Annotated in this window: 50 protein-coding genes and 1 pseudogene (1 of these 51 only partly in view); 27 read left to right on the top strand and 24 right to left on the bottom strand. The window is 66.9% G+C overall.

Features of this window, described 5'->3' with window-relative positions; translation table 11 throughout:
* The 4 genes from BLR75_RS02045 to BLR75_RS02030 all read right to left on the bottom strand — a co-directional run.
* Positions 1 to 3,556, bottom strand: partial view of a translocation/assembly module TamB domain-containing protein gene (locus BLR75_RS02045; protein ID WP_084310211.1) — the 5' portion only. The gene continues 110 nt to the left of window position 1, outside the view; 3,556 of the gene's 3,666 nt are visible here — the first part of the coding sequence; its start codon is at positions 3,554 to 3,556; its stop codon lies off the left edge, out of view.
* Complete coding sequence (locus tag BLR75_RS02040) at positions 3,556 to 5,250, bottom strand: autotransporter assembly complex protein TamA (protein ID WP_090415975.1); 1,695 nt, start codon at positions 5,248 to 5,250, stop codon at positions 3,556 to 3,558. The genes BLR75_RS02045 and BLR75_RS02040 overlap by 1 nt, the downstream gene beginning before the upstream one ends.
* Positions 5,251 to 5,346: 96 nt before the next feature.
* Positions 5,347 to 5,586: a sulfurtransferase TusA gene (gene tusA / locus BLR75_RS02035; RefSeq protein WP_084310214.1), complete on the bottom strand. Its 240-nt coding sequence runs from the start codon at positions 5,584 to 5,586 to the stop codon at positions 5,347 to 5,349.
* A gap of 60 nt (positions 5,587 to 5,646) precedes the next feature.
* Complete coding sequence (locus BLR75_RS02030) at positions 5,647 to 6,522, bottom strand: MaoC family dehydratase (protein WP_084310215.1); 876 nt, start codon at positions 6,520 to 6,522, stop codon at positions 5,647 to 5,649.
* Positions 6,523 to 6,978: 456 nt separating this feature from the next.
* Between BLR75_RS02030 and BLR75_RS02025 the strand changes: the two genes are divergently transcribed.
* The 6 genes and pseudogenes from BLR75_RS02025 to BLR75_RS02000 all read left to right on the top strand — a co-directional run bounded on the left by BLR75_RS02025 (position 6,979) and on the right by BLR75_RS02000 (position 16,600).
* Positions 6,979 to 9,630, top strand: coding sequence for a winged helix-turn-helix domain-containing protein (locus BLR75_RS02025; RefSeq protein WP_084310217.1), 2,652 nt, complete (start codon positions 6,979 to 6,981; stop codon positions 9,628 to 9,630).
* A gap of 112 nt (positions 9,631 to 9,742) precedes the next feature.
* Positions 9,743 to 11,530 (top strand): acyl-CoA dehydrogenase C-terminal domain-containing protein, encoded by a 1,788-nt coding sequence (locus tag BLR75_RS02020; protein WP_084310219.1) that lies wholly within the window; start codon positions 9,743 to 9,745, stop codon positions 11,528 to 11,530.
* Between the two features lie 27 nt (positions 11,531 to 11,557).
* Positions 11,558 to 13,360: an acyl-CoA dehydrogenase gene (locus BLR75_RS02015; RefSeq protein WP_084310221.1), complete on the top strand. Its 1,803-nt coding sequence runs from the start codon at positions 11,558 to 11,560 to the stop codon at positions 13,358 to 13,360.
* A gap of 91 nt (positions 13,361 to 13,451) precedes the next feature.
* Complete coding sequence (locus BLR75_RS02010) at positions 13,452 to 15,566, top strand: 3-hydroxyacyl-CoA dehydrogenase NAD-binding domain-containing protein (RefSeq protein WP_084310223.1); 2,115 nt, start codon at positions 13,452 to 13,454, stop codon at positions 15,564 to 15,566.
* Positions 15,567 to 15,581: 15 nt separating this feature from the next.
* Positions 15,582 to 15,812, top strand: a pseudogene (locus tag BLR75_RS02005) (thiolase family protein); the annotation flags it as partial.
* A gap of 14 nt (positions 15,813 to 15,826) precedes the next feature.
* Positions 15,827 to 16,600, top strand: a complete 774-nt coding sequence (locus BLR75_RS02000) for an SDR family NAD(P)-dependent oxidoreductase (protein WP_084310227.1) — start codon at positions 15,827 to 15,829, stop codon at positions 16,598 to 16,600.
* A 237-nt stretch (positions 16,601 to 16,837) separates the two neighbouring features.
* On the opposite strand, the gene rlmM is transcribed toward BLR75_RS02000, so the two are convergent.
* Positions 16,838 to 17,908: a 23S rRNA (cytidine(2498)-2'-O)-methyltransferase RlmM gene (gene rlmM / locus BLR75_RS01995; RefSeq protein WP_084310228.1), complete on the bottom strand. Its 1,071-nt coding sequence runs from the start codon at positions 17,906 to 17,908 to the stop codon at positions 16,838 to 16,840.
* A 223-nt stretch (positions 17,909 to 18,131) separates the two neighbouring features.
* On the opposite strand from rlmM, the gene acnA reads away from it, so the two are divergent.
* Both acnA and BLR75_RS01985 read left to right on the top strand, forming a co-directional pair.
* The gene (gene acnA, locus BLR75_RS01990) at positions 18,132 to 20,795 is read left to right on the top strand and encodes an aconitate hydratase AcnA (protein ID WP_084310230.1); all 2,664 of its coding nucleotides are present in this window, start codon (positions 18,132 to 18,134) and stop codon (positions 20,793 to 20,795) included.
* A 124-nt stretch (positions 20,796 to 20,919) separates the two neighbouring features.
* On the top strand, positions 20,920 to 22,485 hold the full coding sequence (locus BLR75_RS01985) for a methyl-accepting chemotaxis protein (RefSeq protein WP_084310232.1): 1,566 nt from the start codon (positions 20,920 to 20,922) through the stop codon (positions 22,483 to 22,485).
* On the opposite strand, the gene BLR75_RS01980 is transcribed toward BLR75_RS01985, so the two are convergent.
* The gene (locus BLR75_RS01980) at positions 22,475 to 23,206 is read right to left on the bottom strand and encodes an alpha/beta family hydrolase (protein WP_342741683.1); all 732 of its coding nucleotides are present in this window, start codon (positions 23,204 to 23,206) and stop codon (positions 22,475 to 22,477) included. The genes BLR75_RS01985 and BLR75_RS01980 overlap by 11 nt on opposite strands.
* Positions 23,207 to 23,319: 113 nt before the next feature.
* Between BLR75_RS01980 and ccoN (BLR75_RS01975) the strand changes: the two genes are divergently transcribed.
* The 16 genes from ccoN (BLR75_RS01975) (at position 23,320) to BLR75_RS01900 (ending at position 38,922) form a co-directional block, all read left to right on the top strand.
* On the top strand, positions 23,320 to 24,744 hold the full coding sequence (gene ccoN / locus BLR75_RS01975) for a cytochrome-c oxidase, cbb3-type subunit I (RefSeq protein ID WP_084310236.1): 1,425 nt from the start codon (positions 23,320 to 23,322) through the stop codon (positions 24,742 to 24,744).
* Between the two features lie 11 nt (positions 24,745 to 24,755).
* A complete protein-coding gene (gene ccoO, locus BLR75_RS01970; RefSeq protein ID WP_084310238.1) occupies positions 24,756 to 25,364 on the top strand; it encodes a cytochrome-c oxidase, cbb3-type subunit II in 609 nt (202 codons plus the stop codon).
* A gap of 5 nt (positions 25,365 to 25,369) precedes the next feature.
* Entirely contained in the window at positions 25,370 to 25,561 is a 192-nt protein-coding gene (locus tag BLR75_RS01965) for a cbb3-type cytochrome oxidase subunit 3 (RefSeq protein WP_084310493.1), read from the top strand.
* The gene (ccoP, locus tag BLR75_RS01960; protein WP_084310239.1) at positions 25,558 to 26,484 is read left to right on the top strand and encodes a cytochrome-c oxidase, cbb3-type subunit III; all 927 of its coding nucleotides are present in this window, start codon (positions 25,558 to 25,560) and stop codon (positions 26,482 to 26,484) included. Before BLR75_RS01965 ends, ccoP (BLR75_RS01960) begins: the two co-directional genes overlap by 4 nt.
* Before the next feature lie 342 nt (positions 26,485 to 26,826).
* Positions 26,827 to 28,269: a cytochrome-c oxidase, cbb3-type subunit I gene (gene ccoN / locus BLR75_RS01955; protein WP_084310241.1), complete on the top strand. Its 1,443-nt coding sequence runs from the start codon at positions 26,827 to 26,829 to the stop codon at positions 28,267 to 28,269.
* Positions 28,269 to 28,877: a cytochrome-c oxidase, cbb3-type subunit II gene (ccoO, locus tag BLR75_RS01950; RefSeq protein ID WP_084310243.1), complete on the top strand. Its 609-nt coding sequence runs from the start codon at positions 28,269 to 28,271 to the stop codon at positions 28,875 to 28,877. Before ccoN (BLR75_RS01955) ends, ccoO (BLR75_RS01950) begins: the two co-directional genes overlap by 1 nt.
* Positions 28,878 to 28,882: 5 nt before the next feature.
* A complete protein-coding gene (locus tag BLR75_RS01945; RefSeq protein ID WP_084310494.1) occupies positions 28,883 to 29,074 on the top strand; it encodes a cbb3-type cytochrome oxidase subunit 3 in 192 nt (63 codons plus the stop codon).
* Positions 29,071 to 30,045 (top strand): cytochrome-c oxidase, cbb3-type subunit III, encoded by a 975-nt coding sequence (ccoP, locus tag BLR75_RS01940; RefSeq protein WP_084310245.1) that lies wholly within the window; start codon positions 29,071 to 29,073, stop codon positions 30,043 to 30,045. Before BLR75_RS01945 ends, ccoP (BLR75_RS01940) begins: the two co-directional genes overlap by 4 nt.
* 220 nt (positions 30,046 to 30,265) lie before the next feature.
* Complete coding sequence (gene ccoG, locus BLR75_RS01935) at positions 30,266 to 31,681, top strand: cytochrome c oxidase accessory protein CcoG (protein ID WP_084310247.1); 1,416 nt, start codon at positions 30,266 to 30,268, stop codon at positions 31,679 to 31,681.
* A 135-nt stretch (positions 31,682 to 31,816) separates the two neighbouring features.
* Complete coding sequence (locus tag BLR75_RS01930; RefSeq protein ID WP_084310249.1) at positions 31,817 to 32,362, top strand: FixH family protein; 546 nt, start codon at positions 31,817 to 31,819, stop codon at positions 32,360 to 32,362.
* Complete coding sequence (locus BLR75_RS01925) at positions 32,359 to 34,830, top strand: heavy metal translocating P-type ATPase (RefSeq protein ID WP_084310250.1); 2,472 nt, start codon at positions 32,359 to 32,361, stop codon at positions 34,828 to 34,830. Before BLR75_RS01930 ends, BLR75_RS01925 begins: the two co-directional genes overlap by 4 nt.
* Before the next feature lie 39 nt (positions 34,831 to 34,869).
* Positions 34,870 to 35,103, top strand: a complete 234-nt coding sequence (gene ccoS / locus BLR75_RS01920) for a cbb3-type cytochrome oxidase assembly protein CcoS (protein WP_084310252.1) — start codon at positions 34,870 to 34,872, stop codon at positions 35,101 to 35,103.
* Positions 35,096 to 35,821, top strand: a complete 726-nt coding sequence (locus BLR75_RS01915; protein WP_084310254.1) for a sulfite exporter TauE/SafE family protein — start codon at positions 35,096 to 35,098, stop codon at positions 35,819 to 35,821. The genes ccoS and BLR75_RS01915 overlap by 8 nt, the downstream gene beginning before the upstream one ends.
* 72 nt (positions 35,822 to 35,893) lie before the next feature.
* On the top strand, positions 35,894 to 37,276 hold the full coding sequence (gene hemN, locus BLR75_RS01910; protein WP_084310256.1) for an oxygen-independent coproporphyrinogen III oxidase: 1,383 nt from the start codon (positions 35,894 to 35,896) through the stop codon (positions 37,274 to 37,276).
* Positions 37,277 to 37,526: 250 nt separating this feature from the next.
* A complete protein-coding gene (gene fnr / locus BLR75_RS01905; RefSeq protein WP_084310257.1) occupies positions 37,527 to 38,261 on the top strand; it encodes a fumarate/nitrate reduction transcriptional regulator Fnr in 735 nt (244 codons plus the stop codon).
* 112 nt (positions 38,262 to 38,373) lie between these two features.
* Complete coding sequence (locus tag BLR75_RS01900) at positions 38,374 to 38,922, top strand: adenine phosphoribosyltransferase (protein WP_084310259.1); 549 nt, start codon at positions 38,374 to 38,376, stop codon at positions 38,920 to 38,922.
* A 35-nt stretch (positions 38,923 to 38,957) separates the two neighbouring features.
* Here the strand turns inward: BLR75_RS01900 and BLR75_RS01895 are convergent, their stop codons facing one another.
* Together BLR75_RS01895 and BLR75_RS01890 are read right to left on the bottom strand one after the other, a co-directional pair.
* Positions 38,958 to 39,839, bottom strand: coding sequence for a DMT family transporter (locus BLR75_RS01895; protein WP_084310261.1), 882 nt, complete (start codon positions 39,837 to 39,839; stop codon positions 38,958 to 38,960).
* Between the two features lie 124 nt (positions 39,840 to 39,963).
* On the bottom strand, positions 39,964 to 41,145 hold the full coding sequence (locus BLR75_RS01890; RefSeq protein WP_174688557.1) for a PilT/PilU family type 4a pilus ATPase: 1,182 nt from the start codon (positions 41,143 to 41,145) through the stop codon (positions 39,964 to 39,966).
* 181 nt (positions 41,146 to 41,326) lie between these two features.
* Here BLR75_RS01890 and BLR75_RS01885 point away from each other — a divergent pair, with 181 nt between their 5' ends.
* Genes BLR75_RS01885 through BLR75_RS01875 form a run of 3 tightly spaced genes read left to right on the top strand, consistent with a single transcriptional unit; the run spans position 41,327 to position 42,549 of the window.
* Positions 41,327 to 41,605 (top strand): peptidylprolyl isomerase, encoded by a 279-nt coding sequence (locus BLR75_RS01885; protein WP_084310263.1) that lies wholly within the window; start codon positions 41,327 to 41,329, stop codon positions 41,603 to 41,605.
* A gap of 21 nt (positions 41,606 to 41,626) precedes the next feature.
* Complete coding sequence (locus BLR75_RS01880; RefSeq protein WP_084310496.1) at positions 41,627 to 41,992, top strand: MmcQ/YjbR family DNA-binding protein; 366 nt, start codon at positions 41,627 to 41,629, stop codon at positions 41,990 to 41,992.
* Positions 41,986 to 42,549, top strand: a complete 564-nt coding sequence (locus tag BLR75_RS01875) for a putative glycolipid-binding domain-containing protein (protein WP_084310265.1) — start codon at positions 41,986 to 41,988, stop codon at positions 42,547 to 42,549. The genes BLR75_RS01880 and BLR75_RS01875 overlap by 7 nt, the downstream gene beginning before the upstream one ends.
* A 102-nt stretch (positions 42,550 to 42,651) precedes the next feature.
* Here the strand turns inward: BLR75_RS01875 and pcaD are convergent, their stop codons facing one another.
* The 16 genes from pcaD to BLR75_RS01795 form a co-directional block, all read right to left on the bottom strand.
* On the bottom strand, positions 42,652 to 43,440 hold the full coding sequence (gene pcaD / locus BLR75_RS01870; RefSeq protein WP_084310267.1) for a 3-oxoadipate enol-lactonase: 789 nt from the start codon (positions 43,438 to 43,440) through the stop codon (positions 42,652 to 42,654).
* A 103-nt stretch (positions 43,441 to 43,543) separates the two neighbouring features.
* Positions 43,544 to 44,749: a 3-oxoadipyl-CoA thiolase gene (gene pcaF / locus BLR75_RS01865; protein ID WP_084310269.1), complete on the bottom strand. Its 1,206-nt coding sequence runs from the start codon at positions 44,747 to 44,749 to the stop codon at positions 43,544 to 43,546.
* Positions 44,746 to 45,528, bottom strand: coding sequence for a CoA-transferase subunit beta (locus BLR75_RS01860; protein WP_084310271.1), 783 nt, complete (start codon positions 45,526 to 45,528; stop codon positions 44,746 to 44,748). The genes pcaF and BLR75_RS01860 overlap by 4 nt, the downstream gene beginning before the upstream one ends.
* Entirely contained in the window at positions 45,528 to 46,376 is an 849-nt protein-coding gene (locus tag BLR75_RS01855; RefSeq protein ID WP_084310273.1) for a CoA transferase subunit A, read from the bottom strand. Before BLR75_RS01855 ends, BLR75_RS01860 begins: the two co-directional genes overlap by 1 nt.
* Positions 46,377 to 46,681: 305 nt before the next feature.
* The gene (locus BLR75_RS01850; RefSeq protein ID WP_371858105.1) at positions 46,682 to 47,530 is read right to left on the bottom strand and encodes a CsgG/HfaB family protein; all 849 of its coding nucleotides are present in this window, start codon (positions 47,528 to 47,530) and stop codon (positions 46,682 to 46,684) included.
* Between the two features lie 36 nt (positions 47,531 to 47,566).
* Positions 47,567 to 47,971, bottom strand: coding sequence for a curli assembly protein CsgF (locus tag BLR75_RS01845; RefSeq protein ID WP_084310277.1), 405 nt, complete (start codon positions 47,969 to 47,971; stop codon positions 47,567 to 47,569).
* Positions 47,968 to 48,414, bottom strand: coding sequence for a curli production assembly/transport protein CsgE (csgE, locus tag BLR75_RS01840; protein ID WP_084310278.1), 447 nt, complete (start codon positions 48,412 to 48,414; stop codon positions 47,968 to 47,970). The genes BLR75_RS01845 and csgE overlap by 4 nt, the downstream gene beginning before the upstream one ends.
* 13 nt (positions 48,415 to 48,427) lie before the next feature.
* Complete coding sequence (locus BLR75_RS01835; RefSeq protein WP_084310280.1) at positions 48,428 to 49,039, bottom strand: type II secretion system protein; 612 nt, start codon at positions 49,037 to 49,039, stop codon at positions 48,428 to 48,430.
* A complete protein-coding gene (locus BLR75_RS01830) occupies positions 49,014 to 49,388 on the bottom strand; it encodes a type II secretion system protein (protein WP_084310282.1) in 375 nt (124 codons plus the stop codon). Before BLR75_RS01830 ends, BLR75_RS01835 begins: the two co-directional genes overlap by 26 nt.
* A 4-nt stretch (positions 49,389 to 49,392) precedes the next feature.
* A complete protein-coding gene (locus BLR75_RS01825; RefSeq protein WP_084310283.1) occupies positions 49,393 to 49,863 on the bottom strand; it encodes a type II secretion system protein in 471 nt (156 codons plus the stop codon).
* A 3-nt stretch (positions 49,864 to 49,866) separates the two neighbouring features.
* The gene (locus BLR75_RS01820; protein ID WP_084310285.1) at positions 49,867 to 51,855 is read right to left on the bottom strand and encodes a secretin N-terminal domain-containing protein; all 1,989 of its coding nucleotides are present in this window, start codon (positions 51,853 to 51,855) and stop codon (positions 49,867 to 49,869) included.
* Positions 51,852 to 52,400 (bottom strand): secretion system X translation initiation factor, encoded by a 549-nt coding sequence (locus tag BLR75_RS01815; RefSeq protein ID WP_245726086.1) that lies wholly within the window; start codon positions 52,398 to 52,400, stop codon positions 51,852 to 51,854. Before BLR75_RS01815 ends, BLR75_RS01820 begins: the two co-directional genes overlap by 4 nt.
* Positions 52,397 to 52,945, bottom strand: a complete 549-nt coding sequence (locus tag BLR75_RS01810; RefSeq protein ID WP_084310288.1) for a GspMb/PilO family protein — start codon at positions 52,943 to 52,945, stop codon at positions 52,397 to 52,399. The genes BLR75_RS01815 and BLR75_RS01810 overlap by 4 nt, the downstream gene beginning before the upstream one ends.
* On the bottom strand, positions 52,932 to 53,477 hold the full coding sequence (locus BLR75_RS01805) for a pilus assembly protein (RefSeq protein ID WP_084310290.1): 546 nt from the start codon (positions 53,475 to 53,477) through the stop codon (positions 52,932 to 52,934). The genes BLR75_RS01810 and BLR75_RS01805 overlap by 14 nt, the downstream gene beginning before the upstream one ends.
* Position 53,478: 1 nt before the next feature.
* A complete protein-coding gene (locus tag BLR75_RS01800; protein ID WP_084310291.1) occupies positions 53,479 to 54,285 on the bottom strand; it encodes a hypothetical protein in 807 nt (268 codons plus the stop codon).
* Positions 54,266 to 55,984, bottom strand: coding sequence for a GspE/PulE family protein (locus BLR75_RS01795; RefSeq protein ID WP_084310293.1), 1,719 nt, complete (start codon positions 55,982 to 55,984; stop codon positions 54,266 to 54,268). The genes BLR75_RS01800 and BLR75_RS01795 overlap by 20 nt, the downstream gene beginning before the upstream one ends.
* Positions 55,985 to 56,014: the final 30 nt, after the last annotated feature.

Here is a 56,014-nt window from a genome sequence, read left to right as displayed (position 1 = left end):
CGAACACGCCGACGCCGTAGCGCAGGCTCAGGCGATCGGACAACTGGCCGCTGGCGACCACGCTGGTGCTCTCGCCGCTGCCCTCGGTGTCCAGCTGGAAATCCTGGATGCCCAAGCGCTGCGCCACCTTGCCGGCGATCGGCGCGCTGCCGGCGAGGCCGAGCGCCAGGGCCGCCTGGCCGAGCATGTTGCTGTCTTCGCCGGTGCTCAGCGGCCGTCCCAGCACCAGGTAGGACAGCGCCTGCTCCTGGCTCATCGCCGGTTCGGAGAACACCTCGCTGCGCGGCTGGTCGGCGTTGCCGGTCAGGCGCAGGCCGGCGGTGACGTCGTCGACCTTGCGGATCGCCTCGATGTCCAGGTACGGCTGGTCGATCGGCCCGGCGAACAGCAGGCGCGCGCGGCGGATGACCAGGCGCTGGCCATAGGCGCGGTAGCGGCCCTTGTTCAGCTGCAGCTCGCCGCGGGTATCCAGGTTGTCGCCGACGTGCACGTGGCCGGCCAGTTCGGCGGTCAGGCCGAAGCCGGAGAAGGCCAGCTTGTCCTGCCCCACCTCGACGTCCACGTCCATCGCCAGCGCGGTGGTCTTCTTCTCCTCTGCCTGGGCGCCGACTATCACGGTGTCGTCGGACACCTTCACCGTCGACGGCGGCAACTGGCGGATGGTGATGTCGCCGCGCGGCACCCGCACCTTGCCGGAGATCGCCAACCGCTCGCCGGCCATGCGCACGGCGAGGTCGGGCTCCACTTCGAGGTTGGCGTAGGGTTCGACGGTGACCGGCAGGCGATTGCCGCGCAGCGCCAGGTCGACGTCCAGCCCCTGGGCCCAGGCGATCTGCCCGGACAGGCTGCCGTTGCCCTGCGCGCCGGCCGTCCAGTTGCCGCTGATCTGCACCTGCTCGCCGGCGATGCGCGCCTCGACCTGCAGCTGTTCCAGGCGGGTCGGTAGGTCGCCGCCGGAGATTTCGCCATCGCGCAGCCGCAGCAGGCCGTCCACCCGCGGCGCCAGCAGGGTGCCGGAAATCCGCCCGCTGCCGTCGAGCTGGCCCTGCAGGGTCTCCACCATCGGCACGAACGGCCGCGCCACCGCCAGTTGCAGGCCGCTCAGTTCGAAGCTGCCGGAGACCGGCTTGTCCTTCGGCCGCGGATCGATCCGGGTCTGCACCTCCAGGGTGCCGAGGCGTTCGCCGCGGAACACCAGGCTGGTATCCACCTGTCGCGGCGTCAGGCGGCTTTCCAGGCGCAGGCTCTGGTAGGGGAAGTCGACCCACTCGTCGTCCTCCTTCAGGCGCAGGGTGCCGTTGCCGGCATCGAGCAGGATGTTGCCGCTGGGACCTGCGGCCGGCAGGTCGAGCTGCACGTCGCCGTCGAGCTTGCCCTGCCAGGCGAATTCCTCCGGCAGCCAGCGCGCCAGGCTGTCCAGCGGGAAGTCGCGCAGGTGGAAGCGCAGCCGCGGGTCCGGCTGCAGGCGCGAATCCTCGCCGCACAGGCTGGCCGCGCCGGCGACCCAGCAGTGCGCGCCGAGGTTGATCCGCCCGTCGGCCAGCCGTTCCAGGCGCGCCGGCTGCTGCAGGCGCCAGTCCTGGCCGCCGCTCTGCAGCTGCCCTTTGGCCAGTTGCCCGCGCCAGTTGCGGCCGTCCCAGTTGCCGGCGAAGTCCAGCGCCAGCACCAGCGGCCGGCCCTGCAGGTCGAGGCTGAGCTGCTGGCGCTGCTGCGTACCCTCGGCAGTGGCGGTGAGCGTGCCGAAGTTGCTGTCGCCGGAGCGCAGGCCCTCGGCGCGCAGGTCCAGCTTGCCGCGCTGGGCGGCGTCGAGAGTGGCGCCGAGGGTGAGATTGCGCACACGCTGGTCGGCATAGGCGACGCGCTGGCCGCTCAGCTGCAGCTTGCCCTGCGGTGCCTGCAGCGTGCCGGCGAGGTCGAGGCGGCCGGCGAGGCGCCCGGAAAGCTGCGGCCACAGCTGGCCGAGCCGTTCCAGGGCGATATCCAGTTGCCCGGCCAGGCGCCCGTCCACTTCGCCCTTGCCGCTCACCCGGTTGTCGCCCAGGCGCAGGTCGAGGGCGTCGAGCCGCCAGTCCTCGCCGGTGCCGCGGGCATCGGCCTTGAACAGCGCCGGCTGGTTGCGCAGGCGGCCCTGCAGGTCGAGCTGGGCGTCGAGGCGCAGCGTGCCGTCCTTCAGCTCGCCGGTGCTGCGCAGCGGGCCGCCGAGCCGGCCGGGCATTTCCTTCAGCCAGTAGGAAGGGTCGAGATCGCTCAGGTCCAGCGCCGCCTCCCAGGCCAGCGCATCGGCGAAGCGCAGGCCGAGCTTGCCCTCGGCCTTGCCCTGCCCCGCCTGCAGTTTCAGCGAGGGCAGATGGACCTGGGTGAGATCGCCGGACACCGGGCTGGCCAGGGTGAAGGCGCCGGCCGGGCCGTTCAGTGCGGCGTCGAAATTGCCGAGATAGCTGCCATCGGCGTACTGCACCTCGGCGGCGAGGCTATGCAGCGCCACCGGCGGTTCCTCGACGTCCGGATACAGGCGGCGCCAGGGGAAGTCCAGCCAGTCCAGTCTGGCATTGGCGGCGAAGCCTTCTTCCCAGTCCAGCCGGCCATTGAGCTTGACCCGCTGCTCCGGCGCCGCGCTGAGGTCCAGCGCGGCAATATCCGCGCCCCTGGCATCCACGCGGCCGTTCAGCGCCAGGGCGACGTCGCCGCCCTCGCCCGGCAGCGTGGCGCTGCCCTGCACGCGGTAGCCGGCGTTCAGGTCGCCTTCGGCATCCAGCAGCAGCTTGTCGAGGGTCAGGGTGTCCGGCAGGTCGGCGGCGGCCTTGAAGCCGTCGGCGGTCAGGCGCGCCTTGGCCGGCAAACCTTCGGCCAGCGGCTGCAGGTCGCCCTGCAGATGGCCCTTCAGGTAGCCGCTGCTGTCGGCCTCCAGCAGCAGATGGCCGAGCAGTTCGCCCTTCGCCTCGAGATCGAGGGTCCACGGCTTGCCATCCATGGGCGGCAGGCCGACCTTGCCCTGCACTTCCAGCGGCCAGTTGCCCTCGGGCCTGAGCAGCCCGGAGAGCTGGACGGACAGCTCGTCCCGCGCCAGGGACAGCGAATCGATGCGCATCCCCTCGCCATCCCAGTGGGCGGCGGCGTGCAGTTTCTGCAACTGGTCGCTGCCATCGAGGCGGAAGCTGCCCAGGCGCAGCTCGCCGATCCGGATCGCCAGCGGCAGGCGCAGGACCGGCAGGCTGAGCGGTTCGCTGCTTTCCTCCGGAGGGGTGTCCGGCAGGACGAGGTCGATGCGTTCGGCGATCACCTTGTCCAGGCACAGCGTGCGGCGCAGCAGGCAGGACGGGGACCAGTCCAGTTCCGGCTGGTCGACGGCCAGGCGCGTGTCGGCGTCGCTCCACGCCAGGCTGCGGGCGCTCCAGTGTCCGCCGAGGCGGCCCTGGAAGCCGTCCACCGCCAGGCCGGGAACCCAGCCCAGGGCCAGGCGGCTGCCGGTCTCGCTGCCAAGCAGCACGGCGAGCACCGCGGCCAGCAGCACCAGCAGGCCGAGCAGCGCGCCGAGGGTCCATTTCAGCGCCTTCATCAGAGTTCCGGTCCCATGGAGAAGTGGATGCGGAAGCCGCCGCCCTCGTCGAGGCCGTTGGCGAGGTCGAGGCGCAGCGGGCCGACCGGCGACACCCAGCGCACGCCGATGCCGACGCCGGTCTTGATCTGCGGCGCATTGAGCGAATCGAAGGCGTTGCCCTCGTCGACGAAGGCGGCGACGCGCCAGCGCTCGGCGATGGGGAACTGGTACTCGACGCTGCCGGCGACCATGTAGCGGGCGCCGATCTTGTCGCCGTCGGAGTTCTCCGGCGACAGGGTCTGGTAATCGTAGCCGCGCACGCTCTGGTCGCCGCCGGCGTAGAAACGCAGCGACGGCGGGATGCTCGAATAGTCGTTGGTGGCGATGCCGCCGACCTGCACGCGGCCGAGCAGGCGGTGGCCGCCGAGGAAGGTGGTGACGCCCTTGGCCAGGGCGTTGACGTGGACGAGGTCGGCGTCGGCCAGCAGGTCCTGCTTGGCGCCCTTGACCGCCAGTTGCAGACGGTAGCCGCGGCCGGGGTCGACCTTGTTGTCCGCCTTGAGGATCGACCAGGCGATGCCCGGCATCAGGAAGCTGCTCAGGCCGCTGTCCTCGCCGAGCTTGAATTCCTCGCGCTGCCAGGTCAGCGAAAGGGCGCGCTGCCAGCCGTTGTCCAGCTTGTGCTGCCATTCGCCGCCGAGGGTCAGCAGCTTGCTCTCGGTGTCCACCAGGTCCTCGAACTGGTAGCCGCTGGTGAAGCGCAGCTTGTCGGTGAGCGGCGGATCGAGGGGGATTTCGTACCAGGCGCCGACGTTCTGCCGCGGCGCCGACACTTCCATCTCCGCGCCCAGGCTGTGCCCCTGCGGGTTGACCCAGTGGCGCGTCCAGGTGAAGCGGGCGCGCGGCCCGACGTCGGTCGAGAAGCCCAGGCCCACGCCCATGCTGCGCGGCTTGCGCGCCTGCAGCTGGACGTCCACCGGCAGCACGTCCGCCGCGAGGCGGGTGGGCGTGGTGTCGACCCGCACGCCGTCGAAATAGCCGCTGGACTGCAGCGCCTGGTTGAGGTCGGCGATCAGTTCGGAGTCGTAGGGGTCGCCCTCCTTGAACGGCACCATGCGCTGCAGCAGTTCCTCGTCGAACGGATGGTCGCCGCTGAAGGTGACCTTGCCCAGCCGCGCACGCGGGCCGCTGGCGTAGATCAGCTCGATATCGGCGAAACCGGCCTGCGGGTCGACGCGCAACTGCTGGCTGGTGAACTGGCCGCGGAAGAAGCCGAAGCGCGACGCCTGGTTCTGGATCAGCCGCTTGGCGTCGTCGTAGGCGCCGTGGTTGAGCTGCGCGCCAGGCTTCAGCGCGTCGCCGTCGGGCACCTGGAAGCTCTTCAGCTGCGCCGCCGGGCCTTCCACGCGGATCACCACCGAGCGCAGGCGCACCGGCTCGCCGGGGGTGACGTTGATGCGCAGGGTCGGCTGCTTGCCGTCGCGCACCCTGGCGCGGATGCGCGCCTGGTAGTAGCCGAGCGCCTGGGCGGCCTTGCGCGCCTGCTCCTGGGCGCTGCGGCGGAAGCGGCGCAGGGCTTTTTCATCACGCTCGCCAAGATCGCCCACATAGGCCTCTATGTTGGCCTTGAGTTCGGAATTGGCGGGGGTGATGCGAACGTCGAGACGGCTTTCCGCCCGGGCCGTGCCGATCAGCAGCAGCGCCACGAGCATCAGCCAGGGCAATCCTTGGACAGATCTCATGGCTCGAATGCTAGCACGCGAGAGCGCGGCCGGTCGGTCAAAAGCCAGTCGAAATGCCTATGAAAATCAGTCGGTTTTCTTGCGGATCCAGTAGAGGTAGGTACCCGCCTCTTCCTGCTGTTCGACCAGTTCGTGACCGAGGAACATGCAGAACTTGGGAATGTCGCGGCGGGTGGACGGGTCGGTGGCGATCACCTTGAGCAGGCCGCCGGCCGGCAGGTCGCGCACCTTGTTGTGCAGCATCATGACCGGTTCGGGGCAGTTCAGGCCGGTGGCGTCGAGGGTATCGTCGACAGCGAGGGACATGGGGAAACTCCGTGAAACGAATGCGCGCATTGTCGCGCAAAGCGCCGCCCGGGGTAACCCTCAGCGCATGGGCGCGCCCGGCGCTTCGTCGAGTTGCGCGAGCAGCGCCGGCGGGCCGCCGTCGGCCGGCAGCAGCGCCCACTGCTGGCGGCTGCCGAGGCGGCGGTGGCTCTGCCGCACCAGGCTGCCGAGGGCCAGCGGCGCCTTGAAATGCGCATCCAGCCGCACCTGCTCGCCCAGCCGTTCCTCCCGCAGGCTGCGCGCCAGGGCCCACATGCCGTGGACGAAGGGTCGCTCGAAGCCATAGCGCGATGCCATCAGGCGCGACAGGTGCAGCGGGTTGAAGTCGCCGCTGAGACCGGCATAGCGCCAGCCGGCGGTCCTCGGCACGCGCCACTCCGGGCCGTCCACGGCGGGGGCGTCGAGGGTCTGCCAGTGTGCGCGCTCCGGCTGCGGATCGGGTTCGGCCTGCGCGGCGAGGAAGTCGCCACGGCGCAGGTAGGTGCTGATCGACTGCCAGTGCAGCAGGTCTTCGCACCAGATCTCGGTGGCCACGTCCACCTCCATCCCCAGCGTGCTGCGCCGGCTGGTGAGGATGCGGCACTCCATCTGCATGCGCTCGCCCTCGTCCAGCCAGCGATGGCGCTGGATGTGGCAGCGCAGGTCGATCAGCCCCAGCACCGACAGCGGCATGCGCGAGCGGCTGAGCAGGCGCAGATGCAGCGGCAGCGCCGATATCTGCGGAAACAGCAGCGGCACGCCGAGGTCCGCATCGATGCCGAAATAGCTGCGATAGGCGTTCAACTGGCGCAGATCGAAGCGCACCACGTGGCTGTCCAGCGCCAGGTAGGGCACGCGCTCGCCCTGCCCGAGGCCGCGACGCGGCAGGAGCATGCGGCTGTAACTGCCGAGCAGCGAGGGCAGCTTGCGCTTCAAGGTGGAACTCCGGAAATGCGATCCGCTGCACAGGATGGGCAAAGCGCCAGCGGGTGGCAAGCACCGGGCGGGTCACTCGTCCGCCATGCGCGGTGGTATCGCGCGGCATGGCTTGTCGCAGGCATGGCCAGCTCCTGCGGACGTGCCATGGCCAATGGCTGGTGTAGGGCGCATGAAGCGGAACGCTTCATCCGCCGATGGGATCGTGCCGATTGGCGGCGGATAACGCTGGCGCGTTATTCGCCCTACCCGGACGCCGCATCGAGCTGTCGGGGCCATGCCCGCGACCCGTCATCAGGCAACCATGGCCGTCACGTCCACCTGGCCGCAGGCATGTTCCCGGGCGATCCCGGGGCGTTCCTTCGTCATCGCCTTGCGCCATTTCCTGCCAGTGCCGATCATTCCCCCGGCTGGCCGCCTCGCGGCAGCGTTGTCCGTAACCGACGAGTCGATCCGATGCACCCCGTCAAGCCCAGCAAGCTGCGCCCCGCCCCACTGCCCGCCAACGCCCTGCAGCGCCCGCAACTGCTGCATCGGCTGACCGACGCCAGCGAGCGCGGCTGCCTGATGACGCTGCTCAGCGCACCGCTCGGCTATGGCAAGAGCACCCTGCTCGCCCAGTACGCCGCCCAACTGGCGACACCCTGGGCCTGGCTGCGCTGCGATGCCGGCGACAACCATGCCCTGACCCTGCTACTGCACCTGGGCCACGCGCTGGATGTGACGCTGCCCGAGAGGCCCCTCATGCCGGCCGACGAAGGCCCGCTCTGGGCGCGCATCCTCCAGCAGCTGGAATCCTTCGACGGCCGTTTCACCCTGCTTTTCGATGACCTGCATCAACTGCGCAATCGTCGCGCCTGCGCCTTGCTGGACGAACTGCTGCACTTCGCCCCGGCCGGCCTGCGCATCGTCGCCGCCAGCCAGGGCCTGCCGCAACTGGCGCTCGGCCACCTGCGCCGGGCCGAGCGACTGTGCCTGCTGGGGGAAAACGAACTGGCCCTGGATACCGTGGAAACCGGCCTGCTGGTGGCCGCCCGCGACCTGCAGCTCGGCAGCGACGCCATCTACCAGTTGCGCGCCGGCAGCGAGGGCTGGATCAGCGGCGTGCTGTTCGGCCTCAGCGCCTTCCGCGAGCTGATGGCGCCGGCCGGCCAGGAGCTGGCGCCGCTGCGCCCGGTGGCGCTGCGCACCTTCGGCTACATCGCCGACTTCCTCGACGAGGAGCTGCTGCGCGAGTTGCCGGCCGGCCTGCTCGACTTCATCGAACGCACCTCGCTGGTCAAGGCATTCGACCCCGGGCTGGCCGCCTGCCTGAGTGGCCGGCCCGACGCCGTGGAACTGATCCGCCAGATGCAGCGCCGCGAACTGTTCATCCAGCAGCGCCCCGGCGAACGCCTGGGCTGGCGCTACCATCCGGCGCTGCGCCGCACCCTCTACCAGCGCCTGCGCCAGCGCGATCCGGCCGGCCTGCAGCAGTTGCACCGGCAGGCGGCCGCCTGGCTGCTGGAGCAGCGCTGCTACACCGAGGCGGTCTACCAGCTGGGACGTGCGCAGGACTTCGACGCACTGCTGGCGGTGATCGAACAGCACAGCTTCGACCTGCTGCGCGAAGGCCAGGTGAACTCCATCGTCGACTTCCTCAGCGACGTCAGCGTCAGCGATCACTTCACCCTGGCGATCACCGACGCCTCCACGGTGATCGTGACCAACGACATCCCCCGCGCCCGCGCCTGCCTCCTGCGGCTGCAGCGCCTGCTGCGCCGCCCCGACCTGCCCGGCCGGCCGGAACGGGTACACCAGACCCTGGCCTTCGTGCGCAGCAGCGTCGCCTGTCTGGGCGGCAACCTGGCCCACGGCATCCGCGTGGTGGACAGCGCACTGGAACGCTTTCCGCAGACCAACGCAGCCACCGCCGTGCTGCATTTCAACCGCGCCAGCTGCCTGTTCGGCCTGGGCCGGCTGCACGCTGCCCGGGAACATGCCGGGCGCGCCGTCGATGAGCTGGAGACTCTCGGTTTCAGCGGCTACACCAACAGCCTGCACCTGCTGCTCGGCAGGATCGAACTGGCGCGGGGAGAAGCCGACAACGCGGCGGCGCGCTTCCTCGCGCTCGACCAGCCGCTGCCCTCCAGCGCACCGCGGAATTTCTACGACACCTTCCACAACCTCGGCCAGGGACTGGCGCTGCTGCAGCAGAACCGCCTGGAACAGGCCGCGCAGCGACTGAGCCAGGCCGAGGCGATCGCGGTGGTGTTCCCGCACTGCGCCGGCCTGCCCTGGGTCTTCCATTTCCAGGCGTGCCTGTACTCGGCCATGGGCAACCTGCAGCAGGCCCGCGCGCGCTGGGACGAAGCACGGCGCATCGCCCGTCAGTACCAGTTGTTCGCCCTCTACCGGCTGGCCGGTGCCTGGCGCGCGCGGCTGGCGGTGCGCGAGCGCGACCAGGACTTCATCCTCGGCTGGCTGCAGGAATGGCACTGGTGCCGCCGCCAGTACGGTGCCGAGCTACAACCCGCGGAATGGCTGGCCTACGCCTGGGTGCAGCGCCACCTGGGCCAGCACAAAGCCGCCGAGCAGATCGCCGGCAACCTGCGCGAACAGGCCGAGGCGGAAGACAACCGCCTGCTCCTGCTGGACGTCCTGCTGCTTGAAACCGCCCTGCTGCAGGACCGTCATGCCGCCAGCGAAGCCCTCGCCCGCCTCGACCAGGCGCTGCAGCTGGCCAGCGCCCACGGCCTCGGCCAGCTTGCCCAGCACGAGGGTCGCGACATGGCCGAGCTGTTCCGCCAGCTGCTGTCGCCGCAGGTGCGCCGCCAGGCCGGACTGGAGCAGCCGCTGCCGCCGCGCGAACAGCTCAACCGCCTGCTCCACGGCCTGCTCGCCAACGGTCCCGGCGAGAGCCAGCAACTGCTCGAACCACTGACCCGCCGCGAACAGGACGTCCTGCAGCGCATGGCCCGCGGCCAGGGCAACCAGCAGATCGCCGACGGCCTGTACATCAGCCTGAGCACGGTGAAGACGCACATCAACAACCTGTTCCGCAAGCTCGACGCCAGCGACCGCGAAGGTGCGCTGCAGGCGGCGCGGACGCTGAACCTGCTGGACTGAATCCACCCGTTTCTCCACCCGCCTCCAGCCGCAAATCCACCCATGGTTGGACGCGGGAGCCTGCCTGCAATTGTTAAAAAACCCGGCATGACTCACCCGCAAGGAATTCGTTATGCCCAGCTACCAGGCCCCCGTGCGCGACCTGCACTTCGTCATCCACGAACTGCTCGACCTGCCCGGTCACTACCAGCAACTGCAAGGCTGTGAGGCCGTGGATAGCGACACCCTGAATGCCATCGTCGAGGAAGGCGCGCGCTTCGCCGAGGAAGTGCTGGCGCCGCTCAACCGGATCGGCGACGAACAGGGCTGCCAGTGGCGGGACGGCCAGGTGACCACCCCGCCCGGCTTCGCCGCGGCCTACCGGCAGTTCGCCGCAAACGGCTGGACGGCACTGGAGAAACCCCGGGAATTCGGCGGCCAGGGTCTGCCGGGCTCGCTCGCCAGCGCGATCAACGACATGCTGTTCAGCGCCAACCATGCCTGGAACATGTACCCCACGCTGAGCAGCGGCGCTGTCAGCACCCTCGACGCCCACGGCGCCGACGACCTCCGCGCGCGCTTCCTGCCGGCGCTGATCGACGGCCGCTGGAGCGGCACCATGTGCCTCACCGAAGCCCACTGCGGTTCCGACCTCGGCCTGCTGCGCACCCGCGCCGTGCCCGAGGCGGACGGCAGCTACCGCATCAGCGGCAGCAAGATCTTCATTTCCGCCGGCGATCACGACATCACCGCGAACATCATCCACCTCGTGCTGGCCCGCATCGAGGGCGCACCGGCCGGAGTCAAGGGAATCTCGCTGTTCGCCGTGCCGAAGATCCTCGTCAACGCCGACGGCAGCCTGGGCGAGCGCAACGGCGTGAGCTGCGGTTCCATCGAGCACAAGATGGGCATCCACGGCAACGCCACCTGCGTGATGAACTTCGACGGCGCCACCGGCTACCTGCTCGGAGAGGCCAACCGTGGCATGAGCGCCATGTTCACCTTCATCAACGAATCGCGCCTGGCAGTCGCCCAGCAGGGCCAGGGTCATTGCGAGGCGAGCTTCCAGGGCGCCCTGCGCTATGCCCGCGAACGCGTGCAGATGCGTGCCGAGCCGCGTCTGCAACCGGAACAGCCAGCCGATCCGATCATCGGCCACCCGGATGTGCGCCGCATGCTGCTGACGCAAAAGGCCTACGCCGAGGGTGGACGCATGCTCAACCTGGCCTGCGCGCAACTGGTCGACCGCCTGCACCACGGCGCCAACGCTGCCGTGAAGGACGCCGCCGCTCGCCGCCTGGCGCTGCTCACTCCGATCGCCAAGGGCTTCCTCACCGAGGCCGGCATCGAGGCCGCGCAACTCGGCGTGCAGGTGTTCGGCGGCCACGGCTTCATCCGCGAATGGGGCATGGAGCAGATATCCCGCGATGTGCGCATCACCGCTATCTACGAAGGCACCAACGGCATCCAGGGCATCGACCTGCTGACCCGCAAGGTACTGGCCGACGACGGCGCCGAGCTGCATGCGCTGCTCGACGAGATCGACAGCTTCTGCGCCAGCGGCAATGCCCCGGCCGAGCTGGCGAGCCAACTGGCCCGCCATGTCGCCACCTGGCGTGAGCTGACCGGCTGGATCAGGGGCCGGCAGCAGACCGATGCCAACCTGATCGGCGCCGCTGCCTTCGACTACCTGATGCTCGCCGGCTACACCCTGGTTGGCTATCACTGGCTGCGCGCCGCCGCCATCGCCGAACGCGAGCTGGCTGCCGGCAACACGGATTCCGACTTCTACATCGGCAAGCGCGAAACCGCCCGCTTCTACCTGCAGCGCCTGCTGCCGCGCGCGGACCAGCACCGCGCGCTGATCGAAAGCGGCAGCGCCAACCTGATGGACATTCCGGACAGCGCCTTCGGCCGCTGATCCCCGCCACCGCTTGTGAGAGTCACCATGACCGACCTGCTGCTCAACGAACGCGAGCTGGAATTCCAGCTCTACGAACTGCTCGACACCGAAGCGCTGCTGCAGCGCCCGCGCTATGCCGAGCACGACCGCAGGGTGTTCGACGCCACCCTGCGCACCGCGCGCACCGTCGCCGCGGAATATTTCGCCCCGCACAACCACAAGGGCGATGCCGAGGAGCCGACCTTCGACGGCCAGCGCGTGCAGCTGATCCCGGAAACCAAGGCCGCCTGGGACGCCTTCGCCGAAGCCGGCTTCCTCGCCGCCCACCACGATGCGGAAGACGGCGGCCTGCAGCTGCCGGAAGTGATCCTGCGCGCCTGCACCGCGTACTTCTATGCGGCCAACATTTCCAGCGTGGCCTATTCGTTCCTCACCATCGGCGCCGCCAACCTGGTGAAGAGCTTCGCCAGCCCGGAACTGCGCGAACGCTTCCTGCCGTCGATGCTCGATGGCCGCTTCAGCGGCACCATGGCGCTGACCGAGCCGGGACAGGGCTCGGCGCTCGGCGACATCCGCACCACCGCACGGCCGGCTGGAGACGGCAGCTACCGGGTGTTCGGCCAGAAGATGTTCATCTCCGGCGGCGACCACGAGCTGACCGACAACATCGTGCACATGGTGCTGGCCCGCATCGAAGGCGCGCCGGCGGGCACCAGGGGCATCTCGCTGTTCCTCGTGCCGAAGCGCCTGGTCGACGCGGACGGCAGCCTCGGCGAGCGCAACGACGTGGCGCTGGCCGGCCTGCTGCACAAGATGGGCTACCGCAACACCACCTCCACCGTGCTCAGCTTCGGCGAGAGGGACGGCGCGGTGGGCTATCTGGTCGGCGAGGCGCACAAGGGCCTCTCCTACATGTTCCAGATGATGAACGAGGCGCGCATCGGCGTGGCCCTCGGCGCATCCTGCCTGGCCTACCAGAGCTTCATCCACGCGCTGGACTACGCCCGCGAGCGCCCACAGGGCCGCCTGCTGAGCGACAAGGACCCGCTCAGCCCGCAGGTGCGCATCGTCCGGCACCCGGACGTGCGGCGCATGCTGCTGCAACAGAAGGCCTACGCCGAGGGCAGCCTGGCGCTGTGCCTGTACGCCAGCAGCCTGGTGGAGGACGCCCACAGCGCCGCCAGCGAGAGCGAGCGCAAGGATGCCGCGGAACTGCTCGACCTGCTGATCCCGATGGTCAAGTCGTTCCCCTCGCGCTACGGCGTGATCGCCTCGGACATCGGCATCCAGGTCCTCGGCGGCGCCGGCTACACCCGCGAATATCCGCTGGAGCAGTACTACCGCGACAACCGCCTGAACCCGATCCACGAGGGCACCGAAGGCATCCACGGCATCGACCTGCTCGGCCGCAAGATCGGCCAGAACGGCGGCGCCGGCTATCGCCTGTTCCTCAGCAGGGTCCATGCCACGCTGGCCGAAGCCAGCGCCGACGCTGCCTGCGCGCCGCTGGCCGCACGCCTGGGCGACGCCCTCGGCACCCTCGAACAGGTCACCGCCGAGCTGCAGCCGCAGGTCGCCGCCGACGCCGCCCTCGGCCACGCCAACGCCACTCTCTACCTCGATGTATTCGGCCGCGTGCTGGTCGGCTGGCTGTGGCTGCGCATGGCGCGCATCGCCAGCGCTGCGCTGGACGGCGGAGCCGATGGCAGCGAGGCCGATTTCTACCGCGGCAAGCTGCAGGCGGCGCGCTACTTCATGGACTGGGAACTGGCCACCATCGAAGGCCAGACCCGCGTGCTCCGCGAAGGCAACCGCGTGTGCTTCGACATGCAGGACGAGTGGTTCTGACATTCAACGACGGTCGCGGGCATGGCCCGCTCCTACAAGGTCACCCATGCCCGCGACCCCGACCAAACGACAACGACACCCGGAATTCACCATGACCACACTCATCAACTACCGCGTCGAAGGCGACCTGGCCCTGATCGGTCTGGCTCTTCCGCCGGTCAATGCCCTCGGCCAGCCGCTGCGCGCCGCCATCCTCGAAGCCTATGAGCGCGCTTCCACCGACGCCGCCGTGCGCGCCATCATCATCCACGGCGACAACGGCCTGTTCAGCGCCGGCGCCGATATCAGCGAATTCGGCAGCGCGGCAGCCTTCGCCGATCCGCACCTGCCCAACCTGCTGGTGCGCCTGACCCAATCCACCAAGCCGGTGATCGCCGCCATCGGCACCCTCGCCCTCGGCGGCGGCCTGGAGCTGGCGCTGGCCTGCGGCTACCGCATCGGCGAAGCGAAAACCCGCCTCGGCCTGCCGGAAATCAGCCTCGGCCTGCTGCCCGGCGCCGGCGGCACCCAGCGCCTGCCGCGTCTGATCGGCGCCGAACCGGCGCTGGACATGATGATCTCCGGCCAGCCGATCGATGCTTCCCGCGCCCTGCAGCTCGGCCTGCTCGATCGCCTCGCCGACAGCGCCGAAACCCTGCTGGACTCCGCCCGCGCCTTCGCCACCGAGCTGCTGGCGAACGACGCCCCGGCGCGCCCGGCCGAGCGCTTCCCCCAGCCGGCCGCCGGCCTGCCCGCCGACTTCTTCGACAAGTTCCGCGCCGACAACGAGCTGCGCTGGAAGAGCCGTCTCGCCCCGCGCCTGGTGCTGGCCGCCGTCGAAGCTTCCTGCGACCTGCCGCTGGAACAGGGCCTGGCCCGTGAAGGCGAGCTGTTCAAGCAGGCCGAAGTCTCGGCGCAATCCGCCGCCCTGCGCCATGTGTTCTTCGCCGAACGCGAAGCCGGGCGGATTCCGGGCATCGGCGCCGACACCCCGCTGCGCAGCATCGAGAAGGTCGCGGTGATCGGCGCCGGCACCATGGGCGGTGGCATCGCCATGAACTTCGCCAACGTCGGCATCCCGGTGAAGCTGCTGGAACAGAAGGCCGAGGCGCTGGATCGCGGCCTGGCGCAGATCCGCAGGAACTACGAGATCAGCGTCAAGCGCGGCCGGCTCAGCGAGGCGCAACTGGAACAGCGCATGGAGCTGCTGCAGGGCACCCTGGATTACGCCGACCTGGCCGACGCCGACCTGGTGATCGAAGCGGTGTTCGAGAAGATGGAGATCAAGCAGCAGGTGTTCCGCACCCTCGACGAGGTGTGCAAGCCGGGCGCGATCCTCGCCAGCAATACATCCAGCCTGGACGTCGATGCCATCGCCGCCACCACCCGCCGCCCGCAGGACGTGATCGGCCTGCACTTCTTCAGCCCGGCCAACGTCATGCGCCTGCTGGAAGTGGTGCGCGGCAACGCCACCGCGCCGGAGGTACTGGCCACCACCATGAAGATCGGCAAGCGCATCGGCAAGCTGCCGGTGGTGTCCGGCGTGTGCTTCGGCTTCATCGGCAACCGCATGCTCGAACCCTATTCCCGCGAGGCACACCGCCTGGTGCTGGAAGGCGCGACACCGGCCCAGGTCGACAATGTGCTGACCGGCCTGGACCTGAACATGGGCGTGCTCAGCATGCTCGACCTCGCCGGCATCGACGTGAACTTCCTGGTGCGCAATTCCAACCTGGCAGCCACCCAACATGACTCCAGCTACCACATCGTCGGCGACGAGCTGTACAAGCTCGGCCGTTTCGGCCAGAAGACCGGCCGCGGCTTCTACCTGTACGAAGACCGCGAGCGCAAGGACGACCCGGAAGTGTCCGCTATCGCCGCCAAGGTGGCCGCCGAACTGGGCGTGGCCCGCCGGAGCGACATCACCGAGCAGGAAATCCACGACCGCTGCCTGTTCATGCTGATCAACGAGGGCATCCAGCTGCTCGACGAAGGCATCGCCCTGCGCGCCAGCGACATCGACCTGGTGTGGATCAACGGCTACAGCTTCCCCGGCCATGTCGGCGGCCCGATGCACTACGCCGAAACCCTCGGCCTGGACCAGGTGCTGGCCGGCATCCAGCGCTACCGCCAGGAACTCGGCGCCTACGGCGAGATGTGGTTCCAGCCGGCGCCACTGCTGGAGCGCCTGGTCGCCGCCGGCAAGACCCGTATCGAAAAGATCTGACCCCAGGACACCATCATGAAAGAAGCCGTCATCCTCTCCACCGCCCGCACGCCGATCGCCAAGGCCTTTCGCGGTGCGTTCAACGACACCACCTCGCCGACCATGGCGTCCTTCGCCATCCGCGCCGCCGTCGAGCGCGCCGGCATCGAAGCCGCGGAGATCGAGGACCTGGTGATGGGCACCGGCATGCCCGCCGGCACCGCCGGCTGGAACCTCGGTCGCATGAGCGTGCTGGCCTCCGGCCTGTTCGAGGTTTTCTGATGGACAAGAACATTTTCTCCCTGGCCGGCAAGACCGTGCTCATCACCGGCGCGTCCAGCGGCATCGGCGCGCACTACGCCCGGACCGTCGCCGACTACGGCGCGCGCGTGGTGATCGGCGCCCGCCGCGTCGACCGCCTGGAGCAACTGGCCGGGGAAATCCGCGCCAGGGGTGCTGAAGTGCTGGCGGTGGCGCTGGACGTCACCCGCCGCGAAAGCGTCGAGGCGGCGTTCGATGTCGCCGAGGCGCAGTCCGGCGTGGTCGACGTGATCGTCAACAACGCCGGCATCGGCCAGGACAAGCGCCCACTGGAGATCACCGAGGAAGACTGGCGCAACATGCTGTCGACCAATCTCGACGGCGTCTGGCGCGTCGCCCAGGTCGCCGCGCAACGCCTGGTCAAGGCCGGTCGCCCGGGCAACATCGTCAACATCGCCTCGATGCTCGGCCTGCGCGTCGGCGCCAACCTGAGCCACTACTGCGCAGCCAAGGCGGCGGTGGTCCAGCTGAGCAAATCGCTGGCACTGGAACTGGCGCGCCACAGTATCCGCGTCAACGCCATCGCCCCCGGCTACTTCAAGACCGAGATCAACGACGAGTTCTTCGAAACCGAAGCCGGGCTGGGTTACATCCGCCGTCAGGTGCCGATGCGTCGCCTCGGCCAGTTGCAGGAGCTGGACGGCGCCCTGCTGCTGCTCGCCAGCGATGCCGGCTCGTTCATGACCGGCTCGGTGCTGTCGGTGGACGGTGGGCAGGCCAACAACCAGGTCTGATCGTCCAGGGCGGCATTCCCATGCGGGAGCGCGGGGACGATGTGAGCCTCCGGACCCTCCGTACAAACGGCGGATGACGCTTTTCCATCCCCCCTACGAGGCACCGATGGTGAATCCTGTAGAAGCGCACCCGGGCGCGACAGGTCGCGGGCATGGCCCGCTTGTACACAGGATTCGCGAGCAAGCTCGCTCCTACAGGTACGTTCCCGCTCTTCGTAGGACCGAGCCTGCTGGCGATCATCCGCGCTCGCCGCGTTCCAGCCGGCGCAGGTGGCAGGTCACTTCCTCGCGGTCGTGGTAGAGCTGCTTGCAGCCGATCTGCACGCGCAGCTTGCGTTCGGCGAAGCTGTCTTCCAGCCGTCCGAGGATCTTGCGCACCTCGGCGTAGCGCTGCTTCATCGGCAGCTTGAGGTTGACCACCGCCTCGCGGCACAGGCCCTCGCCGATCCAGGTCTCGATCAGCGAACCGGTGCGCGCCGGCTTCTCGACGATGTCGCAGACCATCCAGTCGACCATCTGCCGCGGGCGGAACTGGTAGCCGTCCACGCGCTGGTGATCCACCAGGCCGGAATAGATGAGGTTCTCCGCCATCGGTCCGTTGTCCACGGCGATCACCCGCATCTCGCGGTTGACCAGTTGCCAGGTCCAGCCGCCGGGCGCGGCGCCCAGGTCGACGGCGAGCATGTTCGGCGCCAGGCGCTTGTCCCATTCGGCGCGCGGGATGAAGTGGTGCCAGGCTTCCTCCAGCTTGAGGGTCGAGCGGCTCGGCGCCTCGCGGGGGAATTTCAGGCGCGGGATGCCCATCGGCCACATGGCGCTGTTGCGTGGATCGGCCAGGCCGACGAAGACCTCGCGGCCGGAGCGGAAGGTCAGCAGCAGGCGCGGCAATGCCGGGTCCTCGCGCAGCCGGCCGGCCTTCACCAGCGCGCTGCGCAGCGGCTTCTCGAACTTGCGGCAGAAGGTCGAGAGTTCCTTGCCGTCGTTGGTGTCGAACACTTCCAGCCACAGGCTGCCGCACACCGGGTAGGCCGCCAGCTGTTCCAGCAGCACGCCGATGCGGTCCTGCTCGGGCAGTTCGATGAAGCCGGTGCCGCGTGCCCACTGGCGCGGGAAGATCAGCTCGGAAAAGCGCAGGCGCTGCATCAGGCGGTCGACGCCGTCGGCATCCTGGCAGATGAATTCGGCATGGGCGGTGGACGGCCGGGCCTTGGCGTAGCCGGGAATGTCCAGGCGCGCGGCGTGTTCGGACAGTTCGGCGCAGACCTCGTTCTCGAAGCCCGGCCGGCAATGCAGTAACAGGGTGTTCATCGGGGCGTCTCCTCGGCCGCGCACTATAGAGGCTGGGCGCTCCGGTTTCACATATATATGTGCGGAATATCCGTCGGGCCGGGGTCGATCCATTGGAACGACAACGGCTGCGCGCCAGTCCAGTGAAGATGGCAAGACCCCGCTGGGCAGTCTAGCTTGAGTGTTCCGGAGTCTTTCCACGCGGCGCGCATTGCCGTGCGCCGTCGAGACAGAGGAGAACGCCATGCCCTCCGTGGACAGTCTGAATTGCCTGCGCACCCTGGATGTCGCCGGCAAGACCTATCACTACTACAGCCTGCCTGAAGCGGCGAAAGCCCTCGGCGACCTGGGCCGGCTGCCGATGTCGCTGAAAGTCCTCATGGAAAACCTGCTGCGCTGGGAGGACAACCACACCGTCAGCCGCGACGACCTCGAAGCCCTGGCCGGCTGGCTGAAGGAACGCTGCTCCGAACGCGAGATCCAGTACCGCCCGGCGCGGGTGCTGATGCAGGACTTCACCGGCGTGCCGGCGGTGGTCGACCTCGCCGCCATGCGCGATGCGGTGGCCAGGGCCGGCGGCGATCCGCAGCGGATCAACCCGCTCTCCCCCGTCGACCTGGTGATCGACCACTCGGTGATGGTCGACCGCTTCGCCAGCCCGGCGGCCTTCGCCGAGAACGTCGAGATCGAGATGCAGCGCAACGGCGAGCGCTACGCCTTCCTGCGCTGGGGCCAGAGCGCCTTCGACAACTTCCGCGTGGTGCCGCCGGGCACCGGCATCTGCCACCAGGTCAACCTGGAATACCTGGCCCGCACCGTCTGGAGCAAGGACGAGGACGGCCGCACCTACGCCTTCCCCGACACCCTGGTGGGCACCGATTCGCACACCACCATGATCAACGGCCTCGGCGTGCTCGGCTGGGGCGTCGGCGGCATCGAGGCGGAGGCGGCGATGCTCGGCCAGCCGGTGTCGATGCTGATTCCCGAGGTGATCGGCTTCAAGCTCACCGGCAAGCTGCGCGAGGGCATCACCGCCACCGACCTGGTGCTCACCGTGACGCAGATGCTGCGCAGGAAGGGCGTGGTGGGGAAATTCGTCGAGTTCTACGGCGACGGCCTCGCCGACCTGCCGCTGGCCGACCGCGCCACCATCGCCAACATGGCGCCGGAATACGGCGCCACCTGCGGCTTCTTCCCGGTGGACGAGATCACCCTCGGCTACCTGCGCCTGTCCGGCCGCCCGGAAGCCACGGTGCAACTGGTGGAGGCCTACAGCAAGGCCCAGGGCATGTGGCGCGAGAAGGGCCACGAGCCGCTGTTCACAGACTCCCTGCAGCTCGACATGGGCGAGGTCGAAGCCAGCCTGGCCGGGCCCAAGCGCCCGCAGGACCGGGTCGCGCTGGGCAGCGTCGGCAAGGCCTTCGACGACTTCGTCGCGCTGCAGGCCAAGCCCGGCGGCGAGATCGACTACCAGCACGAAGGCCAGACCCACCGGCTGCAGGACGGCGCGGTGGTGATCGCCGCCATCACCTCCTGCACCAACACCTCCAACCCCAGCGTGATGATGGCCGCCGGCCTGCTGGCGAAGAAGGCCGTGGAACGGGGCCTGCAGCGCAAGCCCTGGGTGAAGAGCTCGCTGGCGCCCGGCTCCAAGGTGGTCACCGACTACTTCCGCGCCGCCGGGCTAGACCACTATCTCGACCTGCTCGGCTTCGACCTGGTCGGCTACGGCTGCACCACCTGCATCGGCAACTCCGGCCCGCTGCTGGAACCGATCGAGGCGGCGATCCAGAAGGCCGACCTGGCGGTGGCTTCGGTGCTGTCCGGCAACCGCAACTTCGAGGGCCGCGTGCATCCGCTGGTGAAGACCAACTGGCTGGCCTCGCCGCCGCTGGTGGTGGCCTACGCCCTGGCCGGCAGCGTGCGCACCGACCTGACCCGCGACCCGCTGGGTACAGACAGCAGCGGCCAGCCGGTCTATCTCAAGGACATCTGGCCGAGCCAGCAGGAAATCGCCGAGGCAATCGCCAAGGTCGACACCGCGATGTTCCACAAGGAATACGCCGAGGTGTTCCAGGGCGACGAGCGCTGGCGGGCGATCCAGGTGCCGCAGGCGCAGACCTACACCTGGCAGGCCGATTCCACCTATATCCAGAACCCGCCGTTCTTCGAGAACATCGCCAGCGCGCCGCCGACGGTGGAGGACATCGTCCGCGCGCGGATTCTCGCGGTGCTCGGCGACTCGGTGACCACCGACCACATCTCCCCGGCCGGCAACATCAAGAAGGACAGCCCGGCCGGCCGCTACCTCAGCGAACACGGCGTGGCCTACGCCGACTTCAACTCCTACGGCTCGCGGCGCGGCAACCACGAGGTGATGATGCGCGGCACCTTCGCCAACATCCGCATCCGCAACGAGATGCTCGGCGGCGAGGAAGGCGGCAACACGCGGCACATTCCCAGCGGCGAGAAGCTGTCGATCTACGACGCGGCGATGCGCTACCAGCAGGAGGGAACTCCGCTGGTGATCATCGCCGGCAAGGAATACGGCACCGGCTCGTCGCGCGACTGGGCGGCCAAGGGCACCAACCTGCTGGGGGTGAAGGCGGTGATCGCGGAGAGCTTCGAACGCATCCACCGCTCCAACCTGGTGGGCATGGGCGTGCTGCCGCTGCAGTTCCACGAGGGGCAGGATCGCCACTCGCTGCAGCTGACCGGCACGGAGCTGCTGAACATCCGCGGCCTGGACAAGGAACTGAAGCCGCACATGACGCTGCTGGTGCAGGTCATCCATGACGGCCATGTCCGCGACGACTTCGAGGTGCTCTGCCGCATCGACACCCTCAACGAGGTCGAATACTTCAAGGCCGGCGGCATCCTGCACTACGTGCTGCGCAGCCTGATCTGAGCGGGCGCCCTCCGGCTGCGGCCGGAGGGTTTTCCTTCCACGGGCAGGAACCTGAATGCCCATTCAACTTTCACGGGTATCGGCCGATATCGGGAGACGACAGCCTTCTCCGTGGATTCTTCCAATGCGCAACAACCAGCCGATCACCCAGCGTGAAACAACCTTCCCTGCCGATCAGCGCCTGATCTCCACCACCGACAAGCGTGGCGTGATCAACTACACCAACGAGCATTTCATCGCCGTCAGCGGTTTCAGCCGCGACGAGCTGGTCGGCTCGCCGCACAACCTGGTGCGCCATCCGGACGTGCCGCCGGCGGTCTTCGCCCACATGTGGGAGACCCTGAAGAAGGGCCGGCCGTGGATGGGCGTGGTGAAGAACCGCTGCAAGAACGGCGACTACTACTGGGTCAACGCCTATGTCACGCCGATCTTCGACCACGACCAGGTGGTCGGCTACGAGTCGGTGCGGGTGAAACCCAGCGAGGAGCAGGTGCGCCGCGCCGAGGCGCTGTACCGGCGCATCAACTCCGGCAAGCCGGCGATCCCGCGCCGCGACCGCTGGCTGCCGGTCCTGCTCGACTGGCTGCCGTTCATCCTGATCAGCCAGATCGCCTTCCTCATCGGCGTCTGGCTCGACTCGTCCTGGGGCTTCGCCCTCGCCGCCGTGCTCGCCGTACCGCTCGGCCTCGCCGGGCTGCGCTGGCAACACCGCGGCCTGAAGCGCCTGCTGAGCCTGGCCGACCAGACCACCTCCGACCCGCTGATCGCGCAGATGTACACCGACAGCCGTGGTGCCCAGGCGCGCCTGGAGATGGCGATCCTCAGCCAGGGGGCACGCCTGCGGACCTGCCTCACCCGCCTGCAGGACAGCACCGAATACCTCGCCGGCCAGGCCCGCCAGGCGGATTCCCTGGCCCACAGCAGTTCCGCCGGGCTGGAACGCCAGCGCCAGGAAACCGAACTGGTGGCCACCGCAGTCAACGAAATGGCCGCGACCACCCAGGAAGTGGCGAGCAACGTCCAGCGCACCGCCGACGCCACCCGCCAGGCCAACGACCTGACCCGCGAAGGCCGCAGCATCGCCGCGGAAACCCGCGAGGCGATCCAGCGCCTGTCCCATTCGGTGGGCGACACCGGCCTGGCCGTCAGCCAGCTGGCCCAGGACAGCAACGAGATCGGCGGCGTGGTGGACGTGATCAAGGGCATCGCCGACCAGACCAACCTGCTGGCGCTGAACGCCGCCATCGAGGCCGCACGCGCCGGCGAGATGGGCCGCGGCTTCGCCGTGGTGGCCGACGAGGTGCGTTCGCTGGCGCGGCGCACCGGCGAATCCACCGAGCAGATCCACCAGCTCATCGCCAAGCTGCAGCAGACCGCCGAGGAAGCAGTGCGCGCCATGGAAGTCGGCCGCCGTCAGGCCGACGAAGGGGTCGCGCGGGTGCTGCGTGCCGACGACGCGCTGTCCGGCATCAGCGACGCGGTGGCCAACATCGCCGACATGACCACCCAGATCGCCGCCGCCGCCGAGGAGCAGAGCGCGGTCGCCGAGGAGATCAACCGCAACATCAGCACCATCGCCAACCTCGCCGACCAGACGTCCGGCGAAGCGCAGCGCACCGCCCTGCTCAGCGAGGAGCTGACCAACACCGCGCACAGCCAGTATTCGCTGGTGGAGCGCTTCAACCACTGAGGGAGGCTGCGCCCGCCTGGATGCTTTCCCGCAGCCAGGCGGCGATCCTGTCCGCCGCGCTCGCCAGATGCTGCTGGTGGGTGAAGCCCGAGGCCTTCAGCGGCCTCAGGTCGTGGTCGCCGCTGGGCAGCCAGCACAGCTCGATGGCCGGCGACAGCGCATAGCCGGCCACTTCCCCGGCATTTCCCAGCGGATCGCGCTCGCCCTGGACGATCAGGGTGGGCGTCGTCATGTCCGCCAGGTGCGCCACCCGCAGCTTCTCCGGCTTGCCCACCGCGTGAAAGGGGTAGCCCAGGCAGACCAGCGCGGCCGGCCCGAGCTCGTCGGCCAGCAGGCTCGCCATTCTCCCGCCCATGGACTTGCCGCCGATGGCCAGCGCGCCGTCGGTCGTCTCCCGCACCTCGCGGTAGATTTCGCGCCAGCACTCCAGCAACTGCGCCTGAGGATTCGGCGGCCGTTTGCGGCCATCGAGGCGGCGCGCAGCCATGTAGGGAAATTCGAAGCGAGCCACCGCAACTCCCCGCTGGGCGAGAAGCGTCGCCATTTCCTCCATGAACGGACTGTCCATCGGCGCCCCCGCTCCATGCGCCAATATCAGCGTCGCCGCCCGTTCCCCCTGCGCCTGATTCCATAAGAGCGGCAAATCGCCACAGGTCCGAGCCTTCCGAGTTTCTGAAGGCAATTGATCGCTATCAATATTCTCTGCCCCGCCTTTTTCCATTCTCACTCCGCCAATGTAAGCAAATCACTACCTGTCCCGGATGGGAGCAACGGTCCTGCCGTGAGCTCCGGCGGGACGGGCTAGCCAATAACCGTGGATGGAAGCCCAATAGCATGAGCACAACCAATCAGTCTGCTTATAACTATAAGGTGGTCCGCCAGTTCGCCATCATGACAGTGATATGGGGCATCGTCGGCATGGCCGTCGGCGTCCTGATCGCGGCGCAACTGGTCTGGCCCGATCTCAATCTCAACCTCCCCTGGACGAGCTTCGGACGCCTGCGCCCGCTGCACACCAATGCGGTGATCTTCGCCTTCGGCGGCTGCGCATTGTTCGCCACCTCCTACTACTCGGTACAGCGCACCTGCCAGGCGCGGCTGTTCTCCGACACCCTGGCCTCGTTCACCTTCTGGGGATGGCAGCTGATCATCCTGCTGGCCGCCGTGAGCCTGCCGCTGGGCTACACCAGCTCGAAGGAATACGCCGAACTGGAATGGCCGATCGACATCCTGATCACCATCGTCTGGGTCAGCTACGCCATCGTCTTCTTCGGCACGCTGATGAAGCGCAAGACCAAGCACATCTACGTGGGCAACTGGTTCTTCGGCGCCTTCATCCTCACCGTCGCCATCCTGCACGTCGTCAACAGCCTGGAAGTTCCGGTCAGCCTGATGAAGTCCTACTCGCTGTACTCGGGCGCCACCGACGCCATGATCCAGTGGTGGTACGGCCACAACGCGGTGGGCTTCTTCCTGACTGCCGGCTTCCTCGGGATGATGTACTACTTCGTACCCAAGCAGGCCGAACGCCCGGTCTACTCCTATCGCCTGTCCATCGTCCACTTCTGGGCGCTGATCGCCGTCTACATCTGGGCCGGCCCGCACCACCTGCACTACACCGCGCTGCCGGACTGGGCGCAGTCCCTGGGCATGGTAATGTCGCTGGTGCTGCTGGCGCCGAGCTGGGGCGGCATGATCAACGGCATGATGACGCTGTCCGGCGCCTGGCATAAGCTGCGCAGCGACCCGATCCTGCGCTTCCTGGTGGTATCCCTGGCGTTCTACGGCATGTCGACCTTCGAAGGTCCGATGATGTCGATCAAGACCGTCAACTCCCTCTCCCACTACACCGACTGGACCATCGGCCACGTGCACGCCGGCGCGCTGGGCTGGGTCGCCATGGTGTCCATCGGCTCCCTCTACCACGTGATCCCGAAAGTGTTCGGCCGCGAGCAGATGCACAGCATCGGCCTGATCAACACCCACTTCTGGCTCTCCACCATCGGCACCGTGCTGTACATCGCTTCCATGTGGGTCAACGGCATCACCCAGGGCCTGATGTGGCGGGCGGTGAACGCTGACGGCACCCTCACCTACTCCTTCGTCGAAGCGCTGGCGGCAGGCCATGCCGGCTTCATCGTGCGGATGGTCGGCGGCGCGATCTTCCTGCTGGGCATGTTCATCATGGCCTACAACACCTATCGCACCGTGGCGGCCGCCAGGCCGGCCGAAATGCGTGCCGCGGCGCAGATGGCCTGAGGAGACCGACCATGAAACACGAAACACTCGAAAAGAACGTCGGTCTGCTGGCCCTGTGCATGGCGCTCGCCGTCAGCGTCGGCGGTCTGACCCAGATCGTCCCGCTGTTCTTCCAGGACGTCACCAACACGCCGGTGGAAGGCATGAAGCCATACACCGCCCTGCAACTGGAAGGCCGCGACGTCTACATCCGCGAAGGCTGCGTTGGCTGCCACTCGCAGATGATCCGTCCGTTCCGCGCCGAAACCGAGCGCTACGGCCACTATTCCGTCGCCGGCGAGAGCGTCTGGGACCACCCGTTCCTCTGGGGCTCCAAGCGTACCGGCCCGGACCTGGCCCGCGTCGGCGGCCGCTACTCTGACGACTGGCACCGTGCGCACCTGTACAACCCGCGCAACGTGGTGCCCGAGTCGAAGATGCCGGCCTATCCCTGGCTGGTCGAGAACAAGCTCGACGGCCGCGACACCGGCAAGAAGCTGAGCGTGATGCGCACCATGGGCGTGCCCTACACCGACGCCGACATCCAGCAGGCGGGAGACGCCGTCAAGGGCAAGACCGAAATGGATGCCCTCGTCGCCTATCTCCAGGTCCTCGGCACCTCCATCAAGAACAAGCGGTGACTGCCTTGGATATCGGACTGATTCGCGGGCTGGGAACCATCGTCGTGACGGTGGCCTTCATCGGCGTTCTGCTGTGGGCCTATAGCGGCAAGCGCAAGCAGCGCTTCGACGAGGACGCGCTGCTGCCGTTCGCGGACGATCCGGTAACCGACAGGCACGTCATGCACGAGCAAGCTTCAAGGAGCAATAAAGAATGACCACCTTCTGGAGTCTGTACATCACCGTACTGACCGTCGGCTCGCTGATTGCACTGCTGTGGCTGATCTTCGCCACGCGCAGCGGCGAATCCGCCGGGACCACCGACAAGACCATGGGCCACGCTTTCGACGGCATCGAGGAATATGACAACCCCCTGCCCAAGTGGTGGTTCATGCTGTTCCTCGGCACCATCGTGTTCGCCGCGGGCTACCTGGTGCTGTATCCGGGTCTGGGCAACTGGAAAGGCCTGCTGCCCGGCTACGATGGCTGGACCGGTGTCAAGCAGTGGGAACGCGAAGAGGCACTGGCGCAGGAGAAATATGGACCGATCTTCGCCAAATATGCCGCCATGCCCCTGGAAGAAGTCGCGAAGGATCCGCAGGCGATGAAAATGGGCGAACGCCTGTTCGCCACCAACTGCTCCATCTGCCATGGCTCCGACGCCAAGGGTTCGGCGGGCTTCCCCAACCTGACCGACTCCGACTGGCGCTGGGGCGGCGACGCCAAGACCATCGAAGCCACCATCCTCGGCGGCCGCATGGCAGCCATGCCGGCGTGGGGCGACGTGCTGGGCAACCAGGGCGTGCATGACGTGGCCGCTTTCGTGACCACCCGTCTCGCCGGGCGCGCGGCTCCGGAAGGTGCTTCCGAAGCGCAGATCGAGAACGGCGGCCAGCTGTTCGCCACCACCTGCGCCGCCTGCCATGGAGCGGAAGGCAAGGGCACCGCTCTCATGGGGGCCCCCGACCTGACCCATCCGGCCGGCTTCATCTACGGCTCGTCCTTCACCCAGTTGCAACAGACCATCCGCTATGGCCGCCAGGGCCAGATGCCGGCGCAGGAACCCTACCTCGGCAAGGACAAGATTCATATCCTCGCTGCTTACATCTATAACCTTTCCGGCCAGACCAACTCCAATTGACCCCTCCGCTCGCGCCTTTCTCCGGGCGCGAGCTACCCCCTCTCTCCTCACGCGGCGAAGTGTCGCACCTCGTCAGACATTTCCTTCACACCCTTCCTACCCGCGACTAAGCTGTTTCCATTCGCAAACCTGCAATACGGCTAACGCGACCTCATCTCTTTCAGGTTTTTGCTCAGTCCGAATACCTGAGCAATCGACCCCGTGACGGTAGGCGAAAGCGCTCTGAGACAGGCATCCAACAGGCGCCGGGCAAGGCTTGGCGCGTTGCAATGCCTACCCGCTTTCTCCATACTTGCCGCCGCTTTTTTGTCCCTAAATACCCTAAAACCGTGGAACCTTAGAATGAGCACTGCAATCAGTCCGACTGCTTATAACTATAAGGTTATCCGCCAGTTCGCCATCATGACGGTGGTCTGGGGGATACTTGGAATGGGGCTCGGTGTCTTCATCGCCTCACAGCTTGTGTGGCCCGAGCTCAACTTCGGCCTCCCGTGGACCAGCTTCGGACGTCTGCGCCCGTTGCACACCAACCTGGTGATCTTCGCCTTTGGTGGCTGTGCTCTGTTCGCCACTTCCTACTACGTTGTCCAGCGCACCTGTCAGGCCCGCCTGATTTCTGACAGTCTCGCCGCCTTCACCTTCTGGGGCTGGCAGGCCGTGATCGTCGGCGCCGCCATCACCCTGCCGCTCGGCTACACCAGCTCCAAGGAATACGCCGAGCTGGAATGGCCGATCGACATCCTGCTGGCAGTGGTCTGGGTCAGTTACCTGGTCGTGTTCTTCGGCACCATCGTCAAGCGCAAGACCAAGCACATCTACGTGGGCAACTGGTTCTACGGCGGCTTCATCGTTGTGACGGCGATGCTGCACATCGTCAACAACCTGGAACTCCCGGTCAGCCTGTTCAAGTCCTACTCGATCTACTCCGGCGCCACCGATGCGATGATCCAGTGGTGGTACGGCCATAACGCCGTAGGCTTCTTCCTGACCACCGGCTTCCTCGGCATGATGTACTACTTCGTGCCGAAGCAGGCAGAGCGTCCGGTGTACTCCTATCGCCTGTCCATCGTGCACTTCTGGGCGCTGATCACCCTGTACATCTGGGCCGGCCCGCACCACCTGCACTACACCGCCCTGCCGGACTGGGCGCAGTCCCTCGGCATGGTGATGTCGCTGATTCTCCTGGCTCCGAGCTGGGGCGGCATGATCAACGGCATGATGACCCTCTCGGGCGCCTGGCATAAACTGCGCACCGACCCGATCCTGCGCTTCCTGGTGGTATCCCTGGCCTTCTACGGCATGTCCACCTTCGAAGGCCCGATGATGGCGATCAAGACCGTCAACTCCCTGTCGCACTACACCGACTGGACCATCGGCCACGTACACGCCGGTGCTCTCGGCTGGGTAGCGATGATCTCCATCGGCTCGCTGTACCACCTGATTCCGAAGGTCTTCGGTCGCGAGCAGATGCACAGCGTCGGCCTGATCAACGCCCACTTCTGGCTGGCCACCATCGGCACCGTGCTGTACATCGCCTCCATGTGGGTCAATGGCATCACCCAGGGCCTGATGTGGCGCGCGGTGAACACCGACGGCACCCTGACCTACTCCTTCGTCGAGGCCCTGCAGGCCAGCCATCCGGGCTTCATGGTCCGCGCACTGGGCGGCGCCTTCTTCGCCACCGGTATGCTGCTGATGGCTTACAACACCTTCCGTACTGTGCGTGCGTCCAAATCGGCTGATGCCGACGCTGCCGCCCAGATTCCCGCTGTAGGAGCACATTGATGAAGCACGAAGCAGTCGAGAAGAATATCGGCCTGCTGGCCTTCTTCATGGTCATCGCCGTCAGCATCGGCGGCCTGACCCAGATCGTCCCGCTGTTCTTCCAGGACGTCACCAACAAGCCGGTCGAAGGCATGAAGCCGCGCACCGCCCTGGAACTGGAAGGCCGTGACATCTACATCCGCGAAGGCTGCGTTGGCTGCCACTCGCAGATGATCCGTCCGTTCCGCGCCGAAACCGAGCGCTACGGCCACTACTCCGTCGCCGGCGAGAGCGTCTGGGACCACCCGTTCCTGTGGGGCTCCAAGCGTACCGGCCCGGACCTGGCCCGCGTCGGCGGCCGCTACTCGGACGACTGGCACCGTGCGCACCTGTACAACCCGCGCAACGTGGTGCCCGAGTCGAAGATGCCGGCCTACCCCTGGCTGGTCGAGCACAAGCTCGACGGCAAGGACACCGCCACCAAGATGGAAGCGCTGCGTACGCTGGGCGTGCCTTACACCGACGAGGATATCGCCGGTGCACGTGATGCCGTGAAAGGCAAGACCGAAATGGATGCGATCGTGGCTTACCTGCAAGGCCTCGGCACCATTATCAAAACCAAACGGTGAACGTGATGGATATCGGGACTATTCGCGGTATCGGTACCGTAGTGGTGTTGGTTGCCTTCATCGGCGTCCTGCTGTGGGCCTTTAGCGGCAAGCGCAAGAAAAGCTTCGACGAAGCCACGATGCTGCCCTTCGCGGATGACCCGGTAGCCAAAAAGCACGTCGAGCAAGAGCAAGCTTCTAGGAGCAACAAAGAATGACAACCTTCTGGAGTGTGTACGTCACCGTACTTACCCTGGGCACGATCTTCGCGCTGGCGTGGCTGCTGTTCGCCACCCGCCGCGGTCAACGCAGCGAGGCGACCGACGAGACCGTCGGCCATTCGTTCGACGAAATCGAAGAGTATGACAACCCCCTGCCGAAGTGGTGGTTCATGCTGTTCGTCGCCACCTTCGTCTTCGCCCTGGGTTACCTGGTCCTCTATCCGGGCCTCGGCAACTGGAAAGGCCTGCTGCCGGGCTACCAGGAAGTCACCGACGGCAAGCCCTTCGCCAACGGTGAGCCGGGCTGGACCGGCGTACACCAGTGGGAAAAGGAAATGGCCAAGGCGGACGAGAAGTATGGTCCGATCTTCGCCAAATATGCTGCGATGCCCATCGAAGACGTAGCCAAGGACGAGCAGGCCCTGAAAATGGGCAGCCGCCTGTTCGCCTCCAACTGCTCCGTCTGCCACGGTTCCGACGCCAAGGGCTCCTACGGCTTCCCGAACCTGACCGACGCCGACTGGCGCTGGGGCGGCGCGACCGCGGAAATCAAGACCACCATCATGGGCGGTCGCCACGCAGCCATGCCGGCCTGGGGTGAAGTACTGGGCGAACAGGGTGTGCAGGACGTCGCTGCGTTCGTCCATACCAAGCTGGACGGCCGCAAGCTGCCGGAAGGCGTGACCGAAGAGCATGTCGCCAATGGCCAGAAGATCTTCTCTGCCAACTGCGTGGCCTGCCATGGTCCGGAAGGCAAGGGCACCGCGGCCATGGGCGCGCCGAACCTGACGCACCCGGCCGGCTTCATCTACGGTTCCGGCTTCGCTCAGCTGCAGCAGACCATCCGCTATGGCCGTCAGGGCCAGATGCCGGCGCAGGAAGAGCGCCTGGGCAACGACCAGGTCCACCTGCTGGCCGCGTATGTCTACAGCCTGTCCCAGGGTGAAGGCGAGAAGAGCGCCGAATAAGCCCTCCCCTCTCCTTCCGCGTTACGCCAGAGCGGCGCCGGTCTTTACCGGCGCCGCTCTGTTTCGGGCCTCCGCTATCATTGATGATGGACCAGCGCGACCAACGGTCGCACCGTGATGGCGCTTTGCAGGCCGTATCATTGCCAAGCGTGCAAGCATAATTCTGACCCTGCTCGGCATGTACTGACAGGGCGCCCTCCCACCGCCGTGGTACGCACTGATGAGCAAACAGATTCCCGTTCATGATGTCACCCCTCCCAAGAAGGGCAGCGGTGACAACATCGACCTTTATGCCTCCCGTGAAAAAATCTACACCCGCGCCTTCACCGGTTTCTTCCGAAACCTGCGAATGGGCGGGGGGGCCATCCTCTTCCTGCTTTATTTCGGCACTGTCTGGCTGACCTGGAATGACCGGCAGGCCGTATGGTGGAACCTCCCCGAGCGGAAGTTCTACATCTTCGGCGCCACCTTCTGGCCACAGGATTTCATCCTGCTCTCCGGCCTGCTGATCATCTGCGCCTTCGGCCTGTTCTTCATCACCGTGTTCGCCGGCCGGGTCTGGTGCGGGTATACCTGCCCGCAGAGCGTCTGGACCTGGATCTTCATGTGGTGCGAGAAGGTCACCGAAGGTGACCGCAACCAGCGCATGAAGCTGGACAAGGCCCCCATGAGCGGTCAGAAGCTCGCCCGCAAGGCCGCCAAGCACAGCCTGTGGCTGCTGATCGGCCTGGCGACCGGCATTACCTTCGTCGGCTACTTCGCCCCCATCCGCGAACTGATCGCGGAGATGGTCACCGGACAGGCCGATGGCTGGGCCTACTTCTGGGTCGGCTTCTTCACCCTCGCCACCTACGGCAATGCCGGCTGGCTGCGCGAACAGGTGTGCATCTACATGTGCCCCTACGCCCGCTTCCAGAGCGTGATGTTCGACAAGGACACCCTGATCGTTTCCTACGATCCCCGCCGGGGCGAGAAACGCGGCCCACGCAAGAAGAGTCTCGATTACAAGGCGCAGGGTCTGGGCGACTGCATCGACTGCACCATGTGCGTCCAGGTCTGCCCGACCGGCATCGACATCCGCGACGGCCTGCAGATCGAATGCATCGGCTGCGCGGCCTGTATCGACGCCTGCGACAGCATCATGGACAAGATGGGTTATCCGCGCGGGTTGATCAGCTATACCACCGAGCACAACCTTTCCGGTCAGAAGACCCACCTGGTCCGCCCGCGCCTGATCGGCTACGCCATCGCCCTGACCGCGATGATCGGCCTGCTCGTCACCGCCATCGTGCTGCGGCCACTGGTGGGCTTCGACGTGAGCAAGGACCGGGTGCTGTACCGCGAGAACGCCGAAGGCCGGATCGAGAACGTGTACAGCCTGAAGATCATGAACAAGGATCAGCAGGATCACACCTACGTGCTGGGCGCGAAGGGCCTTGACGGGCTCAGGCTGGAAGGCAGGCAGGAAGTGAAGATCGGCGCCGGCGACATCCTCAGCATGCCGGTGGAACTGTCGATCGATCCGGAAAAGCTGCCCTCCACGACCAACGAGATCACCTTCACCATCCAGTCCGTGGACAACCCGGACATCAGCAAGGAAGCGTCCAGCCGCTTCATCGGCCCGAGGCTTCGCTGATCTCGACGATTCGCCGGCACTCCGCCTTTCGTGGATGCCGGCGATATCCAGAGCGCGTAGAATCCCTCCTTTGTGTATTGCCCGCACGGGGACTCGAACGTCCCGGTTGCGCGGCCCATTTGTGAGAACGAGAGTATGCAGTCGGCCTCGCCAACGCCCGTACAGCCCTGGTACAAGCACCTCTGGCCCTGGATCATCATCGGCATGCTCGGCACGTCGGTCATTCTCAGCCTGACGTTCGTGCACATCGCCACGACCAACCAGGACCCCCTCGTCACCGACAACTACTACGAGGCCGGCAAAGGCATCAACCGCTCGCTCGATCGCGAGCACCTGGCCCAACGTCTTGGGCTGCAGGCACGGGTGACCTTCGATGACCTCACCGGCGAAGTCGAACTGCGCCTGTCCGGGGGAAGCCAGCCGCCCAAGGTCATGCTCAACCTGATTTCGCCGACGCTGGAAGCCCAGGACCGCCATATCGAACTGCTGCCGAGCCCGGCGCAGCCCGGCCGCTACACCGGCCATCTCGATGAAGCCATCCATGGTCGCCGCTTCGTCGAGATAATCGGTGAAGAGGCGGGGCAGTCCTGGCGCCTCTTCGAAGAAGAACAGATTGCCCCGGGCAGCTCTCTGGTCCTGGGAGACGAGCCGCTCAAGGGAGACGAAGTAGAGCGCCCATGAGTGCTCCCCTCCCCTGCTATCACTGCGCCCTGCCCGTCCCTCCCGGCAGCCGCTTTACTGCCCGGGTCCTCGGCGAGACCCGGGAGTTCTGCTGTCCCGGCTGCCAGGCAGTCGCCGAAACCATAGTCGCGAGCGGCCTGGAAGGTTACTACCGGCATCGCAGCGAAGCCTCGGTCAACCCCGAAGTGCTGCCGGCCCAGCTCGGCGACGAACTGGCCCTCTACGACCGCTCGGACGTCCAGCAATCCTTCGTTCAGCATCAGGACGAACTGGCCGAAACCACACTGCTCATGGAAGGCATCAGTTGCGCCGCCTGCGGCTGGCTGATCGAAAAGCACCTGCGCCAGTTGCCCGCCGTCGCCGAAGCCGGGCTGAACCTGTCCAACCACCGCCTGCACGTACGCTGGTCCGATAGCCAGTTGCCCCTGAGCGCGCTGCTCGCCGAACTGCGCAGGATCGGCTATGCCGCCCACCCTTACCAGGCCGACGAGGCCACCGAGCGCCTGGCCGAGGAAAACCGGCGCTCCCTGCGGCAGCTCGGCGTGGCCGGCCTGCTGTGGTTCCAGGCGATGATGGCGACCATGGCCACCTGGCCGGAATTCAACATCGATCTCAGCCCGGAACTGCATGCCATCCTGCGCTGGGTAGCGATGTTCCTCACCACCCCGATCGTCTTCTACTCCTGCCAGCCGTTCTTCCGCGGCGCCCTCCGCGACCTGCGCACCCGCCACCTGACCATGGACGTCTCCGTTTCCCTGGCGATTGGCGGCGCCTATCTGGCCGGGATCTGGACGGCCATCACCGGCGTAGGGGAACTGTATTTCGACGCCGTGGGCATGTTCGCGCTGTTCCTGCTGGCCGGCCGCTACCTGGAACGACGGGCTCGCGAACGCACCGCCGCGGCCACCGCCCAACTGGTGAACCTGCTGCCCGCATCCTGCCTGCGCCTGGATCATCAGGGCCAGACGACGCGCATCCTGCTCAGCGAACTGCGGCCGGGTGACCGGGTGCTGGTGCAACCCGGCGCGGTGGTCCCCGCCGATGGCGTGATCCAGTCGGGACAATCCAGCATCGACGAGTCGCTGCTGACCGGCGAATACCTGCCGCAACCCCGCTCAGCAGGCGACAGCGTCACCGGTGGCACACTGAACGTCGAAGGCCCGCTGACCATAGAGGTACGGGCAGTCGGCAGCGACAGCCGGTTGTCAGCCATCGTGCGCCTGCTCGAACGCGCACAGTCCGACAAGCCGCGCCTTGCCGAAATCGCCGACCGCGCCGCCCAGTGGTTCCTGCTGATCCTGCTGGTCCTCGCAGCCCTGGTCGGCCTGTACTGGTGGCAGCACGATTCTTCTCGCGCCTTCTGGGTAGTGCTGGCGATGCTCGTCGCCACCTGTCCCTGCGCCCTGTCCCTCGCCACGCCAACCGCACTCACGGCAGCCACCGGCACCCTGCACAAGCTCGGTCTGCTGCTGACCCGCGGCCACGTACTGGAAGGTCTCAGGCAGATCGACACGGTCATCTTCGACAAGACCGGGACGCTGACCGAAGGCCGTCTCACCCTTCGCGCCATCCACCCGCTGGCCGAACTCGATGCGGACCGGTGCCTCGCCTACGCCGCCGCGCTCGAAAATCGCTCCGAGCACCCCATCGCCCGCGCCTTCGGCCGCGCCCCGCAGGCTGCCGAACAGGTGGAGTCCCACCCCGGCCTCGGCCTGGAAGGACTGCTCGACGGACATCGACTGCGTATCGGCCAGCCGGCCTTCGTCTGCGACCTCAGCGGAGCGGAAATCCCGGCGGCACCGAACGAAGCCGGCCAATGGCTGCTGCTGGGCAGCGACCGCGGCCCCCTCGCCTGGCTGGTGCTCGACGACCGTCTGCGGACAGACGCCCCTGCCCTCCTCGATGCCTGCCGTGCCCAGGGCTGGCGCACGCTTCTGCTCTCCGGCGACAGCTCGCCCATGGTCGCCAGCGTGGCCCGGGAGCTGGGCATCGATGAATGGCACGGCGGACTGCGCCCTGACGACAAGCTGGCGATGCTGCATCGACTGCACCAGCAAGGCCACCGGGTGCTGGTGCTTGGCGACGGCGTGAACGACGTGCCGGTTCTGGCGGCGGCGGACATCAGCATCGCCATGGGTTCGGCAACCGACCTGGCTAAGACCAATGCGGATGCCGTGCTGCTGTCGAACCGCCTGGGAAGCCTGGTCCTCGCATTTGGCCTGGCTCGCCGCACCCGGCGCATAATCGTCGAGAACCTGAGCTGGGCGGGACTGTACAATGGCATCATGCTGCCCTTCGCCGCCCTGGGGTGGATCACTCCCGTCTGGGCTGCGGTCGGCATGTCCATCAGTTCGCTGACGGTGGTGCTCAATGCCCTGCGCCTGACCCGCTCGCCCGAGCTGAAACCCGCACCCAGTCCGCAGCGCACCAGCGATGTCCTGTCGACCGGCAGCGCCCGCTTCGAGTGAAGCCGGCCGGCAGCGACCTGAAGTTCCGATGGAGATGATATGCCTGCGCTCTATGTACTGATTCCCATCGCCATCCTGATCGTCGCGGTCGCCATCTGGATCTTCTTCTGGGCAGTCAACAGCGGCCAGTACGACGACATGGACAGTCCCGCCCACAGCATCCTGTTCGACGACGAGGATCCCAGGCACCAGGCCGGAGTCGACGAGGCCGAAGGCGATCCGCAGGACCAGGCCGGAACGAAAGACAACCCGAAGGACAGGCCGAATGGCTGAACTGGCGCCGCTGCTGGTTTCCGCCATCGTCCTCGGCCTGCTCGGCGGCGGTCATTGCCTGGGGATGTGCGGCGGCCTGATGGGCGCGCTGACCATGGCGATTCCGGTCGAGCAGCGCGGCAGAAGACTGCGCCTGCTGCTCGCCTACAACCTCGGGCGAATCCTCAGCTACAGCTGCGCAGGGCTGCTGCTGGGACTCGCCGGCTGGGCCATCGCCAGAACACCTTTCGCCGGAGCGCTGCGCGTCGTTGCAGGATTGCTGTTGATCGCGATGGGGCTCTATCTGGCGGGCGTATGGCACGGCCTGACTCGCATCGAAGCCATCGGACGCGGGCTCTGGCGTCACCTGCAGCCAATCGCCAGCCGTCTGCTGCCGGTCGCCAGCATGCCCCGCGCGCTGCTGCTCGGCGGCCTGTGGGGCTGGCTGCCCTGCGGGCTGGTCTACAGCACCCTGCTCTGGGCCTCCAGCCAGGGCTCGGCCGTCGACAGCGCCCTGCTGATGTTCGCGTTCGGCCTCGGCACCTGGCCGGTGCTGCTGGCGACCGGCCTGGCCGCCGAACGCATCACCGCCCTGCTGCGACGCCGGAGCGTTCGCCTGGCCGGTGGCCTGCTGGTCATTCTCTTCGGCCTGTGGACCCTGCCGGGGCCCCATCAGGCCTGGATCATGGGCCACGAAATGCATACCTCCTTCGCCACACCGCCTGGCAAGGGCGCTTGATACAAATCAAGCGGCGAGATGTCGCCCCTCCCTAGACTCTCCGAAACGCTCTTCTAACCCGGGGACAAGGGCATGCTCGAAAACATACGCTGGGACGCGGATCTCATCCGCCGCTACGATCTGGCCGGCCCGCGCTACACCTCCTATCCCACCGCAGTGCAGTTCCACGAAGGAGTCGGACCCTTCGACATGCTGCATGCGCTGCGCGATAGCCGCAAAGCGATGCGACCGCTGTCGCTCTACGTCCACATCCCGTTCTGCGCGAACATCTGCTACTACTGCGCCTGCAACAAGGTCATCACCAAGGACCGTGGCCGCAGCGCCCCTTACCTGGCTCGTCTGATCCGCGAAATCGAGATCGTCAGCCGCCATCTCGGCAGCGAGCAGCCGGTGGAACAGCTGCATTTCGGCGGCGGCACGCCCACCTTCCTCAGTCCGGACCAGTTGCGTGAACTGCTCGGCAAGCTGCGCCAGCATTTCAACATGCAGGAAGACAACTCCGGCGACTACGGAATCGAGATCGACCCCCGCGAGGCCGACTGGTCGACCATGGGCCTGCTCCGCGAGCTCGGTTTCAACCGGGTCAGCGTCGGCGTGCAGGATTTCGACCTCGAAGTGCAGCAGGCCATAAACCGCCGGCAGAGCTACGACGAAACCCGCGCCATCATCGATGCCGCGCGCACACTGCAATACCGTTCGGTGAACATCGACCTGATCTACGGCCTGCCCAGGCAGAACCCCACCACCTTCGCCCGCACCGTCGAGCAGGTGATCGCCCTGCAGCCCAGCCGGCTATCGGTGTTCAACTATGCCCACCTGCCGGAACGCTTCATGCCGCAGCGGCGGATCAACGCACTGGAACTGCCCAGCCCCGCAGAGAAGCTGGAAATGCTCCAGCGCACCACCGAGCAGCTGACCGCGGCGGGTTATCGCTACATCGGCATGGACCATTTCGCCCTGCCGGATGACGAACTGGCCAGCGCCCAGGAAGATGGCACGCTGCAGCGCAACTTCCAGGGCTACACCACCCACGGACATTGCGACCTCATCGGTCTTGGCGTATCCGCCATCAGCCAGATCGGCGACCTCTATGCCCAGAACAGCAACGACATCACCGATTACCAGAACAGCCTGGACAACAACCAGCTCGCGACCCGCCGCGGCCTGCACTGCAGCCCGGACGACCGTATCCGCCGCGCGGTGATCCAGCAGTTGATCTGCCACTTCCAGCTGGATTTCACCGCGATCGAACAAGCCTTCGATATCGACTTCCACACCTATTTCGCCAGCGTCTGGCCGGAGCTGCAGCACTTCGCCGATGACGGCCTGATCAGGCTCAGCGATACCGGTATCGATGTCACGGCAGCGGGCCGGCTGCTGGTGCGTTCGATCTGCATGCTGTTCGATCACTATCTGCCGATGCAGAACATCCAGCGCTTCTCCCGCGTCATCTGATCCTGTGGTTGTTCCCGCTTCCTGCATCCACCGGTGCGTTAATGCACCGGTGCCGCTCTAAAGGCATGACGTTTCCGTCTCGGCTGCGCAATGCGCTGAGATTGGCTTAGGAATACTCTGAAAAACTCGTCAGATCGTTCCGATAAAGGGAATTTTCGTAACAGTTCAGACTCGGCTTTGCTGGCACCCGCCCCCCGCCCTGCGGTACCCTTACTTTTCATACGCCTTCCCCACTCAAGGATTTCAACCCATGGCCGAAACCATCAAGTTGCGTGCGCTGCCGCAGGCGCATTGCAAGGACTGCAGCCTGGCCCCCCTGTGTCTTCCGCTGTCCCTCAATGGCAACGACCTCGACGCGCTGGATGAGATTGTCAAACGCGGTCGTCCGCTGAAGAAGGGTGATTTCCTGTTCCGCCAGGGCGATGTGTTCAGCGCCGTTTTCGCCGTTCGCTCGGGGGCGTTGAAAACCTTCAGCATCACCGATAACGGCGAAGAGCAGATCACCGGTTTCCACCTGCCCAGCGAACTGGTCGGTCTTTCCGGCATGGATACCGATACCTACCCGGTGTCCGCCCAGGCTCTGGAAACCACCTCGGTCTGCGAAATCCCCTTCGAGCGCCTGGATGAACTGTCCGAGCAGCTCCCGCAACTGCGCCGCCAGTTGCTGCGGGTCATGAGCCGGGAAATCCGCGACGACCAGCAGATGATGCTGCTGCTGTCGAAGAAGACCGCCGACGAACGTATCGCCACCTTCCTGATCAACCTGTCCGCGCGCTTCCGCGCCCGCGGGTTCTCCGCCCAGCAGTTCCGCCTGAGCATGTCGCGCAACGAGATCGGCAATTATCTCGGTCTGGCCGTGGAGACGGTTTCCCGCGTCTTCACCCGCTTCCAGCAGAACGGCCTGATCGCCGCCGACGGCAAGGAAGTGCGCATCCTGGATTCCATCGAGCTCTGCGCCCTGGCGGGTGGCGAGCTGGAAAACTGATTCCAGGCAAGCGGCTTCTTCTCCGGCCATCGAAAACGGGCTCGTCGAAAGACGGGCCCGTTATACTTTTGCCTTTCGAAAAAGCCTTCACCTTCACCAGGTGCCTACCAGCATGATCCTCACTCAGCTCGACCTGAAATCCCTGATCCGCGCAGTGCCCGACTTCCCGAAGCCCGGTGTGATATTCCGTGACATCACCCCGCTGTTCCAGTCGCCGCGCGCCTTGCGTTTCGTCGCGGACAGCTTCATCCAGCGTTACGTCGAGGCGGACTTCACTCATATCGGCGCGATGGACGCGCGGGGATTCCTGATCGGCTCGATCATCGCCTACGAACTCAACAAGCCGCTGGTGCTGTTCCGCAAGCGCGGCAAGCTGCCGGCGGACGTGCTGGCCCAGCCCTACGAGACCGAATACGGCGAAGCACTGCTGGAGGTCCATGCCGACAGCCTGTGCGAAGGCGACAGCGTGCTGATCTTCGATGACCTGATCGCCACCGGCGGCACCCTACTGGCTGCCGCCCAGCTGGTGCGGCGCATGGGCGCCAGGGTCTTCGAGGCCGCCGCGATCATCGACCTGCCGGAACTGGGCGGTTCGGCCAAGCTGAACGACGCCGGCGTCCCCACCCACTGCCTCACCGCGTTCGCCCTCGACGAACGCTGAGCGCTTCGGGGCGCGACCCGGCGCCCCTCTCCCTCTCAGTTGCGCCGCTGCAGCCAGGCCGCCGCGATGCCGCTCAGGCAGATCACCAGGATGCCGAGCAGCGTCGCATGTCCCGGCACATGGCCGAACACCACCAGCCCGAGCAGGCCGGCGAAGATGATCTGGCAATAGCTGAACGGCGCCAGCAGCGCAGGCGCGGCGTAGCGGAACGCCTGGGTCAGCCCCAGGTGCGCGAGCATTCCGCAGGCTCCCAGGGCCAGCATCAGCACGGCGTGCCAGGCGGTCGGCCATTGCCAGAAGAACGGCACCAGCGCGCTCACCAGCAGGGTATTGAACAGCCCGGCGAAGAAGTTGCTGGTGGTGGCGCTGTCCACCGCGCTCAGCTTGCGGGTCAGCAGCTGATAGCAGCTGAAGCTCACCGCCGACGCGAATGGCCACAGCACCGCCGGAGTGAACAGGTCGCCGCCGGGATGCACGATGATCAGCACGCCGACGAAACCGAGGGAAACCGCCAGCCACTGGCCCAGGCTGACGCGCTCGCGCAGCAGGGGCACGGATAGCGCCGTCACCAGCAGCGGCGTGAGGAATACCACCGCAGTGGCTTCCGCCAGCGGAATGAACTGCAGCCCGGAAACGAAGAAGAAGCTGGTCGCCAGCAGGCACAGTGCGCGCAGCGACTGCAGCAGCGGATGACGGGTGCGCAGCACGCTCAGGCCGGATCGGGGCAGGAAGATCGCCGCCATCAGCAGCGTGTGCACGATATAGCGCGCCCACACCACCAGCAGGATCGAATAGAACCCGGAGAGGTACTTCGACAGGGCATCGTGGCTGGCGAACATGAAGGTCGCCAGGACGATCAGAAGGATGCCCATGAACGGGCGATTGACGCCGGACAGTGGCGAACTGGGGGTACTCATCGACAGGGACAGGACGCTGGAACGCGGGAATGAACGCTCGAAGGCGGGAGCGACAGGGTACCCAAGAAGTCGCCCCGCGCCCAGCTTGATCGCGCCTCGTTCCGTGCGATCAGCGACCGCCGCGTCAATGCGCCAGGGAGCCGCCATCCTCTTCCTGGAGTTCCTCGAGGATCAGTTCCAGTCCCCAGTTGCTGGCCTCCGCCGGCGCGCTCGGCGTCACCACCGGTGCAGCCACCGATACCGCCCCGTCGCGGTACAGCTTGAGCTTCAGGCGCAGGTTGTTCGCCGAGTCGGCATTCTTCACCGCCTCGTCCTCGCTGATCACGCCTTCCACCACCAGGTCGAACAGCGCCTGGTCGAAGGTCTGCATGCCCAGGGCGCGGGACTTCTCCATGATCTCCTTGATCGAGCTGAACTCGCTGCGCTTGATCAGATCGCTGATGGTCGAGGTACCGAGCAGGACTTCCACCGCGGCGCGGCGCTTGCCGTCGGTGGTGCGCACCAGGCGCTGGGAGACGAAGGCCTTGAGGTTGTTGCCGAGGTCGTTGAGCAGTTGCGGCCGGCGCTCCTCGGGGAAGAAGTTGATGATGCGGTCCAGCGCCTGGTTGGCGTTGTTGGCATGCAACGTGGAGATCGCCAGGTGGCCGGTATCGGCGAAGGCCAGGGCGTGCTCCATGGTTTCGCGGTCGCGGATCTCGCCGATCAGGATCACGTCCGGCGCCTGGCGCAGGGTGTTCTTCAGCGCGGCGTGGAAACTGCGCGTATCCACGCCGACCTCGCGCTGGTTGATGATCGACTTGCGATGGCGATGCACGTACTCGATGGGGTCCTCGATGGTGATGATGTGCCCGCCGCTGTTGCGGTTGCGGTAGTCGATCAGCGCCGCCAGCGAGGTCGACTTGCCCGAACCGGTGCCGCCGACGAAAAGCACCAGCCCGCGCTTCTCCATCACCGTCTTCAGCAGCACCTCGGGCAGCTTGAGGTCCTCGAAGCGCGGGATGTCCAGCTTGATGTTCCGCGCCACGATGGAAACCTCGTTGCGCTGCTTGAAGATGTTGACGCGGAAGCGCCCCACGTTGCCCACCGCGATCGCCAGGTTCATCTCCAGCTCGCGTTCGAATTCGGTCTTCTGCTCGTCGTCCATCAGCGACCAGGCGATGCGCGCCACGTCGCCGGCCTTCAGCGGCTCGCCGGTGAGGGGCTTGAGCACGCCGTTGAACTTCGCGCAGGGCGGTGCGCCGGTGGAGAGATAGAGATCGGAACCGTCCTGGCTGGCCAGGATCTTCAGCATCGACTGGATATCCATGTTCGTGCATCCATACGCAAGGGATATTGGCGAGCCGGCCGGCCCACTTCTAGGAATATTCGGATGCACTCTAGGGACGGGTCCGACATGGCACAACGCTACGGCTACGGAAATGCGACCTGCATCACCGCCCCCTCGCCGCCGGCTACAATGCGCCTTTCCCAAGACAGAGGAACCACCCATGCCCGTCGCCATGGCCCGCCATATCCTGGTCAAGACCCAGGCCGAAGCCGAACAGCTCAAGCAGCGGCTGGCCAGGGGCGAGGATTTCGCCGCCCTGGCGAAGAAGCACTCCACCTGCCCCTCCGGCAAGCGCGGCGGCGATCTGGGCGAGGTGCGTCCGGGGCAGATGGTCAAATCCATCGACATGGTGATCTTCAGGAAGCCGGTCGGCGTGGTGCACGGGCCGGTGAAAAGCCAGTTCGGCTACCATCTGGTGGAAGTCTATTTCCGCGATTGATCCCGGCCCGGGGGAATGCCGATGACGCCGCAACAGATCGCCCGTTTCTGCCTGCAACTGCCCGGCGCCCGCGAAGACATCAAGTGGGGCAGCAACCGCGTGTTCTCCGTGGCGGGCAACAAGATGTTCGCCATTCTCGACTTCCTCGATCCCGACGGCGGCGGGCTGGCGTTCAAGGTCGATGACGAACTGTTCCTCGGCTACGTCGACCGCCCCGGCATCCGCCCGGCGCCCTACCTCGCCCGCGCCCGCTGGATCGCCATGAGCCGCCCCTATCCCATGGACGACGCCGAACTGCGCGCCGCGCTGACCCGCTCGCACCAGTTGGTGGTGCGCCGCCTGCCCAGGCGCCTGCGCCTTGGCCTGCTGCTGGACGAGCCATGCTGAAGGAACTGGGCTGGACGGGAATCTGGCACAAGCCGGCCGCCAGCTGGGAATCCCTGCGCCTGCAGGATGGGCGCGCCGACAGCCAGTTGCGGGCGATCGGCGAGGAACGCCAGCCGCCCTATCAGCTGGAATACAGCCTGCGCTGGGACCAACGCTGGCATCTGCGGGAAGCGCAGTTGCGCGTGGAGAGCGAGGCCGGCGACCGCGAACTGCATCTGCTGGCCGACGGCGACGGCCACTGGCAGCTCGCCGATGGCACGCCGCTGCCGGAGCTGGAGGGCTGCCTGGATATCGATATCTGGCCGACGCCGTTCACCAATACCTTTCCGATCCGCCGGCTGCAGCTGGTGGATGGGCAGCGTGCCGAACTGGAGATGGTCTTCATCGAGGCGCCGGAGCTGCAGCCGCGGCGCATGCGCCAGGGATATACGCGGCTCGATGCGGGGCACTACCTGTACCAGAACCTGGGAGGCAGCGGGTTCCGGGCGGTGCTGGAGGTGGATGCGGATGGGCTGGTGATCGAGTATCCGGGGTTGTTCCGGCGCAACCGCGGGTAAGGTTGGCGGGTTGCACCCGCCAGGTCGCGGGCATGGCCCGCTCCTACAATCGTCAAACCCGGCCTCGACCTGTAGGAGCGGGCCATGCCCGCGATCTCGTTTTCAGCCGCGGAGGAAGTCCAATACGCGGCGGGTGAAAGCGTCGCCCGCCTGAACGTTGGACAGGTGCGCCGCATGGAACTCGGCCAGTTCCGCGCCGCGGATGCGTTCCTGCATGAAGCGGCCGTGTTCGGTGGTGGTCACCGGGTCGGCGCTGCCGCAGACGATCAGGGTCGGTGCCTGGATCGTATCCAGCTGCTCGCGGAAATCGGCGTCGCGCACGGCGGCGCAGTTGGCCGCGTAGCCTTCCGGCGAGGTCTGCGCCAGCATGCCGACGATGGGCTCGACCTTGCCCGGCTCGGCCTCGGCGAAATCGGCAGTGAACCAGCGGGCGATGGAGGCATCGCGCAGCTCGCGCATGGCCTGTGCGCCACCGGCCAGCACGCTGTCGATGCGCGGATTCCACACCTCGGGAGTGCCGATCTTCGCGGCGGTGTTGCACAGCACCAGGCGTTCGATGCGCTCGGGCGCGTTGATCGCCAGCCACTGGCCGATCAGGCCGCCCATGGACAGGCCGCAGAAGCTGGCCCTGGCGATGTCCAGACTGTCCAGCAGGGCCAGCACGTCGCGGCCGAGTTGCTCGATGCTGTACGGGCCTGCGCTGACCAGCGAGCCGCCATGGCCGCGGGTGTCGTAGCGCAGCACGCGGAAGTGTTCGGTGAAGGTGGGGATCTGCACGTCCCACATGTGCAGGTCGGTGCCCAGGGAGTTGGACAGCACCAGCACCGGAGCGTCGGCCGGGCCTTCTAGGAGGTAGTTCAGGTCGCCATCGGCGAGTTTTACGGTGGGCATCAAGGGCTCCCGGAAATCAGCAGCGGCGCCCGCCGAATGGCTGGCGCCGGAAATGATGGGTATCGCTTCGCTCCACCCATCCTACGCGGTTCGGAGAGGGCTGTTATACGCGCTCTACAGCCAGCGCCACGCCCTGCCCCACGCCTACGCACATGGTGCACAGGCCGCGCTTGCCGCCGCTCTTTTCCAGTTGATGGACAGCGGTGAGGACCAGGCGAGCGCCGCTGGCGCCCAGTGGGTGGCCGAGGGCGATGGCGCCGCCGTTGGGGTTGACCCGGGCGTCGTCGTCGGAGATGCCCAGATCGCGGGTGACCGCCAGGCCCTGGGCGGCGAAGGCTTCGTTCAGCTCGATGACGTCGAAGTCACTGACCGACAGGTTCAGGCGCTCCAGCAGCTTGCGCACCGCCGGCACCGGGCCGATACCCATCACCCGCGGCGCGACGCCGGCGCTGGCCATGCCGAGCACCCTGGCGCGAGGCGTCAGGCCATGCTTCTTCACCGCTTCGGCGGACGCCAGGATCAGCGCCACCGAACCATCGTTGACGCCGGAAGCGTTGCCGGCGGTGACGGTCTTGCCTTCGCCGTTGACCGGCTTCAGCCTGGCCAGCGCTTCGGCCGTGGTATCCGGACGCAGGTGTTCGTCAGCGTCGACCACCGTCTCGCCCTTGCGGCCCTTGATCACCACCGGGACGATTTCCTCGGCGAAGTAGCCGGCGGCCTGGGCTGCGCCGGCGCGCTGCTGGCTGCGCAGGGCGAAGGCGTCCTGGTCGGCGCGGCTGACCTGATGTTCATCGGCCACGTTGTCGGCGGTCTGCGGCATGGCATCCACGCCGTACCGGGCCTTCATCAGCGGATTGACGAAGCGCCAGCCGATGGTGGTGTCCTCGATCTTCTGGCCGCGGCCGAAGGCGCTGTCGGCCTTGCCCATCACGTAGGGCGCGCGGGACATGGATTCCACGCCGCCGGCGATGGCCAGCTCGATCTCGCCGCTGGCGATGGCGCGGAAGGCGGTGCCCACCGCGTCCATTCCCGAGGCGCACAGGCGGTTCAGGGTCACGCCGGGGATGCTCTCCGGCAGGCCGGCCAGCAGCAGCGCCATGCGCGCGACGTTGCGGTTGTCCTCGCCGGCCTGGTTGGCGCAGCCGAGGTAGACCTCGTCCAGCTCGTCCCACTTCACCTGCGGATTGCGCTCGACCAGCGCCTTGATCGGCACGGCGGCCAGGTCGTCGGCGCGCACCGCCGAGAGCCCGCCGCCGAAGCGACCGATGGGCGTGCGCACGGCATCGCAGATATAGACTTCGCGGCTCATTCCTCACCTCCCTGCTGGCCGTGGGCGGCCGCGGTGCGGGCTTCCAGAGCGCGCAGCGCGCTCAGCTCGACCTCGGTCGGGGCAACGGTTTCGGCTACGGACTCGGCGAAGCGGATCGCCCAGCCGGTATTCTCGATCACCTGCTCGCGGGTCACGCCCGGGTGCAGCGAGGTGACGATGAATTCGTTGCTGCCGGCTTCCGGCTCCATGATGCACAGGTCGGTGATGATCGCCACCGGCCCCTTGCCGGGCAGGCCCAATTGCTTGCGATGATCGCCGCCCTCGCCATGGCCGACCGAGGTGATGAAGGCCAGCTTGTCGACGAAGGTGCGGTGCGACTGCTTGAGGATGATCAGCACTTCCTTGGCGCTGCCGGCGATTTCCGGCGCACCGCCGGCGCCCGGCAGGCGCACTTTCGGGTTGTTGTAGTCGCCGATGACGGTGGTGTTGATGTTGCCGAAGCGGTCGACCTGGGCGGCGCCGAGGAAGCCGACGTCGATACGGCCGCCCTGCAGCCAGTAGCGGAAGATCTCGCCGGTGGGCACTACGGTGTCGGCGGTCTCGGCCAGTTCGCCGTCGCCGATGGACAGCGGCAGCACGCTCGGCTTGGCGCCGATGGGGCCGGATTCGTAGATCAGGACCACGTCCGGCGAGGAAGTCAGGCGCGCCAGGTTGGCAGCCTTGGACGGCAGGCCGATGCCGACGAAGCAGACGGCGCCATTCTTCAGGCGGCGGGCGGCGGCGACGGTCATCATTTCATTGGTGCTGTAGGCGCTCATCATTTGCCCTCCGCGATTTTCTTCTGGAACTCGGCGAAATCCCTGGTGCCGCGGATATAGGTATCGATCCACGCGGTGAAGCTCTCGCGGTCGCGGGCGATCGGGTCCCAGGCCTGGTAGAAGCGGTTGTCGCGCTCGTAGTAGCCATGGGCGTAGGACGGATGCGCGCCGCCGGGAACGTGGCAGACGGCGGAGAGCGCCCAGGTCGGCAGCACGCAGGCGTTCATCGGCGCGTTCAGGTCGTCGACTATCTCTTCCACGGTGACGATGCAGCGCCTGGCCGCCAGGGCCGCTTCCTTCTGCACGCCGAGGATGCCCCACAGCAGCACGTTGCCCTTGCGGTCGGCCTTCTGCGCGTGGATCACGGTGACGTCCGGGCGTACCGAGGGAACCGCGGCCAGTTGCTCGCCGGTGAACGGGCACTCGATGAACCTGATGTTCGGGTTGACCTTCGGCAGGTCGGAGCCGGCGTAGGCGCGCAGCACGGCGAACGGCAGGCCCGAGGCGCCGGCGACGTAGGAGTTGGCCAGGTCGGCGTGGCTGTGCTCGTCGATCTCGATCGCGTTCGGCCACTGCTTCTCCACCGCGTCACGCAGGCGATGCAGCGAACCGACGCCGGGGTTGCCGCCCCAGGAGAAGGTCAGCTTGCGCGCGCAGCCGGCGCCGATCAGCAGGTCGTAGACCAGGTCGGGCGTCATGCGCACCAGGTGCAGGTCTTTCTTGCCCTGGCGGATCAGCTCGTGGGAGGCGGCAGTGGGAATCAGGTGAGTGAAGCCTTCGAGGGCGACGGTGTCGCCGTCGTGTACGAAACGCTCGACTGCTTCGCGGAGAGTGAGGAGTTCGGCCATGGTTGTTCTCGTTCGGTCATCCAGGGCATCCGGTGATGCCGTTGGGAAAACCTTATCCGCGGGCCGGGGAGCGAACAATGCGATAATCGACTATTCGTGCGAATATCGAACACTTCCATGGAAAAGAAAAAATCGGGCCGATGGGGAATCCGGCCCGATTGTGGGGAAAGAACGCGGAGTTGGGTGGGGAATCGTGGGGCGGGTGCAACCCGCCGGTAGCCGCGAAATGGCGGGTTGCACCCACCCGCCCCGAATCCCGCCTCCGATGGTGGACGTGAAAAGCCACGTCCACCCTACGGGTCGGCTCAGTTCGTCGCCGTCAGCGGCGGATTGTTCTGGGTCAGGTACTTGCTCAGCGTCGGGTCGGTCGCCGCGTTGGCATCGGCCGCCTGCCACATGTGGCGTTCGATGCCCTGGGCGATCAGGTGCGCCACCGCCGACTCCACCGCCGCCAGCACGCAGAGCTGCGCCGGTTCGTTGGTGGTGTAGCCGACCTCGATCTCCAGCAGCTTCTTGAACTCGATGAACTTGAACACGCTGGCGCTCTGGCCGATGGAGAAGATGGTCTTGGTGGTCATCACGTTGGCCAGCACCTGGCCGGTACGCACGTCCACCGCGCGCAGGTTCACCGTCACCTGGTCGGCGCGGTATTCCACCGAGGTGCCGATGCCGAGGTAGCGCGCGCCGTCGCCGCCGGTGCGGACGTCGGTGTCGTAGCCGATGATCCCGCCCTCCAGCATCAGGTTGGCGGCCTGCAGCGGCGGCAGTTCCGCCTGGATATTCACCGGCGTGTCGGGCTTCTTCTGCGAGGCGCGGATGATCTTGCGCTCGGTCAGCAGGTTCTGCAGGCCCTCGCGCTCCAGCACCATGAACCAGCCGCTGGTCTGCAGGGCATCCATCAGCATGCTCGCCGCGCCCTGGGTGACGCTGGTGGAGAAGGAACTGGCCGGGACCGGCTTGTACTGCCCGGTCTGGTCGCGGAAACCGTAGACCGCCGCCACCAGCTTGCCCCTCGGCCGCGGCAGGGCGAGCAGGTCGTAGTAGGTCGAAGTCCTTGGCGTCAGTGTGGGCTGCTTGCCCTGCTCCGCCGGCATCGGGTCGCGCAAGGCGCAGCCCTGGATGGCGATGGCGGCTACCAGCAGTACGACTTTCATCACTGCATTCATGGCCTTGTCTTCCTTGTGGTCACGTCAGTTCAGACCGTCGACGACGATCTCGGAAATCTCACCGGTGGCGCGGTCGGTGATCTGGATGGTCAGGGCTCCCGAATCGTTGACCAGGTTGACGATGAAATCGTCGGTGCTCAGGGTCCCGGTATTGCCGTTCTGCACATTGGTCAGCAGCTGCGAGAGCAGGCGCGACTGCAGCTGGTTGGTGAAGCGGTCCAGGGGCGACAGCGCGCTGCTGCGCAGATCGGGGTCCTTGTGATCGTCCTGGGCCTGGGCGTTGTTCAGCAGCCACTGGCCGTTCAGCGGGTTGCCGCCGAACGACGGGTTGACCGGGGTGTAGACCAGCTGGGAGGCCACGGCCGAGCCGGACAGCAGATTGCTCGCCAGCCACAGGCAGGCCGGGAGCCCTAGCGTTTTCCTGTTCATAGTTCATCCTTCTCCAGGTCTGTGTTGTCCTGCAGTTGTGCTTCCAGCTTCCTGCGGACGATCTGCTGCTTCACCAGGTCCGCCGCCTCGGAAGCGATGGCCCGGAGTTCCGAGGTGTTCGGCGGGAGGAAGCGCCGGTACACCACGCGTTGCTCGTACTCGACGATGATCAGGCTGCCCCAGCGCGCATCGGGCCGCTCGCGGATCACCAGGTTGAAATCCAGGCGGCTGGTGTCGCGCATGCGGTCGCTGAAGTAGCGATAGAACTCGTGGCCGATGTGCGAGATCGAGTCGTCGACCAGGAAGCCCATCATCTCGTCCTCCTCGGAGGCCGGCGCCGGTGCCGCCACCAGCAGCAGCGCCAGGCCCAGCGCGCCGAGCAGCCCCCCGCAGCAGCGCGCCGACCGGCTGCCCGAAAGCAGGCGTTGAACGAAACCGAGCATCTGCCCTACTCCTCTACTGCTGCGGCCCGAGCGGACTGGACTGCATTGGCGACTGCCCGGGAATCCCCGGCTGCGACTGCCCCGGAATACCCGGCAGGGACTGCCCGGCCGCCGGATTGACCGACTGCGTGCTGTCCGCCAGGTCCTTCTCGGCGACGAACTGCCAATCCGAATAACTCTCCATGCCTTCGAACTTCTCCCAGCGCGACGGAAATCCCTTCACCTTCAGCGGCTGCTCCAGCGACTTGCTGTACACCCCGGAGATGCGCCCATCGATGGTCAGCACCATGCCCCACTCGGTACTGCCGGTGATGGGGTCCGGATAGAGCCTGCGCAGGTGCCGCTTCGGCGACGGAAAACGCTTGTCTTCCAGCAGGTCCTCCAGCCGCGTCGGGTACTGCGCCAGTCCCGGCGAACTGCCGTAGTAGCTACGCAATGCACTTGCATACTGCGTGCCGACCCACAGCAGCTGGCGTTCCCTTTCGCGCTTGCCGGTGGTTCCCCAGATTTCCCCCACCGAGGCGAGCATCAGCCCCATCACCACCACGATGAACAGCACACCGAAATAGGTGAAACCCCGCTGGCCGGCCGCCGCGCCGCTACCAGTCCGCATACTGGCTGCCATCCCTGGCGCTCCCGGTGGCGCCGCTGTGCACGTCGGCGACGCCGCCCGGAACGCCGTCGGGCGGCGGCACCACCAGCCACAGGTCGTTGCGCTCGGTGATCGGGTCCACCGGCAGGCTGCGCAGGTAGCGGTCGGTGACCAGCTCGTCGAGGCTTTCCGGGTACGTCCCCTTGTCGCCGTAGTAGTGATCCAGCGCCTCGCGCATCACCGACAGGCTCTGGCGCAGCGCGGTCTCCTTGGAAGTCTCGAGGCTGTTGAAATAGCGCGGCACGGCGATGGCCATCAGGGTGGCGATGATCGCCATGACCACCAGCAGTTCGATCAGCGTGAAACCCTTTGCCTTGCGCATGACTTCACCACTCCCGATAGGGAACGCCGTTCAGCCCCTTGCCGGGCGCCCTGGAATAGACATCGAAGACGTCCTGCCCCTCGCGCGGCTCGTCCGCCGAACTGTCGTAGGAACGCAGGCCCCAGCTCTCCCTCGGCGAATCCTTCGGGTCGGAGAAGGGATCGCGGGGCAGCCGGCGGAGGAAATAGATCTTCGCCCCCTTCGGGCTGCGCACGTCGCGCACGCCGTCCACCAGCACGTCCAGGCTCGGCGGGTAGCCGCTGCTGTCCACCGACTTCTCGATGTGCCCGGCGTCGGCCTCGCGCTTGTAGGCGTCCAGCGCGTCGCGGATCTGGTACAGCGCATCCCGCAGCTCCTGCTCCTTGCCACGCCGGATCACGGTTTCGGCGAGCGGCGCGGCGATGCTCGCGAGCAGCCCGAGGATGACCAGGGTGATCACCACCTCGATCAGCGTGAAGCCCCGGGCGCCGCGCATGGCTCAGGGCCCCACCGAGACCGTGACCTTCGGCGGCGACGCCGGCTGCGGCAGCACCGCCATCGCCGGCATGCTCGTCGACTGCACCGTCGCCGGCTGCGCGGCCAGCGGCGCCGGAGCGGCGGGAGCCGGCAGCGCCTGGGCGGGCTGCGGCAGGGCCGGGGCGACCTGCGCCGGTTGCGGCTGGTCCGCCGGCAGCACGTCGGCATCGCCCAGCGACATGTCCACCGGGCGGACCTGCATGGCGCTTTCGGTGCCGGTGTCGAACTCCATGTCCGACGGGCTCTGGTACGGCAGGTTGCGGATGATCCGCGGGGTGATCGACAGCACCAGCTCGGCCTTGGTGTAGGTGTCCTTGTTGCTGCCGAACAGCCGGCCCAGGCCGGGGATGTCGCCCAGCCCGGGGACCTTGTTGGAGGCGTACTGCTTGTCGTTGCGCATCAGGCCGGCGAGGATCTGCGTCTCGCCGTCGTGCAGGCGCAGGGTGGTCACCGCGTTGCGCGTATCCACCTGGACCGGGATGGTGCCCTGCTGGGTCGGCGCCAGCGGCGTGGCATTGCTCACCTCCAGCGCGACCTTGATCGCCACCTCGTTGTTCAGGTGCACCACCGGCTGCACTTCCAGCTTCAGGCCGACGTCGAGATAGGTGATGCTCTCGGTGATCACCGGGCCCTGGGTCGAGGGCACCGAGGTGGCGCTGACGATCGGCACCCGCTGGCCGATGTGGATGCGCGCCTGCTCGCGGTTGCTGACGCGGATCACCGGGCTGGCCAGGGTGTTCACGTCGTTGTCCTGGTCGTTGATGCGCAGCTGCGGCGACGGGTTGATGGTGATCCGGTTCGAGGTGATGCCGCGCAGTTCGTTGAGGAAGTCCACCGCGTTGCCGCCGTCGTCGACCAGGCCGAAGGTGTTCGGCCACTGCAGGCCGAGGTCGCGGATGCGCTGGCTGTTCACTTCCATCACCTCGACCTCCAGCACCACTTCCGGGTTGGACTGGTCCTGGGAGTAGAACAGCTTCTCCGCCAGCCGCACGGCGTCCGGGGTGTCGCGCATGGTCAGGGTGTTGAGGCGCTCGTCGACGAACACGTCGCGGGTCTTGAGCATGGTCTTGATCAGGTTCAGCGCGGTGTTGGCATCCATGTTGGTCAGGTAGAAGGTGCGCATCACCAGTTCCTGGTAGTCCTTCTGCTTCTGCGGCGAATCCGGGTAGATCAGCACGGTGTTGTCGTTCACCACCTTCTGCCGCAGCTGGTTCTGCTGCAGCAGCAGCGCTATCGCGTCCTCGATGCGCACCTGGCGCACGAAGATGGTGGCCTTGAGGTCCGGGCGCAGGTCCTTGTCGAAGATGAAGTTCAGGCCCGAGGCCTGCGCCAGCACCTCGAAGATCACCTTCAGGTTGGCGTCGCGGAATTCCAGGTTCACCGGCCGCTCCAGCCGCGAGCGCAACTGCGGATAGGGCGTGCTGGTGCGCGAGCGGATCAGCTCGATGTTCTGCTGCAGGTCGAGGGCGCCCTGGTGGCCGGGGTCGAGGGAGAGCACCGCGCGCACCTCGCGTTCGGCGCCGGTGAGGTCGCCGCGGCGCAGGTCGGTCTGGCCCTGGCGGACCATCTCGCCCAGGCTGCCGATGCGCTTCAGTTCGCGCATGGCGTTGCGCGCGCGGACGTTGTTCGGCTCGATGCCCAGCACCCGTTCGTAGCCGATCTGCGCCGAGGCGAAGTCGCGCTGGCTGCGGTCGAGGTCGGCGCCGCCCAGCAGTTCCTCGACGGCCCGTGCGCGCGCGGTGGTCAGCGCCACCTTCAGCTCGGCGTTGCGCGGGTCGTCTTCCACCGCCCTGGCCAGATGGGTCAGGCCCTCCTCGTACTTCCTCGCCTCGATCAGCGCGAGTCCCTGCTCCCGCTGCTGGTTGGTGGCGCAGCCGGCCAGCAGCATCGTGCCGATGGCCAGCGCCAGCACAGCGGAATTCGCCTGGCGGAAACGGTTGAACGGAATCATGGCGCACTCCCTACAGCCAGTGACTGGGATTGATGCAACGGCAGATAGGTGAAGGTCAGTTCGGTGGCGGTGATGCGGTCGACGCGGTAGGTGTCGTCGATCACGTCGCCGGGGTGGACGGTGTAGACCCGGTCGCCGCTCTGCAGGAACACCCGGGCCTGGCGGTCGTCGGACATCCGGCCGATGAACTGGAACGGCAGCGGCGGGGCCATCGGCGGCGGCGGGGGTGGCGGCGGCACCCGGGCGGCCATCTCGGCGGGGCTGGGTGGCGGCGGCGCCTTGCGCCAGCTCTGCGCCGGGAACAGGTCGGCCTGCATCGGGTTGCCGGCGGCGCGCGGCGCGGCGCCTGACGCAGCGCCGGCCCGGGGCACGGCGGCGGTTTGCGCGGCCTGCTCCGGCAGCGGCAATGTGGCCGGCTTGCGCGGGGCGACCTGCACGGCCGGCGCGGCCTCCTCCTCGGGGAAGAAGTATTCGGGAATCAGGGCGAGCGCGGCGGCGGCCCCGAGAAACACCAGCCAGAAGGTTCCGCGACGGGCGTCCATCATGACCTCGACAGATAAAGGGTCATGCGGATGCGTCCGGTCAGCTCGGTGTCGGCAATCCGCTTGCGTTGCAGATCCACGTCCTCCAGCACCACCGCCGGCAGCTCGTTGACCAGCGCGTGCATGAAGCGGCGCAGCTGCGGGTAGCTGCCGCGTACCGGCAGGAGGATCTGGTAGCGCGCCAGGCGGGTCTTCGGATCGATGCCGAGGGAGTATTCGCCGCGCGCCAGGGTGATCCGCTCCTGGCCGGCCAGGGCGTAGATGCGGTCGATGGCGGTGGTGGCGTCGAGCTGGGTCGGCAGTCTGCTGCGGAACTCGTCGAGCTGCTTGCCGGGCACCACCGGCGCCTCCACGCTGCCGCTCTCCACCTGCTGCAGGTACTCGCCGGCCTCGCGGCTGCGCTGCTCGGCCGCCTGCAGCGCCTGCCAGGCCGGCAGCAGGCCGAAGGCGGCGTAGCCCAGGGCGAGGACGCCCACGCCGATCCCGGCCAGTCCCGGCCAGCCCAGGCGCTGCAACTGTTCGAGGAGGATCAGCCTAGGGATTCGCATCGCCCACCTCCCAGGTGGCCAGCAGGTTGAAGAGAACCGGGTGCTCGGGGGTCTTCTGCACGACTTCGTGGTTCAGCAGCGATACGTCGACCAGCACCCCGCTCTCTTCCAACTGGCGGTGGAATGCCAGCATGGCTTCCAGGTCGCGCGCCTCGGCGGTGATCCGCAGCTGGCCCTTGCGCGCGTCGGGAGTCAGGGAGAGCAGCGCGACATCCTTGCGCGGCAGGGTTTCCAGGGTGATGAACAGGCGTTCCCAGGGGCGCCGCAGCTGGGCGGAGATGCGCCGCATTTCCGCCAGGTTGACCTGCTGCTCGCGGAGTTCGGCGGCGGACAGCCTGCTCTGCGTGCCCTGCCCCACGCCCAGCTGGCCTTCGGCGTGCTGCGCCTGCGCCAGGCGTTCGCGGGTCTGTCCCTCGACCCAGTGCTGTGCGCCCAGCACCCCGGTGCCGAGCACCAGCGCGGCGGCCAGCAGGCACCAGCCCAGCGGACCGCTGCGGCGGCGCGGCTGGAAGTCCAGATCGAGCGGGCGCATCTCAGTTCACCGCCATTGCCATGCTGTACAGCACATCCCGCACACCAGCGTGCGGAAGCTGCAGCGTGAGCACCTCCACGCCCGCCAGCTGCGGGGTGTCGTCGAAACGGCCAGGGGCATGCAGGAACACGTTCAGCGGCTCGGCGGCATCGTCGCCGCCACGCAGCTCGCATTCGCGCGCGATCAGTTCATCCAGTGCCTCGTCGGTGTCCGCGACACCCAGCGAGCGCACCGCCCCCCAGCGGTTGTCGCCGGCGAGCAGCAAGGTGCTGCGCGAAGGTTCGGCGACGACGAAAAGGTAGTCCTTCTGCGGCAGGCTCCTGGCAAAGCGGTTGAAGGCCGCCATCAGGTACGGCTGCACGCCTTCCAGGCGCACGCCGAGCTTGCCGGCCAGGCCACGCAGCGCTTCCAGCAGCGCCTCCGGCAGGGCCGCGGCCAGGCGCGGCTGCCCCGCCGCTTCCGGCGAGATGCACAGCGTCCACTGCTCTTCCGGCGGGCCGTAGACCTCGTCGAAGCAGAAGCGCGCGTATTCCTGCAGTTCCGCCGGCGCGACTATCTGCTCGCTCCACGGCACCAGGCAGAACCGGCAGTAGTGGCTGGACAGCGCCACGCAGAGTTCGGCGCGCCCGCGCACGTGTTCGCGGAGCATGCATTCGAGGGTATCGATCGCCAGCGGCCAGGCCGGAAAGCGCTCGCCGATGAAGCTGACGCTGCCGAGCCATTCGCGGGTCTTGCCACGCTGACGGGACAAACCAACCGCGGAACCCCCAAGAACTGCCACATATCGGTCAGGAGACAAAAGTGACACGGTTGATTTCCTCCAAGGTGGTACGTCCATCGCGCACCAGCTCCAGGGCGGAGCCGCGCAGCAGCTTCAAACCGCGGCGGCAGGCGACTTCCTTGATCCGCGATATGGGCTGGCGTTCGATGATCATCTGGCGGATTTCATCATCAAGCTGTAGCAGTTCGGCGATCGCGGTGCGCCCGCGATAGCCACTCCCCCTGCAGCGTCCGCAACCGGCGCCGTGTACGAAGTGATAGTCGTGAACCGCGTCGGGTTCCAGTCCGGACGCGCGCAGTTCCTCCTCGCTCGGCTGCACCGGCGTCGAGCAGGTCGGGCAGACCAGGCGGATGAGGCGCTGTGCCAGTACGGCATTCAGGGCGGAAACGAAGCTGTACGGATCGACTTCCATCTGGCTGAAACGGCCGATCACGTCGAACACGTTGTTGGCATGAATGGTAGTGAATACCAGATGGCCGGTAAGGGCCGACTGCACGGCGATCTGCGCGGTTTCCGGGTCGCGGATCTCGCCGACCATGATCTTGTCCGGGTCGTGGCGCAGGATCGAACGCAGGCCGCGGGCGAAGGTCAGGCCCTTCTTCTCGTTGACCGGGATCTGCAGCACGCCGGGGAGCTGGTACTCCACCGGGTCCTCGATGGTGATGATCTTGTCCACGCCGTGGTTGATCTCGGTGATCATCGCGTACAGCGTGGTGGTCTTGCCGCTGCCGGTGGGGCCGGTGACCAGCACCATGCCGTAGGGCTCCGCGGCCAGCCGGCGCAGCGCGCGCAGGCTCTTCTCCTCGAAGCCGAGGGCCTCCAGGCGCACGCCGTGCACGCGGTCGGCCAGGTCCTGCTTGTCGAGCACGCGCAGCACCGCGTCCTCGCCGAAGATGCTCGGCATGATCGACACGCGGAAGTCGATCTGCCGGCCGTTGATGCCGATCTTGAAGCGGCCGTCCTGCGGCACCCGCTTCTCGCTGATGTCCAGCTCGGCCATCACCTTGACCCGCGAGATCACCTGCTCGGCCAGGTCGCTGCCCTGGACCTTGCTGATGCTGTTGAGCACGCCGTCGATGCGGTACTTGATCACCAGGCCGCTGCCGGTGGTGCCCAGGTGGATGTCGCTGGCGTGCATCTTCAGCGCGTCGTAGAGGGTCGAGTTGACCAGCTTGACCACCACGCTGGAGTCCTCGCTGATGCTGGTCAGCGACAGGGTTTCCAGGTGGTCGGCCTCCACCGCGCCGGCCGCGCCGGCGTTCAGCGCCTCCACCGCGTGGAAGCTTTCCTCGTGACGGGCCAGGTAGGCCTTGAGGTCGGCGGAATGCGCCAGGTACAGCGGCGCGCCGCGCAGACACTGGTCGATCCAGGCCAGGCGGGCGTCGTCGAAGGGATCGGCGAACACCCCGACCGTTTCCTGGCCGATGCGCAGCATGACGAATTCGCGCTTCAGCGCCTGGGCCAGGGTGACGCGCTCGAACACCGGGGTGCAGGAGAACAGCGTCTCGCAGTCCAGCACCGGATAGTGAAGGGTTGCGCCAAGGCTGCGGACGAAGGCCGGGGGTTCCATGCCGGAGATCGCCTCCAGCGCCTCCAGCGTGCGTTCGCCCTGACTCTCGGCGCGTTCACGCGCGCTCCGCAGCATGGCAGCGGGCAGTCGCGATTCCAGTTCCGTTGGTGCCGCGGCGACCGGAAGCCGCCCTACCACGAGGGAAATTCTGTCCATGGAAGATTCTCCACTATCCCTGGGGTCTTA

This window comes from Pseudomonas jinjuensis (assembly GCF_900103845.1).
Classification (GTDB): domain Bacteria; phylum Pseudomonadota; class Gammaproteobacteria; order Pseudomonadales; family Pseudomonadaceae; genus Pseudomonas; species Pseudomonas jinjuensis.
Note: the sequence above shows the minus strand (reverse complement) of the source record. Positions and strands in the feature narration are given on the sequence as shown.

What these genes read in the sequence shown, in the direction of transcription:
- BLR75_RS01795 (WP_084310293.1), bottom strand. Translation starts at nt 55,984, where the DNA reads ATGGACAGAATTTCCCTCGTGGTAGGGCGGCTTCCGGTCGCCGCGGCA.
- BLR75_RS01820 (WP_084310285.1), bottom strand. Translation starts at nt 51,855, where the DNA reads ATGATTCCGTTCAACCGTTTCCGCCAGGCGAATTCCGCTGTGCTGGCG.
- BLR75_RS02015 (WP_084310221.1), top strand. Translation starts at nt 11,558, where the DNA reads ATGACCGACCTGCTGCTCAACGAACGCGAGCTGGAATTCCAGCTCTAC.
- ccoP (WP_084310239.1), top strand. Translation starts at nt 25,558, where the DNA reads ATGACCACCTTCTGGAGTCTGTACATCACCGTACTGACCGTCGGCTCG.
- BLR75_RS02000 (WP_084310227.1), top strand. Translation starts at nt 15,827, where the DNA reads ATGGACAAGAACATTTTCTCCCTGGCCGGCAAGACCGTGCTCATCACC.
- BLR75_RS01860 (WP_084310271.1), bottom strand. Translation starts at nt 45,528, where the DNA reads ATGAGCGCCTACAGCACCAATGAAATGATGACCGTCGCCGCCGCCCGC.
- ccoG (WP_084310247.1), top strand. Translation starts at nt 30,266, where the DNA reads ATGAGCAAACAGATTCCCGTTCATGATGTCACCCCTCCCAAGAAGGGC.
- BLR75_RS01925 (WP_084310250.1), top strand. Translation starts at nt 32,359, where the DNA reads ATGAGTGCTCCCCTCCCCTGCTATCACTGCGCCCTGCCCGTCCCTCCC.
- ccoO (WP_084310243.1), top strand. Translation starts at nt 28,269, where the DNA reads ATGAAGCACGAAGCAGTCGAGAAGAATATCGGCCTGCTGGCCTTCTTC.
- BLR75_RS02010 (WP_084310223.1), top strand. Translation starts at nt 13,452, where the DNA reads ATGACCACACTCATCAACTACCGCGTCGAAGGCGACCTGGCCCTGATC.
- BLR75_RS01855 (WP_084310273.1), bottom strand. Translation starts at nt 46,376, where the DNA reads ATGGCCGAACTCCTCACTCTCCGCGAAGCAGTCGAGCGTTTCGTACAC.
- BLR75_RS01900 (WP_084310259.1), top strand. Translation starts at nt 38,374, where the DNA reads ATGATCCTCACTCAGCTCGACCTGAAATCCCTGATCCGCGCAGTGCCC.
- BLR75_RS01915 (WP_084310254.1), top strand. Translation starts at nt 35,096, where the DNA reads ATGGCTGAACTGGCGCCGCTGCTGGTTTCCGCCATCGTCCTCGGCCTG.
- BLR75_RS01880 (WP_084310496.1), top strand. Translation starts at nt 41,627, where the DNA reads ATGACGCCGCAACAGATCGCCCGTTTCTGCCTGCAACTGCCCGGCGCC.
- csgE (WP_084310278.1), bottom strand. Translation starts at nt 48,414, where the DNA reads ATGCTCGGTTTCGTTCAACGCCTGCTTTCGGGCAGCCGGTCGGCGCGC.
- BLR75_RS01875 (WP_084310265.1), top strand. Translation starts at nt 41,986, where the DNA reads ATGCTGAAGGAACTGGGCTGGACGGGAATCTGGCACAAGCCGGCCGCC.
- BLR75_RS02040 (WP_090415975.1), bottom strand. Translation starts at nt 5,250, where the DNA reads ATGCTCGTGGCGCTGCTGCTGATCGGCACGGCCCGGGCGGAAAGCCGT.
- BLR75_RS01810 (WP_084310288.1), bottom strand. Translation starts at nt 52,945, where the DNA reads ATGCGAATCCCTAGGCTGATCCTCCTCGAACAGTTGCAGCGCCTGGGC.
- pcaD (WP_084310267.1), bottom strand. Translation starts at nt 43,440, where the DNA reads ATGCCCACCGTAAAACTCGCCGATGGCGACCTGAACTACCTCCTAGAA.
- BLR75_RS01835 (WP_084310280.1), bottom strand. Translation starts at nt 49,039, where the DNA reads ATGGCAGCCAGTATGCGGACTGGTAGCGGCGCGGCGGCCGGCCAGCGG.
- hemN (WP_084310256.1), top strand. Translation starts at nt 35,894, where the DNA reads ATGCTCGAAAACATACGCTGGGACGCGGATCTCATCCGCCGCTACGAT.
- BLR75_RS01890 (WP_174688557.1), bottom strand. Translation starts at nt 41,145, where the DNA reads ATGGATATCCAGTCGATGCTGAAGATCCTGGCCAGCCAGGACGGTTCC.
- ccoN (WP_084310236.1), top strand. Translation starts at nt 23,320, where the DNA reads ATGAGCACAACCAATCAGTCTGCTTATAACTATAAGGTGGTCCGCCAG.
- BLR75_RS01830 (WP_084310282.1), bottom strand. Translation starts at nt 49,388, where the DNA reads ATGCGCAAGGCAAAGGGTTTCACGCTGATCGAACTGCTGGTGGTCATG.
- BLR75_RS01895 (WP_084310261.1), bottom strand. Translation starts at nt 39,839, where the DNA reads ATGAGTACCCCCAGTTCGCCACTGTCCGGCGTCAATCGCCCGTTCATG.
- tusA (WP_084310214.1), bottom strand. Translation starts at nt 5,586, where the DNA reads ATGTCCCTCGCTGTCGACGATACCCTCGACGCCACCGGCCTGAACTGC.
- ccoO (WP_084310238.1), top strand. Translation starts at nt 24,756, where the DNA reads ATGAAACACGAAACACTCGAAAAGAACGTCGGTCTGCTGGCCCTGTGC.
- BLR75_RS01805 (WP_084310290.1), bottom strand. Translation starts at nt 53,477, where the DNA reads ATGCGCCCGCTCGATCTGGACTTCCAGCCGCGCCGCCGCAGCGGTCCG.
- ccoN (WP_084310241.1), top strand. Translation starts at nt 26,827, where the DNA reads ATGAGCACTGCAATCAGTCCGACTGCTTATAACTATAAGGTTATCCGC.
- BLR75_RS02025 (WP_084310217.1), top strand. Translation starts at nt 6,979, where the DNA reads ATGCACCCCGTCAAGCCCAGCAAGCTGCGCCCCGCCCCACTGCCCGCC.
- BLR75_RS01930 (WP_084310249.1), top strand. Translation starts at nt 31,817, where the DNA reads ATGCAGTCGGCCTCGCCAACGCCCGTACAGCCCTGGTACAAGCACCTC.
- BLR75_RS02020 (WP_084310219.1), top strand. Translation starts at nt 9,743, where the DNA reads ATGCCCAGCTACCAGGCCCCCGTGCGCGACCTGCACTTCGTCATCCAC.
- fnr (WP_084310257.1), top strand. Translation starts at nt 37,527, where the DNA reads ATGGCCGAAACCATCAAGTTGCGTGCGCTGCCGCAGGCGCATTGCAAG.
- ccoP (WP_084310245.1), top strand. Translation starts at nt 29,071, where the DNA reads ATGACAACCTTCTGGAGTGTGTACGTCACCGTACTTACCCTGGGCACG.
- rlmM (WP_084310228.1), bottom strand. Translation starts at nt 17,908, where the DNA reads ATGAACACCCTGTTACTGCATTGCCGGCCGGGCTTCGAGAACGAGGTC.
- ccoS (WP_084310252.1), top strand. Translation starts at nt 34,870, where the DNA reads ATGCCTGCGCTCTATGTACTGATTCCCATCGCCATCCTGATCGTCGCG.
- BLR75_RS01980 (WP_342741683.1), bottom strand. Translation starts at nt 23,206, where the DNA reads ATGGAAAAAGGCGGGGCAGAGAATATTGATAGCGATCAATTGCCTTCA.
- BLR75_RS01945 (WP_084310494.1), top strand. Translation starts at nt 28,883, where the DNA reads ATGGATATCGGGACTATTCGCGGTATCGGTACCGTAGTGGTGTTGGTT.
- BLR75_RS01815 (WP_245726086.1), bottom strand. Translation starts at nt 52,400, where the DNA reads ATGATGGACGCCCGTCGCGGAACCTTCTGGCTGGTGTTTCTCGGGGCC.
- BLR75_RS01825 (WP_084310283.1), bottom strand. Translation starts at nt 49,863, where the DNA reads ATGCGCGGCGCCCGGGGCTTCACGCTGATCGAGGTGGTGATCACCCTG.
- acnA (WP_084310230.1), top strand. Translation starts at nt 18,132, where the DNA reads ATGCCCTCCGTGGACAGTCTGAATTGCCTGCGCACCCTGGATGTCGCC.
- BLR75_RS01845 (WP_084310277.1), bottom strand. Translation starts at nt 47,971, where the DNA reads ATGAACAGGAAAACGCTAGGGCTCCCGGCCTGCCTGTGGCTGGCGAGC.
- pcaF (WP_084310269.1), bottom strand. Translation starts at nt 44,749, where the DNA reads ATGAGCCGCGAAGTCTATATCTGCGATGCCGTGCGCACGCCCATCGGT.
- BLR75_RS01985 (WP_084310232.1), top strand. Translation starts at nt 20,920, where the DNA reads ATGCGCAACAACCAGCCGATCACCCAGCGTGAAACAACCTTCCCTGCC.
- BLR75_RS01885 (WP_084310263.1), top strand. Translation starts at nt 41,327, where the DNA reads ATGCCCGTCGCCATGGCCCGCCATATCCTGGTCAAGACCCAGGCCGAA.
- BLR75_RS01850 (WP_371858105.1), bottom strand. Translation starts at nt 47,530, where the DNA reads ATGAAAGTCGTACTGCTGGTAGCCGCCATCGCCATCCAGGGCTGCGCC.